The sequence below is a fragment of the Pseudomonas sp. 28 E 9 genome, assembly GCF_900004785.1.
Classification (GTDB): domain Bacteria; phylum Pseudomonadota; class Gammaproteobacteria; order Pseudomonadales; family Pseudomonadaceae; genus Aquipseudomonas; species Aquipseudomonas orientalis_A.
On record NZ_CVTK01000015.1, the window covers coordinates 1 to 55389 of the forward strand.

The 55389-nt window shown below is 61.0% G+C and carries 55 protein-coding genes and 1 rRNA gene; 44 read left to right on the forward strand and 12 right to left on the reverse strand.

What is annotated here, in order from left to right; genetic code table 11:
• Together rrf and BFQ00_RS02625 are read left to right on the forward strand one after the other, a co-directional pair.
• Positions 1-85, forward strand: a 5S ribosomal RNA gene (gene rrf, locus BFQ00_RS02620); the annotation flags it as partial.
• A 339-nt stretch (positions 86-424) separates the two neighbouring features.
• Positions 425-1798 carry an MFS transporter gene (locus BFQ00_RS02625; protein WP_065884809.1) on the forward strand — a complete coding sequence of 458 codons (1374 nt, stop codon included), beginning with the start codon at positions 425-427 and terminating at the stop codon, positions 1796-1798.
• 57 nt (positions 1799-1855) lie between these two features.
• Here the strand turns inward: BFQ00_RS02625 and BFQ00_RS02630 are convergent, their stop codons facing one another.
• The 4 genes from BFQ00_RS02630 to flgA form a co-directional block, all read right to left on the reverse strand.
• Positions 1856-2605, reverse strand: coding sequence for a flagellar brake protein (locus tag BFQ00_RS02630; RefSeq protein WP_065884808.1), 750 nt, complete (start codon positions 2603-2605; stop codon positions 1856-1858).
• Positions 2606-2700: 95 nt separating this feature from the next.
• A complete protein-coding gene (locus tag BFQ00_RS02635) occupies positions 2701-3171 on the reverse strand; it encodes a flagellar protein FlgN (RefSeq protein ID WP_065892956.1) in 471 nt (156 codons plus the stop codon).
• A 48-nt stretch (positions 3172-3219) separates the two neighbouring features.
• Entirely contained in the window at positions 3220-3540 is a 321-nt protein-coding gene (gene flgM, locus BFQ00_RS02640) for a flagellar biosynthesis anti-sigma factor FlgM (protein WP_065884811.1), read from the reverse strand.
• A 141-nt stretch (positions 3541-3681) separates the two neighbouring features.
• Complete coding sequence (gene flgA, locus BFQ00_RS02645) at positions 3682-4446, reverse strand: flagellar basal body P-ring formation chaperone FlgA (RefSeq protein WP_065884806.1); 765 nt, start codon at positions 4444-4446, stop codon at positions 3682-3684.
• Positions 4447-4521: 75 nt separating this feature from the next.
• On the opposite strand from flgA, the gene BFQ00_RS02650 reads away from it, so the two are divergent.
• The 7 genes from BFQ00_RS02650 to BFQ00_RS02680 all read left to right on the forward strand — a co-directional run bounded on the left by BFQ00_RS02650 (position 4522) and on the right by BFQ00_RS02680 (position 10813).
• The gene (locus tag BFQ00_RS02650; protein ID WP_065884805.1) at positions 4522-5454 is read left to right on the forward strand and encodes a chemotaxis protein CheV; all 933 of its coding nucleotides are present in this window, start codon (positions 4522-4524) and stop codon (positions 5452-5454) included.
• A 43-nt stretch (positions 5455-5497) separates the two neighbouring features.
• Positions 5498-6325 (forward strand): protein-glutamate O-methyltransferase CheR, encoded by an 828-nt coding sequence (gene cheR, locus BFQ00_RS02655; protein WP_065884804.1) that lies wholly within the window; start codon positions 5498-5500, stop codon positions 6323-6325.
• A 312-nt stretch (positions 6326-6637) separates the two neighbouring features.
• Positions 6638-7045, forward strand: a complete 408-nt coding sequence (flgB, locus tag BFQ00_RS02660) for a flagellar basal body rod protein FlgB (RefSeq protein ID WP_065884803.1) — start codon at positions 6638-6640, stop codon at positions 7043-7045.
• Positions 7046-7048: 3 nt separating this feature from the next.
• The gene (gene flgC, locus BFQ00_RS02665) at positions 7049-7492 is read left to right on the forward strand and encodes a flagellar basal body rod protein FlgC (protein ID WP_065884802.1); all 444 of its coding nucleotides are present in this window, start codon (positions 7049-7051) and stop codon (positions 7490-7492) included.
• 16 nt (positions 7493-7508) lie between these two features.
• The gene (gene flgD / locus BFQ00_RS02670; protein WP_065884801.1) at positions 7509-8228 is read left to right on the forward strand and encodes a flagellar hook assembly protein FlgD; all 720 of its coding nucleotides are present in this window, start codon (positions 7509-7511) and stop codon (positions 8226-8228) included.
• A 31-nt stretch (positions 8229-8259) separates the two neighbouring features.
• Complete coding sequence (gene flgE / locus BFQ00_RS02675) at positions 8260-9570, forward strand: flagellar hook protein FlgE (protein WP_065892953.1); 1311 nt, start codon at positions 8260-8262, stop codon at positions 9568-9570.
• Between the two features lie 175 nt (positions 9571-9745).
• A complete protein-coding gene (locus tag BFQ00_RS02680) occupies positions 9746-10813 on the forward strand; it encodes a hypothetical protein (protein WP_256535533.1) in 1068 nt (355 codons plus the stop codon).
• Positions 10814-10896: 83 nt separating this feature from the next.
• Here BFQ00_RS02680 and BFQ00_RS02685 read toward each other — a convergent pair whose 3' ends face one another.
• The gene (locus BFQ00_RS02685) at positions 10897-13788 is read right to left on the reverse strand and encodes a ribonucleoside-diphosphate reductase subunit alpha (protein ID WP_065892951.1); all 2892 of its coding nucleotides are present in this window, start codon (positions 13786-13788) and stop codon (positions 10897-10899) included.
• Positions 13789-14364: 576 nt separating this feature from the next.
• On the opposite strand from BFQ00_RS02685, the gene BFQ00_RS02690 reads away from it, so the two are divergent.
• Positions 14365-15090, forward strand: a complete 726-nt coding sequence (locus BFQ00_RS02690; protein WP_065884798.1) for a response regulator — start codon at positions 14365-14367, stop codon at positions 15088-15090.
• Positions 15087-16697 carry an ATP-binding protein gene (locus BFQ00_RS02695; RefSeq protein ID WP_065932526.1) on the forward strand — a complete coding sequence of 537 codons (1611 nt, stop codon included), beginning with the start codon at positions 15087-15089 and terminating at the stop codon, positions 16695-16697. The genes BFQ00_RS02690 and BFQ00_RS02695 overlap by 4 nt, the downstream gene beginning before the upstream one ends.
• 78 nt (positions 16698-16775) lie before the next feature.
• Here BFQ00_RS02695 and BFQ00_RS02700 read toward each other — a convergent pair whose 3' ends face one another.
• The gene (locus BFQ00_RS02700) at positions 16776-17495 is read right to left on the reverse strand and encodes a 4'-phosphopantetheinyl transferase family protein (RefSeq protein ID WP_065932551.1); all 720 of its coding nucleotides are present in this window, start codon (positions 17493-17495) and stop codon (positions 16776-16778) included.
• Positions 17496-17661: 166 nt separating this feature from the next.
• Here BFQ00_RS02700 and BFQ00_RS02705 point away from each other — a divergent pair, with 166 nt between their 5' ends.
• From BFQ00_RS02705 to BFQ00_RS02715, 3 genes are read left to right on the forward strand one after another with little or no spacing between them, the layout of a single operon-like run.
• Positions 17662-17967, forward strand: a complete 306-nt coding sequence (locus BFQ00_RS02705) for a hypothetical protein (protein WP_065932527.1) — start codon at positions 17662-17664, stop codon at positions 17965-17967.
• 18 nt (positions 17968-17985) lie between these two features.
• On the forward strand, positions 17986-18663 hold the full coding sequence (locus tag BFQ00_RS02710) for a response regulator (RefSeq protein ID WP_010208358.1): 678 nt from the start codon (positions 17986-17988) through the stop codon (positions 18661-18663).
• A complete protein-coding gene (locus BFQ00_RS02715) occupies positions 18660-20006 on the forward strand; it encodes an ATP-binding protein (protein WP_065884794.1) in 1347 nt (448 codons plus the stop codon). The genes BFQ00_RS02710 and BFQ00_RS02715 overlap by 4 nt, the downstream gene beginning before the upstream one ends.
• Before the next feature lie 23 nt (positions 20007-20029).
• On the opposite strand, the gene BFQ00_RS02720 is transcribed toward BFQ00_RS02715, so the two are convergent.
• Positions 20030-21028: an AraC family transcriptional regulator gene (locus BFQ00_RS02720; RefSeq protein ID WP_065932528.1), complete on the reverse strand. Its 999-nt coding sequence runs from the start codon at positions 21026-21028 to the stop codon at positions 20030-20032.
• Between the two features lie 338 nt (positions 21029-21366).
• Here BFQ00_RS02720 and BFQ00_RS02725 point away from each other — a divergent pair, with 338 nt between their 5' ends.
• The 3 genes from BFQ00_RS02725 (at position 21367) to BFQ00_RS02735 (ending at position 24418) form a co-directional block, all read left to right on the forward strand.
• Complete coding sequence (locus BFQ00_RS02725) at positions 21367-22698, forward strand: dicarboxylate/amino acid:cation symporter (RefSeq protein ID WP_065884792.1); 1332 nt, start codon at positions 21367-21369, stop codon at positions 22696-22698.
• A 140-nt stretch (positions 22699-22838) separates the two neighbouring features.
• Positions 22839-23825 (forward strand): XdhC family protein, encoded by a 987-nt coding sequence (locus BFQ00_RS02730; protein WP_065932529.1) that lies wholly within the window; start codon positions 22839-22841, stop codon positions 23823-23825.
• The gene (locus tag BFQ00_RS02735) at positions 23822-24418 is read left to right on the forward strand and encodes a nucleotidyltransferase family protein (RefSeq protein WP_065932530.1); all 597 of its coding nucleotides are present in this window, start codon (positions 23822-23824) and stop codon (positions 24416-24418) included. The genes BFQ00_RS02730 and BFQ00_RS02735 overlap by 4 nt, the downstream gene beginning before the upstream one ends.
• Before the next feature lie 451 nt (positions 24419-24869).
• Here the strand turns inward: BFQ00_RS02735 and rne are convergent, their stop codons facing one another.
• Positions 24870-28022: a ribonuclease E gene (gene rne / locus BFQ00_RS02740; protein WP_218188826.1), complete on the reverse strand. Its 3153-nt coding sequence runs from the start codon at positions 28020-28022 to the stop codon at positions 24870-24872.
• A gap of 758 nt (positions 28023-28780) precedes the next feature.
• Between rne and rluC the strand changes: the two genes are divergently transcribed.
• The 3 genes from rluC to BFQ00_RS02755 are packed head-to-tail and all read left to right on the forward strand — an operon-like array spanning position 28781 to position 31394.
• Positions 28781-29740, forward strand: a complete 960-nt coding sequence (gene rluC / locus BFQ00_RS02745; RefSeq protein WP_065884788.1) for a 23S rRNA pseudouridine(955/2504/2580) synthase RluC — start codon at positions 28781-28783, stop codon at positions 29738-29740.
• Entirely contained in the window at positions 29727-30389 is a 663-nt protein-coding gene (locus tag BFQ00_RS02750; RefSeq protein WP_065932532.1) for an HAD-IA family hydrolase, read from the forward strand. Before rluC ends, BFQ00_RS02750 begins: the two co-directional genes overlap by 14 nt.
• A gap of 21 nt (positions 30390-30410) precedes the next feature.
• Positions 30411-31394 (forward strand): S49 family peptidase, encoded by a 984-nt coding sequence (locus BFQ00_RS02755; protein ID WP_065884786.1) that lies wholly within the window; start codon positions 30411-30413, stop codon positions 31392-31394.
• A 363-nt stretch (positions 31395-31757) separates the two neighbouring features.
• Here BFQ00_RS02755 and BFQ00_RS02760 read toward each other — a convergent pair whose 3' ends face one another.
• The gene (locus tag BFQ00_RS02760; RefSeq protein ID WP_065932533.1) at positions 31758-32336 is read right to left on the reverse strand and encodes a Maf family protein; all 579 of its coding nucleotides are present in this window, start codon (positions 32334-32336) and stop codon (positions 31758-31760) included.
• Positions 32337-32441: 105 nt separating this feature from the next.
• Between BFQ00_RS02760 and BFQ00_RS02765 the strand changes: the two genes are divergently transcribed.
• From BFQ00_RS02765 to BFQ00_RS02860, 20 genes are all read left to right on the forward strand, one after another.
• Positions 32442-32972, forward strand: a complete 531-nt coding sequence (locus BFQ00_RS02765) for a YceD family protein (protein WP_065932534.1) — start codon at positions 32442-32444, stop codon at positions 32970-32972.
• Positions 32973-32985: 13 nt separating this feature from the next.
• Positions 32986-33168 (forward strand): 50S ribosomal protein L32, encoded by a 183-nt coding sequence (rpmF, locus tag BFQ00_RS02770; RefSeq protein ID WP_003179396.1) that lies wholly within the window; start codon positions 32986-32988, stop codon positions 33166-33168.
• Positions 33169-33172: 4 nt separating this feature from the next.
• Positions 33173-34183 carry a phosphate acyltransferase PlsX gene (plsX, locus tag BFQ00_RS02775; protein WP_083227286.1) on the forward strand — a complete coding sequence of 337 codons (1011 nt, stop codon included), beginning with the start codon at positions 33173-33175 and terminating at the stop codon, positions 34181-34183.
• Between the two features lie 126 nt (positions 34184-34309).
• Positions 34310-35248, forward strand: a complete 939-nt coding sequence (gene fabD / locus BFQ00_RS02780; RefSeq protein ID WP_065883749.1) for an ACP S-malonyltransferase — start codon at positions 34310-34312, stop codon at positions 35246-35248.
• Between the two features lie 24 nt (positions 35249-35272).
• Positions 35273-36016, forward strand: coding sequence for a 3-oxoacyl-ACP reductase FabG (gene fabG / locus BFQ00_RS02785; RefSeq protein WP_057721118.1), 744 nt, complete (start codon positions 35273-35275; stop codon positions 36014-36016).
• 191 nt (positions 36017-36207) lie between these two features.
• Complete coding sequence (gene acpP / locus BFQ00_RS02790) at positions 36208-36444, forward strand: acyl carrier protein (protein WP_003175607.1); 237 nt, start codon at positions 36208-36210, stop codon at positions 36442-36444.
• Between the two features lie 128 nt (positions 36445-36572).
• A complete protein-coding gene (gene fabF, locus BFQ00_RS02795) occupies positions 36573-37817 on the forward strand; it encodes a beta-ketoacyl-ACP synthase II (RefSeq protein ID WP_057721119.1) in 1245 nt (414 codons plus the stop codon).
• Positions 37817-38632 carry an aminodeoxychorismate lyase gene (pabC, locus tag BFQ00_RS02800; RefSeq protein WP_065932536.1) on the forward strand — a complete coding sequence of 272 codons (816 nt, stop codon included), beginning with the start codon at positions 37817-37819 and terminating at the stop codon, positions 38630-38632. Before fabF ends, pabC begins: the two co-directional genes overlap by 1 nt.
• Positions 38633-39754 (forward strand): endolytic transglycosylase MltG, encoded by a 1122-nt coding sequence (gene mltG / locus BFQ00_RS02805; protein ID WP_065932537.1) that lies wholly within the window; start codon positions 38633-38635, stop codon positions 39752-39754.
• A gap of 19 nt (positions 39755-39773) precedes the next feature.
• Positions 39774-40406 (forward strand): dTMP kinase, encoded by a 633-nt coding sequence (gene tmk / locus BFQ00_RS02810; protein ID WP_065932538.1) that lies wholly within the window; start codon positions 39774-39776, stop codon positions 40404-40406.
• On the forward strand, positions 40399-41388 hold the full coding sequence (locus BFQ00_RS02815) for a DNA polymerase III subunit delta' (RefSeq protein ID WP_065932539.1): 990 nt from the start codon (positions 40399-40401) through the stop codon (positions 41386-41388). The genes tmk and BFQ00_RS02815 overlap by 8 nt, the downstream gene beginning before the upstream one ends.
• 56 nt (positions 41389-41444) lie before the next feature.
• Positions 41445-42248 carry a TatD family hydrolase gene (locus tag BFQ00_RS02820; protein ID WP_065932540.1) on the forward strand — a complete coding sequence of 268 codons (804 nt, stop codon included), beginning with the start codon at positions 41445-41447 and terminating at the stop codon, positions 42246-42248.
• A 535-nt stretch (positions 42249-42783) separates the two neighbouring features.
• A complete protein-coding gene (locus BFQ00_RS02825; protein ID WP_065932541.1) occupies positions 42784-43437 on the forward strand; it encodes a TetR/AcrR family transcriptional regulator in 654 nt (217 codons plus the stop codon).
• A 116-nt stretch (positions 43438-43553) separates the two neighbouring features.
• Entirely contained in the window at positions 43554-44522 is a 969-nt protein-coding gene (locus tag BFQ00_RS02830) for a GTP 3',8-cyclase MoaA (RefSeq protein WP_065883735.1), read from the forward strand.
• 226 nt (positions 44523-44748) lie between these two features.
• On the forward strand, positions 44749-45354 hold the full coding sequence (locus tag BFQ00_RS02835; RefSeq protein WP_065932542.1) for a DUF4823 domain-containing protein: 606 nt from the start codon (positions 44749-44751) through the stop codon (positions 45352-45354).
• Positions 45355-45370: 16 nt separating this feature from the next.
• Complete coding sequence (locus tag BFQ00_RS02840; RefSeq protein ID WP_065932543.1) at positions 45371-45931, forward strand: DUF1285 domain-containing protein; 561 nt, start codon at positions 45371-45373, stop codon at positions 45929-45931.
• A gap of 70 nt (positions 45932-46001) precedes the next feature.
• On the forward strand, positions 46002-46715 hold the full coding sequence (locus BFQ00_RS02845; protein ID WP_065892931.1) for a GntR family transcriptional regulator: 714 nt from the start codon (positions 46002-46004) through the stop codon (positions 46713-46715).
• Entirely contained in the window at positions 46712-47725 is a 1014-nt protein-coding gene (locus BFQ00_RS02850; protein ID WP_065932544.1) for an ADP-ribosylglycohydrolase family protein, read from the forward strand. The genes BFQ00_RS02845 and BFQ00_RS02850 overlap by 4 nt, the downstream gene beginning before the upstream one ends.
• A 58-nt stretch (positions 47726-47783) precedes the next feature.
• Positions 47784-49250, forward strand: a complete 1467-nt coding sequence (locus BFQ00_RS02855) for a purine-cytosine permease family protein (RefSeq protein WP_065932545.1) — start codon at positions 47784-47786, stop codon at positions 49248-49250.
• Entirely contained in the window at positions 49243-50160 is a 918-nt protein-coding gene (locus tag BFQ00_RS02860; protein ID WP_065932546.1) for a PfkB family carbohydrate kinase, read from the forward strand. The genes BFQ00_RS02855 and BFQ00_RS02860 overlap by 8 nt, the downstream gene beginning before the upstream one ends.
• Positions 50161-50275: 115 nt before the next feature.
• On the opposite strand, the gene BFQ00_RS02865 is transcribed toward BFQ00_RS02860, so the two are convergent.
• From BFQ00_RS02865 to BFQ00_RS02875, 3 genes are read right to left on the reverse strand one after another with little or no spacing between them, the layout of a single operon-like run.
• Complete coding sequence (locus tag BFQ00_RS02865; protein ID WP_065883721.1) at positions 50276-50656, reverse strand: termination factor Rho; 381 nt, start codon at positions 50654-50656, stop codon at positions 50276-50278.
• Between the two features lie 49 nt (positions 50657-50705).
• Positions 50706-50972: a hypothetical protein gene (locus tag BFQ00_RS02870; RefSeq protein ID WP_065883719.1), complete on the reverse strand. Its 267-nt coding sequence runs from the start codon at positions 50970-50972 to the stop codon at positions 50706-50708.
• 51 nt (positions 50973-51023) lie between these two features.
• Positions 51024-51362, reverse strand: a complete 339-nt coding sequence (locus BFQ00_RS02875) for a hypothetical protein (RefSeq protein ID WP_065932547.1) — start codon at positions 51360-51362, stop codon at positions 51024-51026.
• A 191-nt stretch (positions 51363-51553) separates the two neighbouring features.
• Here BFQ00_RS02875 and BFQ00_RS02880 point away from each other — a divergent pair, with 191 nt between their 5' ends.
• The 4 genes from BFQ00_RS02880 to araG form a co-directional block, all read left to right on the forward strand.
• Positions 51554-52033 carry a GNAT family N-acetyltransferase gene (locus BFQ00_RS02880; RefSeq protein WP_065883715.1) on the forward strand — a complete coding sequence of 160 codons (480 nt, stop codon included), beginning with the start codon at positions 51554-51556 and terminating at the stop codon, positions 52031-52033.
• A gap of 149 nt (positions 52034-52182) precedes the next feature.
• Positions 52183-53004: an SDR family oxidoreductase gene (locus tag BFQ00_RS02885; protein WP_065932548.1), complete on the forward strand. Its 822-nt coding sequence runs from the start codon at positions 52183-52185 to the stop codon at positions 53002-53004.
• Between the two features lie 32 nt (positions 53005-53036).
• On the forward strand, positions 53037-54017 hold the full coding sequence (locus BFQ00_RS02890; protein ID WP_104504402.1) for a substrate-binding domain-containing protein: 981 nt from the start codon (positions 53037-53039) through the stop codon (positions 54015-54017).
• Positions 54014-55389 (forward strand): L-arabinose ABC transporter ATP-binding protein AraG (gene araG, locus BFQ00_RS02895; RefSeq protein WP_065932549.1); only part of this gene is annotated, 1376 nt, incomplete at its 3' end. The genes BFQ00_RS02890 and araG, both read left to right, overlap by 4 nt.

Genomic DNA, 55389 nt, shown 5'->3' on the forward strand with positions numbered 1-55389 from the left:
ATCCCATCCCGAACTCAGCAGTGAAACGATGCATCGCCGATGGTAGTGTGGGGTTTCCCCATGTGAGAGTAGGTCATCGTCAAGATTAAATTCCGAAACCCCAATTGCGAAAGCAGTTGGGGTTTTGTTTTGGGCGCTCGAAAAGCCTGCGCATCGAACAGGATTACCCTCTCTGGATCGCTCTATTCAGGGCTTTTATCGCAGATATCCAAACACCAGTCGAACCTTGCACATGATCCAGGTTCACAGGTGGTGCGCTGTATATTTATCTGCCCGCTATGTACCTTGCAACCACGCAGTCAGCGTCTGAGCTTAAGCAAAATAATCCCTGGAAAAGGCTAATGCCGCCTGTCCGGACCCGACCAACGCGGACTATCATGCGATAGCCCTGTCCCCTCACTGCAAGGAGCCGCTCGGAACGCCGATGCGCCAGATCTGGAAATCTTTTCGAGCCCTTTATTTCGCCTCCTTGATGATGCTGATCGGCTCCGGCCTGCTCAGTACCTATTTAGCCTTGCGACTGGCGGCTGACCATGTCGACAGCCTGTGGGTGGGTGCGTTGATGGCGGCCAACTACTTTGGCCTGGTGCTGGGCGGCAAGATCGGACACCGCTTGATCGCTCGTGTCGGGCATATACGCGCCTACGCGACCTGCGCCGGAATCGTCGGCGCGGCTGTGCTGGGTCACGGTTTGATCGATTGGCTGCCTGCCTGGATCGTCCTGCGGGTGATCGTGGGCCTGGGGATGATGTGCCAGTACATGGTCATTGAAAGCTGGCTCAATGAGCAGGCGGAGGCCAAGCAGCGTGGCGTAGTGTTCAGCGGCTATATGATCGCTTCCTACCTCGGTCTGGTACTGGGCCAGCTGATACTGGTCATGCATCCCCATCTGGGGCTTGAACTGCTGATGCTGGTGGCGCTGTGCTTTGCCCTGTGCCTGGTGCCGGTGGCCATGACCCGACGTATTCACCCCGCCCCGCTGCATCCGGCGCCGATGGAGCCGCGTTTCTTTATCAAGCGCGTGCCACAGTCCCTCAGCACGGTGCTGGGGGCGGGACTGATCGTCGGCTCGTTCTATGGCCTGGCGCCGCTCTATGCCTCCCAGCAGGGGTTGACGACCGAGCAAGTCGGTTTGTTCATGGGCTCCTGCATTTTTGCGGGACTTCTCGTGCAGTGGCCGCTGGGCTGGTTGTCCGACCGCTATGACCGCGCGCTGCTGATCCGCTGCTTTGCCTTGTGCCTGGCAGTGGCGGCATTGCCCTTGGCGATCATGACTCAGGTTCCGTTGGAAGTGCTGTTCGTGGCGGGCTTCTTTTGTTCACTTGTGCAGTTTTGTCTGTACCCGTTGGCCGTGGCTTTTTCCAATGACCACGTAGAAGGTGATCGCCGGGTCTCGCTGACGGCCATGTTGCTGGTGACCTACGGCGTGGGTGCCAGTATCGGCCCGCTTCTGGCAGGTGTGGTGATGAAGCTGTTCGGCAGCCAGATGCTTTACGCGTTTTTCAGCCTCTGCGCGCTGATCTTGGTATGGCGCATACGGCCGAAGGCGGTGACCAACTTGCATCAGGTAGACGATGCGCCGCTGCATCACGTGGCGATGCCTGACAGTATGTCCAGCTCGCCGTTGGTGGCAGCCCTTGACCCGCGGGTAGATGAACAGGTGGTGCAGGAGCAGATGCAGGCCACTGTTCCTGAACCAGACCCGGAACCTGCCGTCGACGAGCCGGCTGTCGAGGTAGCGCCTGAGTCGACAGACTCGGAAGACCATCCCCACGACTTGAGCAGGGCGCGCCCCTGAACGAAAAACGGGCAGACCCTATCAGGATCTGCCCGTTTTCACTTCAGCGTTCTAGGCTTAAAAGTCGTCGTCCTTGTCGAAGCGTCGAGCTTCACGCTGCAGCTGATACACAAAGCGTTCTACCTGGCGCTGCACCAAACCGCTCATGTTATGAAAGCGCACGCCGGCAAACGTGGTGTTGATCCTGTCTTCGAAATGCAGGTAACGCAACTCGACGGCGGTAGTCATGTTGCCGAATGGCAGCGCGGCGATGAAGCGGTCGTAGACCTGCCCCAGTTGCAGGCGTTCGGCGATGTCGCCTTCAAAGCGCAATTTGCATCCAGTGGCGGAAATGTCCAGCAACTTGCCGTTGACCGGAGCCTTGAGCTTTTCGCCGCCCAATTCGATATTGACCAATTGCGCCAATTTCAGTGCCGCGCGAAATGCATTGCGACGCTGATGATAGACCACCTCACCGGGCATGCTGCCACTGTAGATACGGTGACCATCCTTCTCGCTGATGCTCAGTGTGCCGTTACTCTCCCAGGCGACCCGGACGCCGTCATGAAAACCCTCGACGCGGAAGGGTTCGCCATTTTCGAGGTGACGTTCACCGTCACGCGGAATCATTTCGTCCAGCACCAGCGTCTTGCTGTCCCGGTCGATGTCCACAAGGTAGCTTTGGAAGCGTTGGCTGCGTTCATGGAAAGTGATGATCAATGGATCATGGCTTTCCTGGAGCATCCGCAGCGTGCTGGCGATTTCCAAAGGTGTGGTAAGAACCTTTGGTGGCTGCGGTGCATCTTCCGCATTAAGGGCGTTGAACACGGTTGTTCCATCTCCAGGAAAGTACGACTACACGCAAGAACCGGCATTTTGCCAGTATGTAGCGCACCTTGGATAGGCCGCGCTTTGAACCGCTGTCAGGCTTGGCTGCGGGTGCTTGGCTTGACCAGGCGTGAAGTGGACCCCTGGGCGTTATACAGGGCCGGGGGCTCGCCGCCGTGAAGAATACGTAACTGATTGGCCGTGGTGGCTTGCTGCAGCTGAATCGACTGGCCGTTGAGCAGGTTGGCTTCCTGGCACTGAGTGAGCAGGTGATTGAGCGCTTTGCTTTGCGTCAGCAACTGATCGCCGACCGAGGAATGGCTTGCCAACTGTGCCAGGCCGTCGTGATCGGCGGGCAGGCCCAGGCTGTTGAGGATTTCGCTGCGCTTCGTGCCGTGTTGTTCGAGCAGCACAATCAGCGATTGTTTGCGCGCGAGTATTTCTTCGAGCAAAGGCATATCCCGGCCATACAGGGCCAGGGACTCTTCTTTTAGCAGCTCGAGCAGTTGTTGCGTCGGCGCCAGATCATCAATGATCAGTTGAAGCAAATGTTCGTCGTGGTGCATGGCTGGCCTTGGGTTTTAAGCGTCCAGAAGCCCAGCGCAGGCCTTTGCCTAGCGCTCGGCTTCGAAGTTAAGCAGCTTGCTGGCTACACGGTTGCTGTCGACTGTGTAACTGCCATCGGCGATAGCCTGTTTCAACTCCGCCACGCGGGCTTTATTGACAACCGGTTGATCGCGCAGCGAGTCAGTGACCTTCTGCAACTGCTGAGCCTCATTACTCAGGTGTACCGACTCCCCACTCTGGCTCGCACTCGCCTGCTCTGCCTTGGCCGGCAGGGGCTGGGACTTGGCTTCTACGTTTTCCTTGCCGGCAGTACGCGTAGTGCCTGACGTCGTCGGGGTGTTATTTAAACGGCTGAAATCAATGACCATGATCAAAAAACCTCTGGGTATTTGGACGCTTGCCATGTTTTCGGCAATACCCGGACAAACTTTAGGCGCGAATGACAATAAATCTCCGCACGGAGCACTCTATGCACAGTGTAGGAAAACCTGGCGCCCCGTACCAGTCATCTATAACGCCACCTCGACTTGGCCCGGAGCTGTCACTCGCGCCTTGATCACGCGGTTGGAGTTGAGGTTCTTGACGCGAATCTGTTCGCTCATGCCACCGTTGGACAGCGCTTCCCCCGGCATTTTTACGTTCAACCCGCCGCTGCTGGCGGAAATCACGACCTGGTCACCTTTACGAATGACTTCAGCCTGCTCCAGGTGAACCAGGGTAATCACCTGATCGGTGACCACTGGTCGGGTGAGTCGCTGCCCGATCGCCTGGTCCAGGGACGTCAGGTAACCCTGGTTGATCAGGCTGATATCCCGTTCGCGCAGCGCAACATCGTCATCGCCAATGATGCCGGTGCGCTTCAACGGCCGTGCCACTACGACGACGTCGCGGAACAATTTGACTTGAGCCGGTACAAACACCGTCCAGGGTGAGGCGCCTTCACAGCGTACTTTTACGGTGACACGACCAATGGGCTGGGCCGGGCTTTCCAGGGTGGCTGTCAATTCCTTGTCACACATCGGCATGCGCAGGCGCGGGTCCAACTGTTTGACCTGGATCTCATAGCGCCCCGGTGTCTGGGTGGTCTCCAGATAATCTTCTACAGTGTATTCAAGAAAGCCTTGGGTGACGCCGATAAGGAGATCAGGCAGGGTGACGTTGTCGGCGCGAGCGGTGACGCCCACGCCCCAGACAAGCAGCGCCATCGCGGCGCAGAGCAATCTGCGATACTTTGGGCGGCAAGCGCGTCGGGAAACTGTCGTTTTAATATCCATAGCCAACCAAATAGCAAAGCTCGTGCCGTTTAGTGTTGGGTACGCATCGTACCTCTGGGATTTAGGAGTCTGGGCATGGCAGGTGTAATGGATTCAGTAAACCAGCGCACACAGCTGGTAGGGCAGAATCGCCTGGAGTTGTTGCTTTTTCGCCTGGACGGCAAGCAGCTGTACGGGATCAACGTGTTTAAAGTGCGCGAAGTGCTGCAGTGTCCCAAGCTGACGATCATGCCCAAGTCCAGTCCGGTGGTGTGTGGCGTCGCCAATATACGTGGCGCGACCATCCCCATTCTTGACTTGGCAATGGCCACCGGGTCCTCTGGTTTGCAGGACCGCGAGAGCCCGTTCGTGATCATTACCGAGTACAACACCAAGACCCAGGGGTTTCTGGTGCGCTCGGTGGAACGTATCGTCAACATGAACTGGGAAGAGATTCATCCGCCGCCCAAGGGCACCGGGCGCGATCATTACCTCACGGCAGTGACGCGGGTGGATAACCAGTTGGTCGAAATCATCGACGTGGAGAAAATCCTCGCCGAGGTTGCGCCCACCTCGGAAACGATTTCCGTCGGGGTGGTGGATGCCGAGACGGCACACAAGGCGGTATCCCTGCGCGTGTTGACCGTGGATGACTCCTCTGTCGCGCGCAAGCAGGTCACGCGTTGCCTGCAAACCGTTGGCGTAGAGGTCGTAGCCCTTAATGATGGGCGCCAAGCCCTGGATTACCTGCGCAAGTTGGTGGACGAGGGCAAGAAGCCGGAAGAAGAGTTCCTGATGATGATTTCCGACATTGAAATGCCGGAAATGGATGGATACACCCTCACGGCTGAAATACGCAACGATCCACGCATGCAAAAATTGCACATCATCCTGCATACTTCGTTGTCGGGGGTATTCAATCAGGCCATGGTCAAGAAGGTCGGTGCAGATGACTTCCTGGCCAAATTCCGGCCTGATGACCTCGCATCCCGGGTAGTCGACCGGATCAAGGCAGCAGATCACGGCTAGGGGCATTTCTCCTGGCGGTCACACGATTTAAGAGGCGGTACCATTGTCTACGGGTAATTTGGATTTCGAACAGTTCCGGGTCTTCCTGGAAAAAGCCTGTGGCATATTGCTCGGTGAAAACAAGCAGTACCTGGTATCCAGCCGTCTCAACAAGCTGATGGAACAGCAGGGCATCAAATCCCTGGGTGAGTTGGTCCAGCGTATCCAGGGGCAGCCGCGCAGCGGGCTCAAGGAGATGGTGGTCGATGCCATGACCACCAACGAAACCTTATGGTTTCGCGATACCTACCCCTTTGAGGTGCTCAAGAACAAAGTGCTGCCCGAAGCCATCAAGGCCAGCCCGGGCCAGCGCCTGCGCATCTGGTCGGCGGCATGCTCATCGGGACAGGAACCTTATTCGATCTCCATGACCATCGACGAGTTCGAGCGGACCAACATGGGCCAGTTGAAAGCCGGCGCGCAAATTGTGGCGACGGACCTGTCCGGCAGCATGCTCACCAATTGCAAGACCGGTGAGTACGACAGCCTGGCCCTGGGCCGAGGCCTGTCCCAGGAACGTTTGCAGCGCTATTTTGACCCGAAGGGGGCAGGGCGCTGGGCGATCAAGGCGCCGATCAAGAACCGCGTCGAGTTCCGCTCGTTCAACTTGCTCGACAGCTACGCCAGCCTGGGCAAGTTCGACATGGTGTTCTGCCGCAACGTGCTGATCTACTTCTCGGCCGAAGTGAAGAAGGACATCCTTTTGCGCATCCATGGCACGCTCAAGCGCGGCGGGTATCTATTCCTCGGCGCGTCGGAAGCCTTGAACGGCTTGCCGGATCACTACCAGATGGTGCAGTGCAGCCCGGGAATCATCTACCAGGCCAAATAACAACGTTTACCCGGTAAAAAATGTGGGAGGGGGCTTGCCCCCGATGGCGGTGGGTCAGTCAGCTATTCATGACATGACACACTGCTATCGGGGGCAAGCCCCCTCCCACATTTGTTTCGCGGCACTTTCAACGGTAGCGGCAATCCTTCCATTGCCGCTTTACTGGCGCCACGCGGAAAGCACTTGCCGCTTTTCTGGCATTGCCGCCGGCAATTTCTCTGCAAGCCCTTGATATACGGGGCTTGGTCACATTGGCATGCACCTTGCTATAACCCTGCTAACGAACAGCAGGTCAGCCTAAAGGTTTCCGCCATGAGCATCAGCTTCGATAAAGCGCTCGGTATCCACGAAAAAGCCCTGGGCTTCCGCGCCCAGCGTGCCGAAGTCCTGGCCAACAACATTGCCAACGCCGACACCCCGAACTACAAGGCTCGGGACCTGGACTTCTCCGCCGTGCTCGCCGCACAGCAGGACAAAACCAAAAACGGTTCCTTCGCCTTGAACATGACCAACAGCCGTCATATTGAAGCGCAAGGCCTGAGCAGTGGTGACGAGTCGCTGCTGTATCGCACGCCGATGCAGCCGTCGATCGACCAGAACACCGTTGATGCTCAACTGGAACAATCGAACTACGCCGAAAACTCGGTGAACTTCCAGGCCAGCTTCACCCTGCTCAACAGCAAATTCAAAGGGCTGATGTCAGCCCTGCGTGGAGAATAAGCCATGTCCCTGTCCAGTGTTTTCAATATTGCCGGCAGTGGCATGAGCGCGCAGACCACGCGTTTGAACACCGTCGCCAGTAACATCGCCAACGCCGAGACCGTGTCTTCGAGCATTGACCAGACTTACCGCGCCCGTCATCCGGTATTTGCCACCATGTTCCAGGGTGGGCAGGGCGGCGGCAGTGATTCGCTGTTCCAGAACCAGGATGCCGCCGGGCAAGGCGTGCAGGTGCTGGGTGTGGTCGAGGACCAGAGCAACCTCGAAGCGCGTTACGAGCCGAACCATCCGGCAGCGAACGAAAAGGGTTATGTCTACTACCCCAACGTCAACGTGGTCGAGGAGATGGCCGACATGATTTCCGCCAGCCGTTCGTTCCAGACCAACGCGGAAATGATGAACACCGCCAAAACCATGATGCAGAAGGTCCTGACCCTGGGTCAGTGATAAGGGGCGCCAAATAATGGCCATCGTTGATACCTCAAACAACACGGCAGTCCAGGACCTGTTCAACTCCAAGGTCAAGGACGCTTCAAACAACGTAGCGAATGTTTCCAAGGCCGCCACCGGCAACCAGGCGTTGGGCAAGGATGCATTCCTGCAACTGCTGGTCACCCAGCTGAAAAACCAGAACCCGTTGTCGCCACAGGACAACGGTGCCTTCGTGGCCCAGTTGGCCCAGTTCAGCAGCCTGGAAGGCATCAACACCCTGAACGACTCGGTAAACAACATATCGAGCAACTTCAGTTCGTCGCAGGCGCTGCAGGCTTCGTCGCTGGTGGGACGTTCGATCATCACCCAGACCGACAAGGCACTGGTCGATACCAGCAAGAGCATGAACGGTTCGGTGGCGGTAACGGCGGCAACGGGCAACGTCTCGATCAAGATCACCGACAAGGACGGCAACGTGGTGCGCACCCTCGATATGGGCGCCCAGAGCGCGGGTTCGTCGGACTTCATCTGGGATGGCAAAAACGATAAGGGTGAGGTCGCCCCAGCCGGCACTTACACCTTCGCGGCCTCCGCCAAGAGCGACAAGGGCGACGCGGTTGCCCTGGCTACTTCACTGCCGGCAACGGTGACCAGCGTGACGCTGAGCAAGACAGGTGGCGAAATGCTGTTGAACCTTGCAGGCGGCATGGGCAGCGTCAAGCTGTCGCAAATTCAGACTATCGGTACATAGAGCCGGCTAACCACGGCAGAGGGAGAGAAACATGTCTTTTAATATCGGCCTTAGCGGCCTCTATGCGGCCAACAAACAACTGGACGTAACCGGCAACAACATCGCCAACGTGGCGACCACTGGCTTCAAGTCGTCCCGTGCAGAATTCGCGGACATCTACGCGGCGTCCAAACTGGGCACCGGGAAGAACAGCATCGGCAATGGCGTGAACCTGGCGGCGGTGTCGCAGCAATTCACCCAGGGTGACGTGAATGGCAGCGGCGGCATCCTGGACATGGCGATCCAGGGCGGCGGTTTCTTCGTGCAGAAGGGCAGTGACGGTTCGCTGGAATACACCCGCAGCGGTGCGTTCCGTGCCGACAAAGACGGCTACATCACCAACAACAGCGGTACCTCGCGCCTGCAAGGCTACGCGGCGGATGATAACGGCAAAATCAACAAGGGCGGCCTGACCGACCTGCAACTGAACCTGACGAACCTGCCGCCCAAGGCCTCCACCAAAGTGGACTCCGCCAGTAACCTGAACTCCTCGGAGCCGGTGATCGATCAAACGGCCAAGCCATTCGATCCCACCAAGACCGACACCTTTACCACGCAATACAGCACCACCTTGTACGATTCCCAGGGCAACGCTCACCCGATGGTGCAGTACCTGGTGAAAACCGACGGCAACAAGTGGAATGCCTACACCCTGATCGACGGCCGCAACCCTGACGGTTCTTCTCCGACGGGCACCCCATCGACCCCACCTGTGGCGTCGACGCTGACCTTCGATGGCGCGGGCAAACTCACCAGTGTGGTGACCGGTGGTGTATCCGATAAGACCCTCACCGTTGCCGGTTGGGTCCCGGGTACGGTGACCAATGGTGTGTGGAAGGCCAACGGTGCGAATGCCAACCCGGGTGGGATTGCGGTCAACATGGCCAACATCACGCAGTACAACTCGGCCACCTACCGTAACCCTCCGGTGACCGATGGCTATGCCACCGGCCAGATCACCGGCCTGAAGATCGACGGCAGCGGCGTATTGTTCGCCACTTTCAGCAACCAGCAGAGCAAGGCTATCGGCCAGATCTCGCTGGCCAGCTTCAACAACGAACAAGGCCTGCAACCCGCCGGCAGCACCACTTGGAAAGAAACCTTCGCGTCGGGCCAACCGGGTTACGACACCCCGCAATCCGGCACCCTGGGCTCGATCGTGGCCAACTCCCTGGAGAACTCCAACGTCAACCTGACCAATGAGTTGGTGGACCTGATCAAGGCCCAGAGCAACTACCAGGCGAACGCCAAGACCATCTCCACCCAGAGCACCATCATGCAGACCATCATTCAGATGACGTGATGCGCCGGCGCTCCACAGGAAGCCCCTCGTAAGAGGGGCTTTTTTGTGCCCGCAGGAAAAGTGCCGGCGACATATAGGGTTACGCGCAGACATGCGCCGCACGGAACGCGGCATGCCCGCCTTGCCACTGATCGGATCATAGCCGAGAGGCTCAGCCATCATAGGGGGCGGGGATATGTGGGGTACGGGTGTTTTCGCAGCCGATAGCAAGCGCGCAGGACCGCTACCTGTCAGGGTTGCGGATCAGTCGAAACCGGTAGCGCCTGACGCCGACAAGGCAACGGTTAAAACCCTGCTTGACCAACTGTTTGAGGCGCAGCAGTCGGGCAAGACGCAGACAGTTCAGGACGCGCGCGACAAGTTGAATGTGCTGCGTGAGAAGTTGGGGGACGAGACATTCAAGGCGATTCTCGAGCAGCTCAAGAAAGACGCCGATGCGGCTTGGCTGGCGTTCTTGAAGGCTTTGTTTCCGGAGCTGTTTGCAGATGAGTCTGTTCCACCGCCTTCTCCAGCACCGCCAACCCCCTCACCACCTTTATATCGCGGGTTCCAAGGCAGAGAAGTCGATCCGAGTAATTACGGCACTGCGGAGTCGATGAGTGACAAGCCGTTTACCGAGGGCGCGTTTCACGCTGACTACAAGCCGGACAAAAGCAACCCAGGTAAGAAACCCGGTATGGGCAAGGAGCCCGGCAATATCTGGAGTGGTTTTTGTCAGGGACCGGAGGGCAACTGTGTAACGGTCTCGGCGATTAAAGCCGCAATGATGAAATTTGGTCAAAAACCCACCGATATTTTCAAGGATGTGAGAATGGCCGGTGATGGTTATGAAGTGCAGATGCGTGATGGGTTTCAGCTGTATTTGAGCAGAGGCGAATTGCAGATGGCGGCACGGCAAGCAGGGTTCAAGGGCAGTGATCCGGCCATGATGACGGACGCCAATTTCCTGTATGCCGCCAGCGCCAAGCGCGCTCAAATGGAAGATAATGACGACCGCGCGCGGGCGAGTTTTTTTACGGCCACGCAAACTTTGAACGACGGTGAGTGGAGCACTGAAGCGCTCGACCGGCTTGGACTCAAAGGTCTTTACAGGTCTTCTTCAAGTGCGGAATTGGCAGGCGGTGGAGTGTTGGGCGTTGTCGATGACGGAGAGCACTCAATGGCCGTCATCGGCGGCCGTCTTGAGTTGTGGGGCAAGCGTGCCGGAAGGCCTGATCAGCCTAATGCTTTCGCTCTTATCTAGCGTAATAACGAAAAAACCGACCGCCTTAGACAAGTCTAAGGCGGTCGGTTTTTTTGATCCCGGTAACCCCGGCGTTGCTCAGCTTATTGGCAAGCTTCGCAATCCGGCTCATCAATCGCACACGCCTTAGGCACCGGCGCCGGGCCGGCTGGCGCGGCGAGAACCGAGTCATCACCATGGTTGCCGCTGGAAACAGCGTTCAGCTTGCCGGTGTTGATGGTCGACTTCTCGGTGCTGGTCGCGGCCAGGGCACGGAGGTAGTAAGTGGTTTTCAGGCCACGGTACCAAGCCATGCGGTAGGTCACGTCGAGCTTCTTGCCCGAAGCACCGGCGATGTAGAGGTTCAGGGACTGCGCCTGGTCGATCCACTTCTGACGACGGCTGGCGGCGTCAACGATCCACTTGGTGTCCACTTCGAACGCGGTGGCGTAGAGCTCTTTGAGTTCCTGCGGGATGCGCTCGATCTGTTGCACGGAACCGTCGTAGTACTTCAGGTCGTTGATCATCACCGAGTCCCACAGGCCACGGGCTTTCAGGTCGCGGACCAGGTACGGGTTGATCACGGTGAACTCGCCCGACAGGTTCGATTTCACATACAGGTTCTGGTAGGTCGGTTCGATCGACTGCGACACGCCAGTGATGTTGGCGATGGTTGCGGTCGGTGCGATGGCCATGATGTTGGAGTTACGAATGCCTTTCTGCACACGGGCACGTACCGGCGCCCAGTCCAGGGATTCGTTCAGGTCAACATCGATGTACTTCTGGCCACGCTGCTCGATCAGGATCTGTTGCGAGTCCAGCGGCAGGATGCCCTTGGACCACAGCGAACCCTGGAACGTCTCGTAGGCGCCGCGCTCGTCGGCCAGGTCGCAGGAAGCCTGGATCGCGTAGTAGCTGACCGCTTCCATGGACTTGTCGGCGAACTCGACGGCAGCATCGGAACCGTAAGGAATGTGCTGCAGGTACAAGGCGTCCTGGAAGCCCATGATGCCCAGGCCGACCGGACGGTGCTTGAAGTTGGAGTTCTGCGCCTGTGGCACCGAGTAGTAGTTGATGTCGATCACGTTATCGAGCATGCGTACGGCGGTGTTGACAGTGCGTTCCAGCTTGGCGGTGTCCAGCTTGCCGTTGACGATGTGGTTCGGCAGGTTGATCGAGCCCAGGTTGCAGACGGCGATCTCGTCCTTGTTGGTGTTCAAGGTGATCTCGGTGCACAGGTTCGAGCTGTGGACCACGCCCACGTGCTGCTGCGGGCTGCGCAGGTTGCACGGGTCCTTGAAGGTCAGCCATGGGTGGCCGGTTTCGAACAGCATCGACAGCATCTTGCGCCACAGGTCTTTGGCCTGGATGGTCTTGAACAGCTTGATTTTGCCAGGGTACTGGGCCAGCGCTTCGTAGTACTCGTAACGCTCTTCGAAGGCCTTGCCGGTCAGGTCGTGCAGGTCCGGTACTTCGGACGGCGAGAACAGGGTCCACTGGCCGTCATCGAAGACACGCTTCATGAACAGGTCAGGGATCCAGTTGGCGGTGTTCATATCGTGGGTACGACGACGATCATCACCGGTGTTCTTGCGCAGCTCGATGAACTCTTCAATGTCCATGTGCCAGGTTTCCAGGTAGGCACATACAGCGCCTTTGCGCTTGCCACCCTGGTTCACGGCAACGGCGGTGTCGTTCACCACTTTCAGGAACGGCACGACGCCCTGGGATTTACCATTGGTGCCCTTGATGTACGAACCCAGTGCACGTACCGGGGTCCAGTCGTTGCCCAGGCCGCCGGCGAATTTGGACAACATGGCGTTGTCGTGGATCGCGTGGTAGATGCCCGACAGGTCATCCGGCACGGTGGTCAGGTAGCAGCTCGACAGCTGTGGACGCAGGGTGCCGGCGTTGAACAGGGTCGGGGTCGACGACATGTAGTCAAAGGACGACAACAGGTTGTAGAACTCGATCGCACGGTCTTCCTTGTGCTTCTCTTCGATCGCCAGGCCCATGGCCACACGCATGAAGAACACTTGCGGCAGTTCGAAGCGGATGCCGTCCTTGTGGATGAAGTAACGGTCGTACAGGGTTTGCAGGCCCAGGTAGGTGAACTGCTGGTCGCGCTCGTGGTTGATCGCCTTGCCGAGTTTTTCCAGGTCGAAGGTGGCCAGGATCGGGTTGAGCAATTCGAATTCGATGCCCTTGGCGATGTAGGCCGGCAGGGCCTTGGCGTACAGGTCGGCCATCTCGTGGTGGGTGGCGCTGTCGGCCACGCCCAGGAAGCCCAGGCCTTCGGCGCGCAGGGTGTCCATCAGCAGGCGCGCGGTGACGAACGAGTAGTTCGGCTCGCGTTCAACCAGGGTACGGGCGGTCATTACCAGGGCGGTGTTGACGTCGGTCAGGGCCACGCCGTCGTACAGGTTCTTCAGGGTTTCGCGCTGGATCAGGTCACCGTCGACTTCTTCCAGGCCTTCGCAGGCCTCGGTGATGATGGTGTTCAGGCGGCCCAGGTCCAGTGGCGCAAAGCTGCCATCGGCCAGGGTGATGCGGATCGACGGGTGCGCTTGCACGGCGTCGGCAGATGGCGCGTGTACGGCACGTTCCTTGGCGCGCGAATCGCGGTAGATCACGTAGTCACGGGCAACTTTCTGCTCGCCGGCACGCATCAGGGCCAGTTCGACCTGGTCCTGGATTTCTTCGATGTGGATGGTGCCGCCCGATGGCATGCGACGCTTGAAGGTCGCGGTGACCTGCTCGGTCAGGCGGGCAACGGTGTCGTGGATGCGCGACGAAGCAGCAGCGGTGCCGCCTTCAACTGCAAGAAACGCTTTGGTGATGGCGACGGTGATTTTGTCATCGGTGTAAGGAACGACAGTGCCGTTACGCTTGATCACGCGCAATTGGCCAGGTGCGGTGGCGGACAGATCCATATTCGAATCGGCGGCCTGCGGCACGGAGCCCTGGGGGTTCTCGCGAGTTGTGTCGGTTTGCATGGGGGGTTGTCTCCACGTTCTATATTTGATTGCGAGTGCCAGGCTTTCCTGCAACACCCGTACCGTTTTCCATGTCTTTGGATGAAAAACAGCTGCCATCCGCGTGAGCGGTTTGGTCTACTGAAAATCGGTTGGTTCCACGCTGCGCCAGCAATAAAACGCTTGAATTTCGAGCCGCTTATGTGGTTGGACGCTTTCCGCCAAAACCCTACATGTAGGGTCTCTTGAAGTGCCGAGGTACAAGATAATGCGTTTTACAGGTGTTAGCAACGCACTAACCTGTGGATAACACTGTGAGTAAAATGTGTAAGAAAGGTTGAAGGGGCGTGTAGGCCGCATTACTGCTGGATTGCGCCGTTTGTCATTAAATGTTTCGAACCTGAAACAAGCTGGCGGTTTTCGAAGGGCGCGAACCCTATCACAAAAAAACGCCATGACCGAATCGATTTCCCGACTTGTGCTTATGGGTTGGCCCATGGCTACAATCGCCCCTCGTTATGCCCTCAATACATGACAAACAGGCTGTGCCTGGACCGTCTCGGCCGGAAGAATTTCCTATAACAATGAGGACAACCCATGGGACAGGATCCCTGGCAGGTATTGATCGTCGAGGATGACGAACGCTTGGCCGAGCTGACCCGCGAATACCTGGAGAGCAACGGCCTGCGCGTGTCGGTGGAGAACGACGGTGCCCTGGCGGCGGCGCGCATCATCGCCGAGCAGCCTGACCTGGTGATCCTCGACCTGATGCTGCCCGGCGAAGACGGCCTGAGCATCTGCCGCAAGGTGCGCGGGGGCTATGACGGCGTCATCCTGATGCTCACTGCGCGCACCGACGACATGGACCAGGTGCAGGGCCTGGACATGGGCGCCGATGACTACGTGTGCAAACCCGTGCGTCCGCGCCTGTTGCTGGCGCGTATCCACGCCCTGCTGCGGCGCAGCGAACCGGCGCCGGCGGTTGCGGTGGAGCACCAGCGACGCCTGCAATTCGGCCCGTTGGTGGTGGACAACGCCTTGCGCGAGGCCTGGCTGCACCAGGGCGGCATCGAACTGACCAGCGCCGAGTTCGACCTGCTGTGGCTGTTGGTGGCCAACGCCGGGCGCATTCTGTCGCGCGAAGAAATTTTCATCGCCCTGCGCGGCGTCGGTTACGACGGCCAGGATCGTTCGATTGATGTGCGCATTTCACGTATTCGCCCCAAGATCGGCGATGACCCGATCCACCCGCGCCTGATCAAGACCATCCGCAGCAAAGGCTACCTGTTCGTGCCCGAAGCCGCTGCCGACATGCCGCTGTGAACTCGATCTTCCTGCGCATATACGGCGGCATGTGCGCCGCGCTGATCCTGGTCGCGCTGCTGGGTGTGCTGGCCCTGCACTTGCTCAACGATGTGCGCAGCGACCAATACCGCGAGCGCCTGGCCCATGGCACGTTCGCGTTGATGGGCGACAATCTGCGGCCCATGAGCGCCATCGAGCGCCAGCGCGCATTGGCGGTGTGGGAGCGATTGCTGGGCATTCCGTTGCAGTTGCGCACCTTCGCCGACGCGCAGCTGGATATGAGCCAGCGCAAGCGCCTGCAACGTGGCCAGGTCCTGGTGGAGCAGACGGGGCCCCATGCCGCGCGGGTACTGCGTCTGGTCAGCGAACAGGAGCAATGGGTGCTCACCGGCGAAGTGCAGCAGATCAGCGAGCAATTGGCCCGCGCCACTATCTATCTGCTGGCCGACGAACTGGTGCGGTTTCCGGTGGCCCAGCAGCCGCAACGCCTGGCTGACCTCAAGCAGGCCAAGGGCTTTGGTTTCGAGATGCACCTGATGACCCTCGACCAGGCCGATATGGACGACGACCAGCGCCGGCGAGTGGCCGAAGGCGATACGGTGATGGCCCTGGGCAAGGGCGGTGATTCGATCCGTGTGTTTGCCGGCATGGTCGGCACGCCGTGGGTGCTGGAGATCGGCCCGCTGTATCAGATGAACCCGTACCCGGCGCAATGGCTGATCCTGATCGCGCTGATCGGCCTGACCCTGATCGGTCTGATCGTCTACCTGTTGGTGCGCCAGCTCGAGCGCCGGCTCAAGGGGCTGGAGGCGGCGGCCACGCGCATCGCCAAGGGCAACCTGGAGGTTCGCGTACCGGCGCGAGGCGTCGACTCGGTGGGGCGGTTGGCGGCGGCGTTCAACGGCATGGCCGAGCACTTGCAGCAATTGCTGGCGATTCAGCGTGAACTGGTGCGCGCAGTGTCCCACGAGCTGCGCACGCCCGTGGCGCGCCTGCGCTTCGGCCTGGAGATGCTGGGCGACGCCACCACCGCCGAGGCACGGCGCAAATACCTGGAGGGCATGGACGGCGATATCCAGGACCTCGATGGCCTGGTCGATGAGATGCTCACTTATGCGCGCCTGGAACAGGGCGCGCCGGCGTTGGACTTCCAGCGCGTCGACCTCGATGCGTTGCTCGACCAGGTGATCGGCGAATTGTCGCCACTGCGCCCGCAAGTCAGCGTCACCCGCGGGATTCGCCCTTCATCGGCGCATCACCAGGACGCCTGGGTCGATGCCGAACCCCGCTACCTGCATCGCGCGCTGCAGAACCTGGTCAGCAATGCCATGCGCCACGCCAAGGGCCAGGTGCTGATCAGCTATCAGGTCGGGCAGATGCGGTGCCGTATCGACGTGGAAGACGATGGCCCCGGCATACCGGAAAGTGCCTGGGAACGTGTGTTCACCCCGTTCCTGCGCCTGGACGACAGCCGCACGCGCGCCTCGGGCGGGCACGGCCTGGGCCTGTCGATCGTGCGGCGGATTATCTATTGGCACGGCGGGCGGGCGTTGATCAGCAAAAGCAACAACCTGGGCGGGGCGTGTTTCAGTCTGAGTTGGCCCAGAGAACAGGGAAAACCCTGACACCGCCATCGGGGGCAAGTCCCCTCCCACATTTGGAATGCATTCCCCTGTGGGAGGGGGCTTGCCCCCGATAGCGGTCTATCGGGCGCCAACCGCCACCAGACTCAACAACTGCTCCCCCTCCACCCCAAATTGCCCCTCCAATTCCTTGCCATGGCACCACTCACTGGACAGGTCCGTGAGCAACCGCAACCGCACATGCCCGGCCTGCGACCACTCCACCACTTCGGCATGCTCAAAATAAAAGCGCTTGTGCACGAGCGGGTAGAGCGCCTTGAACAGACTCTCCTTGACCGAAAAGGTCAGCGTCACCAGCAGGGCGACCTGCTCGCGCGGCAGGCTGGCCATTCGTTGCATTTCATCGGGAGTAAGTATCTCACCCGCCAGGCGTTGCGCCCGTTCCAGCGTCAGCAGGTTCTCCAGGTCCATTCCCAGCCCGCGCCACTGCGCCTTGTGCGCGACGATCGCCGCGGCGTGCCCGGTGCTGTGGGTGATGGAGCCGCTGATGTGCCCTGGCCAGATCGGCGCGCGGTCTTCGCCGATGGCCGGCACGCAGTCGAGGTTATCGAGTCGCCGCAGCGCTTCGCGGGCGCACAGGCGGCCGGCGAGAAATTCTGCCTGGCGCTTGGCCACCGAGCGCTGGATACTCGCCGGCGGCGGCACGGCGCTGCGGTGGAAGTCGCCGGCGTTCAACAAGGCCGGGTCGAATCGGGTGCTCAAAAACACGGTGCCCGGCAAGGGAGCAGGCAGCGGCCAATGGGCATCGAGTGGGGTACAGCAGGCGGGTAGGGGCGTCATGCGCGACATTTTGCCGAGTTGGCGCGTCAGTGCATAGCCCGTAGTGATAGTCCGTCGTGTATGTCCCCATCGCGCTTCAGGCCGGGTTCAGAGCCCGTTCAGGGGGAGTTCAGGGGCGCTTGCGTAGTGTGGACGCCACAGCCTGAACGCTTAAGAGGTAAGCACCATGACTGCGATCAAGAAACTGTTGTTGGCGTTGACCATGCTCAGTGCCACCGCCGGTGTGCAAGCCAGCGATAGCACGTCTGCCGCTTTTGGCCGAGAGAAAAGCAAAAAAGCCGGCAACCTGATCCACCGTGTCAGCTTCGACGAGGTGAGCGTTCAGGCCGCGCCGTGGGGCCGGTCGCTGGTCACCGCGCCTCAACCGGGTTACCGCACCGGTTACGCGCCCCAGTCTGGCCACTACAATGGCATTAAACTGCGCCCGCAAGACCTGCAGGGCCGCTATGATATCCCTCGCTCGGACTGTTGAATTGCCTTGGAGAGCCTTATGAAATTGCTGGTGGTGGAAGATGAGGCGCTGTTGCGTCATCACCTGTTTACCCGCCTGACCGACAGCGGCCACGTGGTCGAGGCCGTGGCCAATGCCGAGGAAGCCCTGTACCAGACCGGCCAATTCAACCATGACCTGGCGATCATCGACCTGGGGCTGCCCGGCATGGGCGGCCTGGACCTGATCCGGCAACTGCGCACCCAGGCCAAGACCTTTCCGATCCTGATCCTGACCGCCCGCGGCAACTGGCAGGACAAAGTCGAAGGCCTGGCTGCCGGTGCCGACGACTACGTGGTCAAACCGTTCCAGTTCGAAGAACTGGAGGCGCGGATGAACGCCTTGCTGCGCCGCTCCAGCGGTTTCACCCAGTCCACCATCGTCGCCGGGCCCCTGCTGCTGGACCTCAATCGCAAGCAAGCCTCGCTGGACGAACAACCGCTGGCGTTGACCGCCTATGAGTACCGCATCCTCGAATACCTGATGCGCCATCATCAACAGGTGGTGGCCAAGGACCGTTTGATGGAGCAGCTTTACCCCGATGACGACGAGCGCGACCCAAACGTCATCGAAGTGCTGGTCGGCCGCCTGCGCCGCAAGCTGGAAGGGCCGGCCGGGTTCAAGCCGATCGACACCGTGCGCGGCCTGGGCTACCTGTTCAATGAGCGCTGCCGTTGATTCGCTCGCTCCGTGTGCGCCTGATGCTGGCCGCCGCCACCCTGGCGGTGCTGTTCATGCTGGGCTTGTTGCCCGCCATGCAAGGTGCTTTCAGCCTGGCGCTGCAGGATTCCATTGAGCAGCGCCTGGCGTCGGATGTCACCACCCTGATCTCGGCGGCCCGCGTGGAAAATAACCGGCTGCTGATGCCGGCGCAGTTGCCCGATGAGCGTTTCAACCTGACCGACAGCCGTCTGCTCGGCTATATCTACGACCGTGAAGGTCACCTGGTGTGGCGGTCGCGGGCGACCCAGGAAGAAAGGATCAATTACAAGCCGCGCTACGATGGACGCGGCAACGAATTTGCGCGCATTCGTGAGGCCAACGGCCAGGAGTTCTTCGTCTATGACGTCGAGGTGCGGCTGCTGGGCGGCAAAAGCGCGGCGTTCAGCATCGTCGCCCTGCAACCGGTGCGTGAGTATCAACTGACCCTCGAAGGCCTGCGCGAGAATCTCTACCTGGGCTTCGGCGCGGCGTTGCTGGTGCTGTTGACGCTGCTCTGGCTCGGCCTGACCTGGGGCCTGCAGGCCCTGCGGCGCCTGAGTCAGGAACTGGACCAGATCGAAGGCGGCACCCGCGAAAGCCTCAGCGAAGAGCACCCCCGGGAATTGCTGCGCCTCACCGGTTCCCTCAACCGTTTGCTGCACAGCGAGCGTGAGCAGCGGGCGCGCTACCGCGACTCGCTGGATGACCTGGCCCATAGCCTGAAAACCCCACTGGCGGTATTGCAGGGGGTGAGCGAAGACATGGCCCAGCGCCCCGAGGAGCGCAGCCAGGCCTGGGTGCTGCAGTCGCAGATCGAGCGCATGAGCCAGCAGATCGGCTATCAATTGCAGCGCGCCAGCCTGCGCAAGAGCGGCCTGGTGCGCCATCAGGTACGCCTGGAGCCGGTGCTGCAGAGCCTGTGCGACACCCTGGACAAGGTTTACCGGGACAAGCGCGTCACCGTGACCCTCGACCTGCCGGACGCCTGCGACGTGCCCATCGAAAAGGGCGCCCTGCTTGAGATGCTCGGCAACCTGCTGGAAAACGCCTACCGCCTATGCGTGAAGCAGGTACGTATCAGCCTGGTGGAACACCCGGACGGCAGTGAGCTGTGCATCGAAGACGATGGCCCCGGCGTGCCACCGGACCAGCGCGCCCGGATCCTGCAGCGCGGCGAACGGCTTGATCGCCAGCACCCGGGGCAGGGCATCGGGTTGGCGGTGGTCAAGGACATTATCGAGAGCTATCACGCGCGGTTGACCCTGGGCGATTCGGCGCTGGGTGGCGCAGCGTTCAGGATTCACTTTCCGGCCTTGTGAGGGGGCGGGCAAGCTGTCCGCCTTCAACCCTCCTGCGCGCGATACGCCCCCGGCGTCAAGCCGGTCCACTTCTTGAACGCCCGATGAAACGCCGACGGTTCCGAGAACCCCAGCTGTTCTGCAATGTCCTGCAAGGACAAGTCCGCCCGCCCCAAGTGGTAGATGGCGATATCACGGCGTAACTCATCCTTCAATGCCTGAAAGCTGCTGCCTTCTTCACGCAAATGCCGGCGCAGGGTTTGCGGGCTGATATGCAAATGCTGTGCGACCGCTTCCAGGTCCGGCCAGGGCGTGCGGTCGCGGCTGAGCAAGCGGCGCAGTTGGCTGCTCAGGCTGTCGCCTTCATCGGGTCGAGACAACAGGTCGGCGGGGGAGCGCTGTAAAAAGTGCTTGAGGGTGCGTTCATCCTGCAGCAGCGGCAGGTTCAGGTAACGGCTGAGAAACACCAGACTGCTGTTCGGCGCGGCGAATACCCGGGGGCAAGGAAACAGCAGGTCGTATTCACCGGCGTGGGCCGGCATCGGATAACTGAAGGTGACCTGATGCAGCCGAATACGCTGGCCGATCAACCAACTGCCCAGACGATGCCAGATCACCAGCAGGCATTCACTGAGAAAGTGGTCCGGGTCCCACAGTGGCGAGTCGTCCAGGCTCAAGCGAACGCTGTCGCCTTCGCGTGTCAGCTGCCAGCGCGGGCCGTCGGGGAACAGGCTATAAAATAACAGGCCGCGTTCCAGCGCCTTCTCCAGCGTGCGGCAATGAATCAGCGCATGACACATCATGGCGAAGGTGCCGCGCTTGCTCGGCGCCTGGGCGAAACCCAGGTATTCATCATCCAGCGCCAGCCAGAGCATTTGCAGCAAGCGGGTAAATTGCTCCGGAGCGATACGCGCACGTGGTTCGCTCAGCTGTTCGGGGGTGATACCCACCTGCTGCAACAGGCGCGAGTAGTCATAACCGGCCCGACGTGCGCCGCCCAGGGCCGCGCGGGCGAAGTGACTGGCGATGGTGCGTTCACGCATGACAGGGCCTCGTCCATGGAAGGGCCGATGGTAGCCATCACCCGCAGGGGTCACAAGGCGGATATCCGCCAAATTGTAGGACGAGACAGGGCGAGTCGGCGGAAATCCGCCACCTTGTTACACGCCCGCCGAGCCTCGGCAAGCCGCAAGCCCTGATGTGCAAAGGCTTTCATCGGTTTCAAGCAAAGTGGCATGGCGTTTGCGATAGGGATTACAGCGCAGGATTGTTCCTACAGACCTCGCCAACAACAAATCCCTCCAGTGCAGGAGGGTTCGCAATTCAAGTGTCGTGGGCAATGGCGGATATTTGCCACACGGTGCGATTGAGGAACTTTGCAATGACGACTCGTCAGCCAATCTACAAATCCCTGTATTTCCAGGTGATCGTTGCAATCGTTATCGGTATTTTGCTCGGCCACTTCTACCCGCAGACCGGCGTGGCCCTCAAGCCACTGGGTGACGGCTTTATCAAGCTGATCAAAATGGTCATCGCCCCGATCATCTTCTGCACCGTGGTCAGCGGTATCGCCGGCATGCAAAGCATGAAATCGGTCGGCAAGACCGGCGGCTACGCGCTGCTGTATTTCGAAGTCGTTTCCACCATTGCGTTGCTGATCGGCCTGATCGTGGTCAACGTCGTGCAGCCGGGCGCCGGCATGCACATCGACGTGGCAACCCTGGACGCTTCGAAAGTCGCGGCCTACGTGACCGCCGGTAAAGACCAGAGCATCGTCGGCTTTATCCTCAATGTCATCCCCAACACCATCGTCGGCGCCTTCGCCAACGGCGACATCCTGCAAGTGCTGATGTTCTCGGTGATCTTCGGTTTCGCCCTGCACCGCCTGGGTGCCTACGGCAAGCCGGTGCTGGACTTTATCGATCGTTTCGCCCACGTGATGTTCAACATCATCAACATGATCATGAAGCTGGCGCCCATCGGTGCCCTGGGCGCCATGGCGTTCACCATCGGTGCCTACGGCGTAGGTTCCCTGGTGCAGTTGGGCCAGTTGATGATCTGCTTCTACATCACCTGCGTCCTGTTCGTGGTGGTGGTGCTGGGCGCCATCTGCCGCGCCCACGGTTTCAGCGTACTGAAGCTGATTCGCTACATCCGCGAAGAGCTGCTGATCGTACTGGGTACTTCGTCTTCGGAATCCGCACTGCCGCGCATGCTGATCAAGATGGAGCGTCTGGGCGCGAAGAAATCCGTGGTCGGCCTGGTTATCCCCACCGGCTACTCGTTCAACCTTGACGGTACCTCGATCTACCTGACCATGGCGGCCGTGTTCATCGCCCAGGCGACCGACACCCACATGGACATCACTCACCAGATCACCCTGCTGTTGGTGCTGCTGCTGTCCTCCAAAGGCGCTGCGGGTGTGACGGGCTCGGGCTTTATCGTCCTCGCTGCCACCCTGTCGGCTGTCGGCCACCTGCCGGTTGCCGGCCTGGCGCTGATCCTGGGTATCGACCGCTTCATGTCCGAAGCCCGCGCGCTGACCAACCTGGTGGGTAACGCCGTTGCCACCATCGTTGTGGCCAAGTGGGTCAAGGAACTGGACACCGACAAGCTGCAAAGCGAGCTGGCATCCGGCGGTACCGGTATCTCCGAAACCCGCGAAATCGACGACTTGGGCGTGGCCGAAGGCCCTGCACCTGTGGTCAAGTAAGCTGAAGATGGCGTGAACTAACGCCGACAGCAACACACAAACGCCCCGACTGGTTCGGGGCGTTTGCGTTTCTGGCGCGTCACGGCAGTGGCTTTTGTTTTACAGTAAATGAATCGGTTGAAACGCTTGCGGGAGGTTTTGTGGACAGTGTGGATCTGAATGTCCTGCGCAGCGTGCTGGAATGGCGCCGCGCCGGGCAACGCGTGATGTTGTACAGCGTGGTGCAGACCTGGGGCAGTGCGCCGCGCCCACCGGGGGCAATGTTGGCCCTGCGCGGCGACGGGGTGGTGATTGGCTCGGTGTCCGGCGGTTGCATCGAGGATGACTTGATCGCGCGCCTGCAGGATGGCCGTTTGCCTGACGATGGTCCGCCCGTGCAGTTGGTCACCTACGGCGTCACCCGCGATGAGGCGGCGCGCTTTGGCCTGCCCTGCGGCGGCACCCTGCGCCTGACCGAAGAGCGGGTGGACGACTGGGAGTGGGTCGCGCAATTGCTGGCATGCTGCGAGGATCATCAAATTGTTGCGCGCAAGCTGGACCTGGCCACCGGCAAAGTGACCCTCAGCGCCGCGAGCAAGACCGATGCAGTGACCTTTGACGGCCAGTGTCTGCGCGCCATCTATGGGCCTCGCTGGCGCCTGCTGTTGATCGGCGCCGGGCAACTGTCGCGCTATGTCGCGGAAATGGCGCGCCTGCTCGATTTTGAAGTGCTGATCTGCGACCCGCGTGAAGAGTTCGTCTATGGCTGGGAGGAACAGCACGGCCGCTTCGTGCCGGGCATGCCCGATGAAGCGGTGCTCAATATCCAGACCGACGAACGCACGGCGATTGTCTGTCTGACCCACGACCCACGGCTGGATGACATGGCGTTGCTCACGGCGTTGAATTCCAGCGCGTTCTACATTGGCGCCCTCGGTTCGCGGGTCAACACCCAGAAACGACGGGAAAACCTGGCGGCGTTGGGCTTGTCGGCAGAAGCGATTGCACGGTTGCATGGGCCCATCGGCTTGCACATCGGCAGCCACACGCCGGCGGAAATTGCGCTGTCGCTGATGGCGCAAATCGTCGCGCTCAAGAACGGCGTGCAGCAGACGCATAAAAGATCGGATGCGGTGGTGCTCGATTGATCGCCGCAATTATCCTGGCAGCGGGGCGCAGCAGTCGTTTTCGTGCCGTGACGGGACAGGACAAGCTGCTGGCCTCTTGCGTGGGCCGTGACGGGGTGACGCGTTCGGTGCTTGACCACGTGCTGGTCAACCTGCCCCCCAATGTGGGCAGGCGCTTGGTGGTAACCACACATGACCAGGCTGAAATCATGCGTCTGGGGCGGACACAGGGTTGCCAGATACTGACATTGAACTCCACGGGCATGGCTGACAGCATCGCGCAAGCCGTTGCGGCCAGTAGCGACGCTGAGGGCTGGTTGATAGTGCTGGGAGATATGCCATTCATTCTGACCTCGACGATTGAAAGCGTGGTCGCCGGACTCACCGTCGATACTATCCGGGTGCCCGTCCATACAGAAACGTATGGGCATCCTGTGGCCTTCGGAAGGGGTTGCGCTCAAGCGCTGATGGAATTATCCGGGGATGGCGGGGCCAGGCCTTTATTCGCTGCTTTTCAGGTTACGCCGGTGAAGGTGATAGACCCCGGCGTATTGTGGGATGTTGATGTGCCGACTGGCCTGCAATGGGAGGAGGTACCTCTGCCTACGAGTTGAGATGGCGTCTTCCGATACTCAATTGCATACGGTCTAATGGTTGCAATGCAGGGTCCCGCACTTAAATGAGGGCCTCTGGAATACGGCTCCAGAGCTCTTTCAATTGCAAGCACGGAGTATAAAGCCATGAAAGTCAATCCAGGCTCTTCACAACCCTTCATCCCTCCAGCGACTCAGTCCACGTCTGCTTCCAGCGCGTCGAATAATTCAAAACCCGAAGTCAAGGCAGAGTCGAAAACTCAAGGACACTCCTCGGAAAAAAGCAGGCCTATGATGTCGCTCAGTTCTGGGCAACGTCTCCTTGAACAAGCGTCAAATCGTTACGATAAGATGACGGGAGGCATGGGATGGTGAATGCGCATCGAATGTGATCATTCGCTTTTCTTGTTTTCGATTTGAATAAAAAGCCCCGCCTGATCACTCAGGCGGGGCTTTTTAATGGCTGATGGAATCAGACGAGGGGTTTAGGCTCGTGCTCTTCTTCCTGGGCCTTTTGCTCTAACGCTGCAGCAGCGGCGGCAGCCTCGGCTTCCTTGCGGCGACGACGCACTTCACGTGGATCGTTCGGCGCACGGCCGTTTTCAGTCAGGGCGCTTGCCGGTGCAGCTTCAACCACCGGAGCAGCGACTTCGGCTACCACGGGGGGTTCAACCACCGGCGCAGGCTCGACGACCGCAGTTGGCTCGATCACAGGAGCGGGCTCAACCACTGGGGCAGGCTCGGCAACCACGACTTCGGCAACCGGAGCCGGCGCTTCTTCGACCATCGGCGCAGGCGCTGGCGCTTCTACCGGTGCGGCAGGTTCGGCAGTCCACTGGAAGGCGGTCTGTTCTTCGCGAACTTCACGCACGGCCGGGGCAGCTTCTTCGACAGCCGGTGCTTCAACGACGGCTTCAACCACGGGCTCAGGCTCGACGACCGGGGCGACTTCAACGGCAACCACTTCGGTCACGGGTTGAGCATCGCGAACCGGTGCCACTTCCACTTCCGGAACCACTGGGGTTTCGATTGGGGTAGTTGCTTCCACCACCGGTGCTTCAACCACTGGGGTCTCGGCAACGGGCGCTTCTACCGCAGCGGTCTCTTCGACAGCCGCGGTAGCGCGTTCAGCCTGCTCATGGGCCTGGGCTTCAGCAGGTGCGCTGATGGTCGAGCTGGCCACGGCGGCGGTGACGGCCAGGCCGGCAGCCAGGTCGGCACCGGTAGGTTCGGTGTTGGCCGCTTCGGCGTTCTCGCCGGCTTCTTCCGAGCCTTCGATCACGTTGCCGTTGGCATCACGCTGACGCTCACGACGGTTGCTGCGACGACGCTGGCCACGGGAGCGACGGCGTGGGCGATCGCCTTCGGCGTTGTCCTGGCCCTCTTCCTGCAGTTGCTCTTCGCCGGTCAGCACTTCTTCTTCACTGGCGGCAGCGGCCTGTTCGGCGCGTGGTTGACGCTCTTCACGCGGGGCGCGTGGTTGACGTTCCTCACGTGGCGCGCGCTCTTCACGCGGCTGGCGAGCCGGGCGTTCTTCGGTGGCAGTGGCAGTAGCAGCGGCTGCGGCAGGAGTCGCATCCAGAGGCTCGCGCAGTTCACGTACACGCTCTTCACGCTCGCCACGCGGCTTGCGATCTTCACGCGGGGCACGTGGCGTACGCGCACGTTCTTCGCGTGGGGCGCGTTCTTCACGGGCTACGACCGGGGTTTCTTCGCGGGCTTCGCGAGGTGCACGCTCTTCACGTGGCGCGCGCTCTTCACGCGGGGCACGTTCTTCGCGCGGCTTGCGCTCTTCGTCACGACGACCGTTGCGGTTGCGGCTCTGCTGACGACCGTTGCGACGCTCTTCGTTACGTGCCGGGCGTTCGGTGGCGGTTTTTTCAACCACAACCGGGGCAGCCGGTTCTTCCTTGGTGGCGAACAGGCTGACCAGTGACTTCACCAGCCCTTTGAACAGGCTTGGCTCAGGCAGGGCAGCCGGCGCGGCCACCGGAGCAGCCGCTTCGGCCGGTACCGGTGCATTGGCGCGGGCCGGGGCGGTTTTCACGGCGGCTTCCTGGCGGACCAGGGTGCGGGTCGCAGCGGCCGGCTGGACTTCTTCCACTTCGGCGGCAGCGGCGGCGATTTCGTAGCTGGACTGGCCGCTGTGGGCTTCCGGGCTGTCATCGCGCAGGCGCTGGACTTCGAAGTGCGGCGTCTCGAGGTGATCGTTCGGCAGGATGACGATACGGGCACGGGTGCGCAGTTCGATCTTGGTGATCGAGTTGCGTTTTTCGTTGAGCAGGAACGCGGCGACCGGAATCGGCACTTGTGCGCGAACTTCGGCAGTGCGGTCTTTCAGGGCTTCTTCTTCGATCAGGCGCAGGATCGCCAGGGACAGCGATTCAACGTCACGGATGATGCCGGTGCCGTTGCAACGCGGGCAGACGATGCCGCTGCTCTCGCCCAGGGATGGACGCAGGCGCTGACGGGACATTTCCAACAGGCCGAAGCGTGAGATACGGCCCACTTGTACGCGGGCGCGGTCCGCTTCCAGGCATTCGCGGACTTTCTCTTCCACGGCGCGCTGGTTCTTGGCCGGGGTCATGTCGATGAAGTCGATCACGATCAGGCCGCCGATGTCACGCAGGCGCAGCTGGCGGGCGATTTCTTCAGCCGCTTCCAGGTTGGTCTGCAGGGCGGTTTCTTCGATGTCGCTACCCTTCGTGGCGCGCGCCGAGTTGATGTCGATGGACACCAGGGCTTCGGTCGGGTCGATCACGATGGAGCCGCCGGAAGGCAGTTCGACCACACGCTGGAAGGCGGTCTCGATCTGGCTTTCGATCTGGAAACGGTTGAACAGCGGCACGCTGTCTTCGTAGAGCTTGATCTTGCTGGCGTACTGCGGCATGACCTGGCGGATGAAGGTCAGGGCTTCGTCCTGGGCTTCAACGCTGTCGATCAGCACTTCGCCGATGTCCTGGCGCAGGTAATCGCGGATGGCGCGGATGATCACGTTGCTTTCCTGGTAGATCAGGAACGGCGCGGAACGATCCAGCGAAGCTTCTTTGATGGCGGTCCACAGTTGCAGCAGGTAGTCGAGGTCCCACTGCATTTCTTCGCTGCTGCGGCCCAGGCCTGCAGTGCGCACGATCAGGCCCATGTCGGCCGGTGCGATCAGGCCGTTCAGCGCTTCACGCAGTTCATTGCGCTCTTCGCCTTCGATGCGACGGGAGATGCCGCCGGCACGCGGGTTGTTCGGCATCAGCACCAGGTAACGGCCGGCCAGGCTGATGAAGGTGGTCAGGGCGGCGCCCTTGTTGCCACGTTCTTCTTTTTCGACCTGGACAATGACTTCCTGGCCTTCGCTCAGGACGTCCTTGATGTTCACGCGGCCTTCGGGGGCTTTCTTGAAGTATTCGCGGGAGATTTCCTTGAGGGGCAGGAAGCCGTGGCGCTCGGAGCCGAAATCGACAAAGGCAGCCTCAAGGCTTGGTTCGATGCGAGTAATACGGCCTTTATAGATGTTGGCCTTCTTTTGCTCGCGTGCACCGGACTCGATGTCCAGGTCGTAGAGGCGTTGGCCATCTACCAGTGCAACACGCAACTCTTCGGGTTGAGTTGCGTTAATCAGCATTCTTTTCATGTTGTACCGTCGGTTTCCGGGCTGCCGGAAACGGCGTTCGGCACACACGACTTCTCACGGTCGGTGTCAGGTGCGTCAAGAGTGGTTGGCCACTCCAGTGTCCAGCAAAACCTGCCAATTGGGCGGGTATCGCGACGGACGCGTCCTGCTTGTTAGCGGTGGTGACAAAGGCACCACTTCAACAAAAGCTAAGGTCAGGAGGAGGAATCAACCGGCGACTGTGGACGAGATGAAGCGTCTAAATATAAGCCTAGTGCTACACGGTCCGACGGTTGTGCATCTCCACCCTACACGTATCCCTGATAATTCGGGTGCTGCCGCGCGCAGAATCCGCAGCGGGTTGGCATTTACCGTGTTCTCCAAAGGGGAGTCCACGCTCATGGCTAAACAAGACTAGGTGTGGGCGATTGCGCTCTCACTCAGCTCTTAACAGGCGTTGTTTCCGAAGCATTCGCCATGGTCTGGCTCGGGACTGACTGCACTTTGTGAACTGGCCGTAAATATCGGCGCAGGACGCGAGTATTCACTCTGCGTACCGCACTCGCTTCAGGCCTCATGTCACCTGCGCTTGTTACAATCTCAAGCCTTCCAGGGTGGCGAACGCCCCGTAGGACGGCCTCGCGTCCTGATGAATTGCGATGGTCAGGGCCGGCAGTTTGCCGCAAGTCCTCTGTCCAGGCCGCTTTTGGCGGCGTTCGCGACTATAGCAGCAATGATTAAGTGCTTCAATTCCATAAAAAATTGTTATCATCGCCGGCATGACGACTACCGCCCCCCAGACCCCCAGCGTCCAGCTGCTCGAGGTCTCGCCGGAATATGCCGGCCAACGCATCGATAATTTTCTCCTGGCCAGGCTCAAAGGCGTGCCCAAGACCTTGATCTACCGCATCTTGCGTAAAGGCGAAGTGCGGGTGAACAAGGGTCGGATCAAGCCCGAGTACAAGCTGCAGGCGGGCGATATCGTCCGTGTGCCGCCGGTTCGCGTGCCTGAGCGCGACGAGCCCGTGCCACTGGCCCAGGGCCTGCTGCAGCGCCTCGAAGCGTCGATCGTGTTCGAAGATAACAAACTCATCGTGATCAACAAACCCTGCGGCATTGCCGTTCACGGCGGCAGCGGCCTGACGTTCGGCGTGATCGAGGCCTTTCGGCAGTTGCGCCCGGATGCCAAGGAGCTGGAGCTGGTCCATCGCCTGGACCGCGACACCTCCGGCCTGTTGATGATCGCCAAGAAACGCAGCATGTTGCGCCACCTGCACACCGCCCTGCGTGGCGACGGTGTGGACAAGCGTTACATGGCGCTGGTGCGCGGCAACTGGGCCAGCTCGATCAAGAGCGTGCGGGCGCCGTTGCAGAAGAGCAACCTGCGCTCCGGTGAGCGCATGGTGGAAGTGGACGAGGAGGGCAAAGAGGCCCTGACCCTGTTCAAGGTGCTGCGCCGCTTCGGCGACTTCGCCACCCTGGTCGAGGCCAAGCCGGTGACCGGGCGTACCCACCAGATTCGCGTGCACACCCTGCATGCCGGTCACTGCATCGCCGGTGATACCAAATACGGCGACGAGGATTTCTCCAGGGAGATCCGCGACCTGGGCGGCAAGCGCCTGTTCCTGCATGCCTACATGCTGACCGTGCCGCTGCCCGACGGTGGCGAGCTGAAGTTGCAGGCGCCGGTCGATGACATGTGGGCCAAGACCGTGGAGCGCCTGAGTGTCGCACCGTGATTACAAGCTGCTGATTTTCGACTGGGACGGCACCCTGGCCAATTCCATTGGCCGCATCGTCGAGTCGATGCACATGGCGTCGACCCGCTCGGGCTTTGAGTTGTGCAGCGACCTGGCAGTCAAGGGCATTATCGGCCTGGGCTTGCCTGAGGCGATTCGTACGCTGTATCCGCACATATCCGACGCTGAGCTGGTCGCTTTCCGCGGGCACTACGCCGATCACTACATTGCGCTGGAGGCTGAGCCTTCGCCGCTGTTTGAGGGTGTGGTGCAATCGCTGCAAGCGTTTCGTGCCGAGGGTTATCACCTGGCCGTCGCCACGGGCAAGGCGCGTCGCGGGCTGGATCGGGTGCTCAAGGCGCACGGCTGGGAAGACTATTTCGATATCACCCGTGCGGCGGATGAAACTGCCAGTAAACCTCACCCTCTGATGCTGGAGCAGATCATGGCGCATTGCCGTGTATCGCCGCGCGAGGCGTTGATGGTGGGGGATGCCTCCTTCGACCTGATGATGGCGCGCAATGCTGGCATGGACAGCGTGGCGGTCAGCTACGGCGCCCAGTCTGCGGATGCCCTGCAGTCATACGAGCCCAGGGTCACGATCGATCATTTTTCTCAATTGCAGGCCTGGCTCAGCCGGGCTCGATAAGTCTTTGCTGGGGTTGATGGCATGAGTGACGAGTGGAAAGCGCCGGAAAAAGCGCAAAACGCTGATGACAAAAGCTGGAAGCTGCTGGAGAAAACCCTCCTGGCCAGCGTCCAGGAGCAACGCCGCGCGCGCCGCTGGGGGATTTTCTTCAAGCTGCTGACCTTCACTTACCTGTTGCTCATACTGGCGCTGTTCAGTCCGTTGATGGACATGGAAAAGAGCGCCACCCGTGGCAGCCAGTACACCGCCTTGATCGAGGTGCGCGGGGTGATCGCCGACAAGGAGCCCGCCAGCGCCGACAATATTGTCAGCAGCCTGCGCGCGGCGTTCGAAGACCCCAAGGTCAAGGGCGTGATCCTGCGTATCAATAGCCCCGGCGGCAGTCCTGTGCAGTCGGGCTATGTGTATGACGAGATTCGTCGCCTGCGCGCGCTGCATCCGGACACCAAACTGTATGCGGTGATCTCCGACCTGGGGGCTTCGGGCGCTTATTACATCGCCAGTGCCGCCGACCAGATTTACGCTGACAAGGCCAGCCTGGTAGGTTCCATTGGGGTGACGGCAGCCGGTTACGGGTTTGTCGGCACCATGGAGAAGCTGGGCGTGGAGCGTCGCACCTACACCTCGGGCGAGCACAAGGCGTTCCTCGATCCGTTCCAGCCGCAGAAGGCGGATGAGACCCAGTTCTGGCAGGGCGTGCTCGACACTACCCATCGCCAGTTCATCGCAAGCGTCAAGCAAGGGCGTGGCGATCGGCTCAAGGACAAGGAGCATCCCGAGCTGTTCTCCGGGCTGGTGTGGTCGGGCGAGCAGGCGCTGCCGCTGGGCTTGATCGACGGCCTGGGCAGCGCCAGTTCGGTGGCGCGGGATGTGGTTGGCGAGAAGGAGTTGGTGGATTTCACGGTTGAGGAATCGCCGTTTGACCGCTTCTCCAAGAAGCTCGGTGCCAGCGTGGCCGAGAAGCTGGCCCTGTACATGGGCTTCCAGGGCCCGAGCTTGCGCTGATATCTCAAGCCAGTTGTAGATCAAAATGTGGGAGGGGGCTTGCCCCCGATGACGGTGTGTCAGCTATAGGTAACCTTGCTGATCCACCGCTATCGGGGGCAAGCCCCCTCCCACATTTGGTCGATGTGTAATTGAGGGATTTGTACGCCTTCGGTCAGCAGCGGTGGATTTCACGGTTGAGGAATCGCCGTTTGATCGTATCCAGGCTTCCAGGGGCCGAGCTTGCGCTGATATCTCAAGCCAGCTGCAGATCAAAATGTGGGAGGGGGCTTGCCCCCGATGACGGTGTATCAGCTATAGATAAACTGGCTGATCCACCGCGATCGGGGGGCAAGCCCCCTCCCACATTGGGTCGATGTGTATTTAAGGAATTTGTACGCCTTCGGCCAGCAGCATATCCACCAGTCGAATCAGTGGCAGGCCAACAAGGCTGGTGGCATCCGGGCCGTCAGTGCTCTGGAACAGGCTCACACCCAGCCCTTCGGCCTTGAAGCTGCCCGCACAGTCATACGGTTGCTCGATCCGCAAATAACGCTCGACGCGCTCCGCGTCCAGTTCACGCATCTGCACGGTAAACGGTACGCAGTCGACCTGGCAGTGCCCCGTCTCGCTGTTGAGCAGTGCCAGGCCTGTAAGAAAGCTCACACGCTTGCCGCTGGCCGCCAACAATTGCTCGCGGGCATTTTCAAAGGTGTGGGGCTTGCCGATGATCCGGCCTTCCAGTGCCGCTACCTGATCAGAGCCAATGATCAAATGCCCGGGATGGCTGGCGGCGAGGGCGCGCGCTTTCTGTTCGGCCAGGCGCTTGACCAGCTCAAGGGCTGACTCACCCGGGCGATGGCTTTCATCGATATCCGGCGAGCTGCAGGTGAACGGCAAGTGCAGGCGGCTCAGCAATTCCCGGCGATAAACCGAGCTGGACGCGAGTAATAAAGGCAGCATATACGTCTCCTCAAGACAGCCGCAGATTCTAGCGGCGTGACCGGCTGACGCACAGGGCTGAATTTCCTTTGACATGGCCGGGTGCATCCCTATAATGCTGCGCCTATGTTGAATGACCCGATTCCACCTCACGTTGACCCGCGCAAATTGGCTGATCGTGGCACTTCCCTTCAAGGTGAATTGCCGCTGGCCGATTTGGAGAGACTCTGCGACTCGCTTTCCGACACTGTCGGTGCGGTCCAGGCCAAATTCGTTTTTGAACGAGATGAACGTAAATCTGTGGTAATTCACAGCGTTATCGACACCGAAGTCAAAATGGTTTGCCAGCGTTGTCTTGAGCTGGTCACCCTGCCGATCCACAGCGAATGCAGTTATGCCGTGGTGAAGGAGGGTGCGAATACCCAGTCGTTGCCGAAAGGTTATGACGTGCTGGAACTGGGCGAAGATCCTTTGGATCTGCATGCACTGATCGAGGAGGAGCTTTTGCTCGCCTTGCCCATTGTGCCTGCTCATCATCCGGAAGAATGCCAGCAGCCGGCGGGCCTCGATGACGAGCCCGAACCGAGCGAGGACGAGGTAACGCGGTCCAACCCGTTCAGTGTATTGGCGCAGTTAAAGCGTGACCCAAACGTTTAGGAGTTAATCAATTATGGCTGTTCAGCAGAACAAAAAATCCCGCTCCGCCCGTGACATGCGCCGTTCGCACGACGCTCTCGAGGCTAGCACCCTGTCCGTGGAAAAGACCACCGGTGAAGTTCACCTGCGTCACCACGTATCGCCAGAAGGCGTATACCGTGGCCGTAAAGTGATCGACAAGGGCGCTGACGAGTAATCACTTGTCTGCTCAAGTCATCGCGATTGACGCAATGGGCGGGGACTTCGGTCCCCGCAGCATTGTTCAGGCCTGCATTGCCAGCCTGTCTGCTACGCCCTCGCTGCACCTGACCCTTGTCGGTCAACCTACCCTTATTGAAGAACTGATTGCCAGCCATCCGGCGGTGGATCGCGCGCGCCTGACGGTTACGCCGGCCAGCGAAACCATCACCATGGACGAAAAACCGGCAGCAGCCCTGCGCGGCAAGCCCGACTCGTCCATGCGCGTGGCCCTGGAGTTGCTGCGCGACGGCAAGGTGCACGCCTGTGTCAGCGCCGGCAATACCGGCGCGCTGATGGCCCTGTCGCGGCATGTGCTCAAGACCCTGCCGGGCATTGATCGGCCGGCGATGGTGGCGGCGATTCCGACGCAGAAAGGTTATTGCCAGTTGCTGGACCTGGGGGCGAATGTCGATTGCAGTGCCGAGCATCTGTTGCAGTTCGCCGTGATGGGTTCGGTGGCCGCCGAAGCGCTGGGCGTGGTCCGGCCAAGGGTGGCCCTGCTGAATATCGGCACCGAGGAGATCAAGGGCAACCAGCAGGTCAAGCTGGCCGCTACCTTGCTGCAGGGCGCGCGGGGTTTGAACTACGTAGGTTTTGTCGAAGGTGACGGCTTGTACCGTGGCGAAGCCGACGTGGTGGTGTGTGACGGCTTTGTCGGCAACATTCTGCTCAAGTCCAGTGAGGGCTTGGCAACCATGATTGCCACGCGTATCGAAGCCTTGTTCAAGCAGAACCTGGCAGCGCGCATGGTCGGCGCCCTGGCGCTGCCGTTGATGCGTCGTCTGCAGGCCGACCTGGCGCCGGCGCGGCATAATGGCGCGAGTTTCCTGGGGTTGCAGGGCGTTGTGGTGAAAAGCCATGGCTCGGCAGGTGTCGAGGGTTTTCAGAGCGCGATTGCCCGTGCCGTGATCGAGATTCAGGACAACCTGCCGCAACGCCTGCGCGGGCGGCTGGAGGGCTTGTTGCCTTAGGCGAATCGGCCCGGGAGTGCTTAAATGTGACCGGCCAGTTCAATTGACCATCCAATCTGTCAGTTTCGCGCGCTCCCACCGTCGGCGTGCGCATTTTTGACGACCAGATCATTAGGGGCTTGTTACATGTCTACATCCCTCGCATTCGTCTTTCCAGGGCAAGGTTCGCAGTCCCTCGGCATGTTGGCCGAGCTGGGCGCGCAATACCCGCTGGTCCTGGATACTTTCAAGGAAGCTTCCGACGCCCTGGGTTATGACCTGTGGGCGCTGACCCAGCAGGGGCCGGAAGAGCAACTCAATCAAACCGACAAGACCCAGCCGGCCATTCTGACCGCTTCGATCGCCCTGTGGCGCGTGTGGCTGGCCGAAGGCGGCGCACGCCCGGCATTCGTCGCCGGTCACAGCCTGGGCGAATACAGCGCCCTGGTCGCGGCGGGCAGCCTGACCCTCGGTGAAGCGGTCAAGCTGGTCGAGCGTCGTGGCCAGTTGATGCAGGAGGCCGTTCCGGCCGGGCAGGGCGGCATGGCCGCGATCCTGGGCCTGGACGATGCCGTGGTGATCGAAGCCTGCGCCGAGGCGGCGCAGGGTGAAGTGGTCAGCGCGGTGAATTTCAACTCCCCTGGCCAAGTGGTCATCGCGGGTGCCAAGGCAGCGGTCGAGCGCGCCATCGAAGGCTGCAAGGCCCGGGGTGCCAAGCGTGCGCTGCCGTTGCCGGTCAGCGTGCCGTCACACTGCGAGCTGATGCGCCCGGCGGCCGAGCGTTTTGCCGAGTCCATCGCCGCGATCAACTGGCAGGCGCCGCAAATCCCGCTGGTGCAGAACGTCAGCGCCGCGGTCGCCCCGGACCTGGAGACCCTCAAGCGCGACCTGCTGGAGCAACTCTACAAGCCGGTTCGCTGGGTTGAATCGGTGCAGACCCTGGCCGCCAAGGGCGCCACCGAACTGGTCGAGTGCGGCCCGGGCAAAGTCCTGGCCGGCCTGAACAAACGCTGCGCCGACGGCGTATCGACTGCCAATCTCAATACCCCGGATGCCTTCGCTGCCGCTCGTGCGGCGCTGGCCTGATCCCCGAACTTAGGAGAAGCCTGCATGAGTCTGCAAGGTAAAGTTGCACTGGTTACCGGCGCAAGCCGTGGCATCGGCCAGGCCATCGCCCTGGAACTGGGCCGTCAGGGCGCCGTCGTGATCGGCACCGCCACCTCCGCCTCGGGTGCCGAGCGTATCGCCGCGACCCTGAAGGAAAACGGCGTGCAGGGCACCGGCCTTGAGCTGAACGTGACCAGTGACGAGTCCGTGGCAGCCGTGCTGGCCGCGATCACTGCTCAGTTCGGTGCGCCGGCGATTCTGGTGAACAATGCCGGTATCACCCGCGATAACCTGATGATGCGCATGAAAGACGACGAATGGTACGACGTGGTCGATACCAACCTGAACAGTCTGTTCCGCCTGTCCAAGGGTGTTTTGCGCGGCATGACCAAGGCGCGCTGGGGCCGAATTATCAATATTGGCTCCGTAGTGGGTGCCATGGGCAACGCCGGCCAAGTAAACTACGCTGCGGCCAAGGCCGGTCTGGAAGGTTTCAGCCGTGCACTGGCGCGTGAAGTCGGCTCGCGGTCGATTACGGTAAACTCGGTGGCCCCAGGGTTCATCGATACCGATATGACCCGTGAACTGCCCGAAGCACAGCGTGAAGCCTTGCTGACGCAGATTCCGCTGGGCCGTCTGGGCCAGGCCCAAGAGATCGCGAATGTGGTCACTTTCCTGGCATCCGACGGTGCGGCATACGTGACCGGGGCTACAATTCCGGTGAACGGCGGGATGTACATGAGTTAAATTGTGACGGATCGCTTCAAAAATATGTCATACGAGCTGTCTAAAATCCGTTATAAAGCTGCAACTTAATTTATAGGCAGGTGGTCGAGCGGGTACAGGGTGAAGCTTTCGGTTGAAAAACCGAAATGGCTTTCTATACACTTACCCACTGGCCAGCTGCCTGAATTTGTCCATTAGGAGTTAAACAAGGTATGAGCACCATCGAAGAGCGCGTCAAGAAAATCGTCGCCGAGCAACTGGGCGTTAAGGAAGAAGAAGTGGTCAACACTGCTTCCTTCGTAGAAGACCTGGGTGCCGATTCCCTTGACACCGTTGAGCTGGTGATGGCTCTGGAAGAGGAATTCGAGACCGAAATCCCGGACGAAGAAGCTGAAAAAATCACTACTGTTCAAGCTGCCATCGACTACGTTACTAGCCACCAGGCGTAATAGTTTGTAGTCGTCGCCTGCTGTCAGGGAAAAACCGCACTGCTGTAACGGCGTGCGGTTTTTTCTTTCAGCGGTGACGAAAAGTACGCTGCGAAGCAAAGTGTCGTCATTAGAAAAAGGAGAGTGCTGTGTCGCGTAGACGCGTCGTAGTCACCGGTATGGGTATGTTGTCGCCACTGGGCACGGATGTGCCAAGCAGTTGGCAGGGCATTCTGGCTGGCCACAGTGGTATCGGTCTGATCGAACACACGGACCTTTCTGCCTATTCCACCCGTTTTGGCGGCTCGGTAAAGGGTTTCAATGTCGAGCAATACCTTTCGCTCAAGGAATCGCGCAAGCTCGACCTGTTCATTCAATACGGCCTGGCAGCCGGTTTTCAGGCAGTGCGTAACGCCGGCCTGGAAGTCACCGACGCCAACCGTGAGCGCATCGGCGTGGCCATGGGTTCGGGGATTGGGGGTCTGACCAATATCGAAGAAACCAGCCGCACGCTGCACGATTCCGGTCCTCGTCGAATTTCACCGTTCTTCGTGCCGGGCTCGATCATCAATATGATTTCCGGTTTCCTGTCCATCCATTTGGGGGCACAGGGGCCTAACTACGCCATCGCAACGGCGTGCACCACGGGCACTCACTGCATCGGCATGGCGGCGCGTAACATCGCTTACGATGAAGCTGACGTGATGATTGCCGGTGGCGCCGAGATGGCTGCCTGCGGCCTGGGCATGGGCGGCTTCGGCGCGTCCCGTGCGCTGTCGACCCGCAACGATGAGCCGACCCGTGCCAGCCGTCCGTGGGACAAGGGCCGTGACGGTTTCGTGCTGTCCGACGGTGCCGGTGCCCTGGTACTGGAAGAGCTGGAGCATGCCAAGGCGCGCGGTGCCACCATCTATGCCGAGCTGATCGGGTTTGGCATGAGCGGTGACGCCTACCACATGACCTCGCCACCGTCCGACGGTGCCGGTGCTGCGCGCTGCATCACCAATGCCCTGCGCGATGCGAAGGTCAATGCCGACCAGGTGCAGTACATCAATGCCCATGGCACGTCGACGCCGACCGGCGACCTGGCGGAAGCCGAAGCCATCAAGTCGGTGTTCGGCGAACACGCCTACAAGCTGGCGGTCAGCTCCACCAAGTCCATGACCGGCCACCTGTTGGGCGCGGCGGGTGCGGTCGAGGCGATCTTCAGTGTCATGGCCATCAAGGACCAGGTCGCTCCGCCGACCATCAACCTCGATGAGCCGGACGAAGGCTGCGACCTCAACTTCGTGCCTCACGAAGCGCAACCGATGCCGATCGACGTGGTGATCTCCAACTCGTTCGGGTTTGGTGGCACCAACGGCTCGCTGGTGTTCCGCCGGTTCGCCGAGTGATGCACAGCTGGGTCGACGGTCAGCCAGCGGACAGCGTGCCCCTGAAAGATCGCGGCCTGGCGTATGGCGATGGTGTGTTTGAAACCATCGCGGTCAAGGCCGGGCAGCCGGTGCTGCTCGACCGTCACCTGCAGCGCCTCGATGAGGGCTGCAGGCGCCTCGCGTTGGAGGTGGATCACGCCCTGGTCCGCAGCGAAGTGCTGGCCTATGCCGCAGCCCTGGGCAATGGCGTGCTCAAGTTGATCCTGACCCGCGGCGACAGCCAGCGCGGTTACGGCATCAATCCCGATGCCGCGGTACGCCGTATCTTGCAGGGCGGCCCGCCCGCCACCTATCCCGAAGCCCATGGCACCGACGGCATCCGTCTGTTTGCGTGCGCCACCCGCCTGGCCGAACACCCGCTGCTGGCCGGGCTCAAACACCTGAACCGCCTTGAGCAGGTCATCGCCCGCGCCGAATGGCGGGATGCCGAGCATGCCGAAGGCTTGATGCTGGATAGGTCCGGGCGGGTGATCGAAGGCGTGTTCAGCAACCTGTTTGTGGTGCGCAACGGCGTGTTACGTACCGCTGATCTGACGCGTTGCGGCGTTGCCGGGGTGATGCGCGCCGAGATCCTCGACCAGGCGCAAGCCCTGGGCGTCCCGGTGGCCGTGGCCGACATCAGCCTGGAGCAGTTGCGACAGGCCGACGAAGTCTTCGTGTGCAACAGCGTTTATGGCATCTGGCCGGTACGCGAGTGCGCTGGGATGAGCTGGTCGGTTGGGCCGCTCACCCGTAAACTGCAGGGCATTGTTCGCGCGCTATTGGATATTTGAGTGATACGAAAACTGGTTGTGCTGCTGCTGGTCGGTCTGTTCTCGGCGGCTTTGCTGTCGGGCTTCTGTGCCTGGAAATACAACGCTGCCTTGAAGCAGCCGTTGCACCTGACCCAGGAGCAGTTGCTTGATGTTCCGGCAGGGGCCACGCCCACCGGCACCTTCAATCGTCTGGAAGCCGATGGCGTGCTCGACGGTGCCTTCTGGCTGCGTCTTTACTGGCGCTTTAACCTTGAGAACCAGCCGCTGCACAGCGGCGAATACCGCATGACCCCGGGCCTCACCGCCGAAGGCCTGATCGGCCTTTGGCAGCGTGGGGAAGTGGTGCAATACAGCCTGACCCTGGTGGAGGGATGGAACTTCCGCCAGGTGCGCTCGGCCCTGGCCAAGCACGAAAAGATCGTGCAGACCCTCACCGGCCTCAGTGACAGCGAAGTGATGGACAAGCTCGGCCATCCCGGCGTATTCCCTGAAGGGCGGTTCTTTCCCGACACCTACCGTTTCGTGCGGGGCATGACGGACGTCGAATTCCTGAAGAAAGCCTACAACCGTCTGGACGATGTGCTCGCCCAGGAGTGGAGCAGGCGCGCCGCTGATGCGCCTTACACCGAGCCTTATCAAGCGCTGATCATGGCCTCGCTGGTGGAGAAGGAGACCGGTGTGCCCGAAGAGCGTGGGCAGATTGCCGGTGTGTTCGTGCGTCGCCTGAAGCTGGGCATGATGTTGCAGACCGACCCCACGGTGATCTATGGCCTGGGTGAGCGCTACAACGGCAAATTGACCCGCGCCCATCTCAAGGAGGCCAACCCTTACAACACCTACATGATCGCCGGCCTGCCGCCGACACCTATCGCCATGGTGGGCCGCGAGGCGATTCATGCCGCCCTGAACCCGGTGCCGGGCAGCAGCCTGTATTTCGTCGCCCGTGGCGATGGCAGCCATGTGTTCTCGGATGACCTGGATGCGCATAATGCCGCCGTACGCGAGTTTCAACTCAAGCGCCGCGCCGATTACCGGTCCAGCCCGGCACCGCAGGTCAAGCCGCTGGAAGACACGGTGCCACCGGTTGACGTACCGGTAGACCCCGCGCCGGACACCAGCGCCCCGCAAAGCCCGCAATGACTCTGACTAAGGACTGCCTGTGACTGGCTTGTTTATGACCCTCGAAGGCCCGGAAGGCGCCGGCAAAAGCACCAACCGCGATTACCTGGCCGAGCGCCTGCGCGCCGCGGGCGTCGAAGTGGTATTGACCCGTGAGCCTGGCGGTACGCCGCTGGCCGAGCGCATCCGTGAAGTCTTGCTGGCGCCGGGTGACGAGCCGATGAATGCGGACACCGAGCTGCTGCTGGTGTTCGCCGCCCGTGCCCAGCATCTGGCCGAGGTGATCCGGCCGGCCCTGGCCCGCGGCGCCGTGGTGATCTGCGACCGTTTTACCGACTCCACCTACGCCTATCAGGGCGGTGGTCGTGGCTTGTGCCTGGAGCGTATCGCTGCCCTGGAAACCTTCGTACAGGGAGACCTGCGCCCCGACCTGACCCTGTTGTTCGACCTGCCGGTGGAAGTGGGCATGGCCCGCGCCAGCGCGCGCGGTCGCCTGGATCGTTTCGAGCTGGAAGGCCAGGCATTTTTCGACGCCGTGCGCACCGCGTTCCTCGAGCGTGCCAGGGCGGAGCCTGCGCGTTACTACCTGCTTGACGCCGCCCAGCCGCTGGCTCAGGTGCAGCAAGCCCTTGATGCGCTGTTACCGACCCTGCTGGAGCGCGCTCGTGGCTGAAGCCTACCCGTGGCAGGACGGTCTCTGGCAGCAATTGGCGGGTCGTGCCCAACACGCCCACGCCTATTTGCTGCACGGCCCCACCGGTATCGGCAAGCGTGCCCTGGCCGAGCGCTTGATGGCGAGTCTGTTGTGCCAGCGTCCCGTTGACCTGCAAGCCTGCGGCGAATGCAAATCCTGCCTGCTGCTGAAGGCCGGCAGCCACCCCGATAACTATGTGCTGGAACCTGAGGAAGCGGACAAGGCGATCAAGGTCGACCAGGTGCGCGACCTCGTCAGCTTCGTGGTGCAAACCGCGCAGATGGGCGGGCGCAAGGTGGTGCTGATCGAGCCGGTAGAGGCGATGAACATCAACGCCGCCAACGCGTTGCTCAAGAGTCTGGAAGAACCGTCCGGCGACACCGTGCTGTTGCTGGTCAGCCATCAGTCCAGCCGCTTGCTGCCGACCATCCGCAGCCGTTGCGTGCAGCAGGCATGCCCTTTGCCGAGCGAGGCCATGAGCCTGCAATGGCTGGCGCAGGCGCTGCCCGATTGCGCCGAGCAGGAACGGATCGAATTGCTGACCCTGGCCGCGGGCTCCCCGCTTGCGGCGGTGAAGCTGCACGCCCAGGGCGTGCGCGAGCAACGGGCACTGGTCGTAGACGGTGTGAAGAAGCTGATCAAGCAGGAACTGTCCGCCTCGCAATTGGCCGAAAGCGCGTGGAAGGACATTCCCTTGCTGCTGCTGTTCGACTGGTTCTGCGATTGGTCCAGCCTGATCCTGCGCTACCAGTTGACCCAGGACGAAAACGGCCTGGGTTTGCCGGACATGCGCAAGGTGGTGCAATACCTTGCGCAGAAGAGTGCCCAGGACAAGGTGCTGAGCATTCAGGACTGGATTCTCGCCCAGCGTCAGAAAGTGCTCGGCAAGGCCAACCTCAACCGCGTGCTGTTGCTTGAAGCACTGCTGGTCCAATGGGTCGGCTTGCTCGGCCGACGTTAATTTCCTTGGCCGACGGGTGTATCGTCGGCCAGACACTACTCAAGTTGTAATTGCCCATGCTCGTAGACTCCCATTGCCATCTCGACCGCCTTGATCTCGCCCAGCACAACGGCTCCCTGGACGCCGCCCTCGACGCTGCGCGCCAGCGCGGGGTAGGGCACTTCCTGTGCATCGGCGTCAGTGCCGAAAATGCCGCCGACGTCAAAGCCCTGGCTGATCGCTACGCCGATGTGGATTGCTCGGTGGGTATCCACCCGCTGGACCTCAAGCCCGGCGAAGCACCGGCCCTGGATTGGCTGCTCGGCGAACTCGACCATCCGCGCGTCGTCGCCATTGGCGAGACCGGCCTGGATTACCACTACGAACCCGAAGCCGCCGACCTGCAGCAGGCCTCATTCCGCCTGCACCTGCAGGCGGCGCAACACACCGGCAAACCGGTGATCGTCCACACCCGTGGGGCTCGCGCCGATACCCTGACGCTCTTGCGCGAAGCCGCGCTGCCCCAGGCCGGTGTGCTGCATTGTTTTACCGAGGATTGGGAGATGGCCAAGGCCGCCCTGGACCTGGGGTTCTATATTTCCCTGTCGGGCATCGTTACCTTCCGCAATGCCGACGCGTTGCGTGATGTGGCGCGCCAAGTGCCTGCCGACCGGCTGCTGGTGGAGACCGATTCGCCGTACCTGGCGCCGATCCCCCATCGCGGCAAGCCGAACCTGCCGGAGTATGTGCGTGACGTGGCGGATTATCTGGCGATGCTGCGCGGTGAGTCCTACGAGCGCTTCGCCGAGCAGACGACCGAGAACTTCAAACGTCTGTTTCCATTGGCCCATGTGGCCGGCGCTGCTACTTCTGCGACGTAGCGCGCTTGCTCGCGAAAAACGTCAACGATAACGCGTGCATCCTGGATAAACGCGGTGTCTATGAGTTCATCGCGAGCAAGCTCGCTCCTGCAGGAGAAAATCGCAGGCAAAAAAAACCCGGGTTCTGGGGGGTGAATCCGGGTTAAGACCATTAGGAGTAAAACAAGGGTACGCAGTCCGTCGGTACCCAGGTCGACGCTTCACTTGGGGGAGATGTCGCGACGACACTTGAAGTATTGATCACTCTGGGATTCAGTCCAGTCTCGATGGGTCGATTTTTAAACGGATTTGGAATACGCGCGCTTCGCTTGAGTTCTCATCGAGTGGATGCGCAGGTGGGAATGGCGCGTCTTGTTTCTGACTGATATCGGGCAAATCGTTGGCGTACTGAAAGTAAAGTGCACAACGGGGTCACATAGGCGTTGCCCAACGACCGTTCAGTCGGGATAATCCCTCGCATCGGGTAAATCGTATCGCCACGTATCCGTGGCCTGCGCAACCCTTCCTATTTCCGACCTTTGCAGACCTTTTCCTCATGCATAAAGAACCCCGTAAGGTCCGTGAGTTTCGCCGCCGTGAGCAGGAAATTCTCGACACCGCACTCAAATTGTTCCTCGAACAAGGCGAAGACAGCGTCACCGTCGAGATGATCGCGGATGCCGTGGGTATCGGCAAAGGCACGATCTACAAGCACTTCAAGTCCAAGGCCGAGATTTACCTGCGCTTGATGCTCGACTACGAGCGTGATTTGAACGAGCTGCTGCATTCGGCCGATGTCGACAAGGACAAAGAGGCGCTGTCCCGCGCCTATTTCGAGTTCCGCATGCGCGATCCCCAGCGCTACCGCCTGTTTGACCGCCTGGAAGAAAAGGTCGTCAAGGGCCATCAAGTGCCGGAAATGGTCGAGGAACTGCACAAGATCCGCGCCTCCAACTTTGAACGCCTGACCTTGCTGATCAAGGGCCGTATCAGCGAAGGCAAGCTCGAAGACGTGCCTCCGTACTTCCACTACTGCGCCGCTTGGGCGCTGGTGCATGGCGCCGTGGCGCTGTACCACTCGCCGTTCTGGAGCAATGTGCTGGAAGACCAGGAAGGCTTCTTCCAGTTCCTGATGGATATTGGCGTGCGCATGGGCAACAAGCGCAAGCACAGTACCGAGCCGCCGGCGGTGGAGTCGCCCCCCACCTGATGATTTACTGCCACGCGCAGTACCCCGGGAATATACTCAGGCAAGGCCCCTTGCTAAAAGCTGATTTATCAGTCAGCTTTTAGCGCGCCCCGATTCATCCTCTGCCGGAGTGGTTCATGATCGTCGATCGTCAAGGCAGGCGATTTCGCAATTTGCGGATCAGCCTGACCTCAGCCTGCAATTATGCCTGTACCTATTGCGTGCCCAACGGCAAGCGGCTGGTGGCTGCCCAGGACGAACTCTCGGCCCAGGCCATGGCGCGGGGCGTGGCGTACCTGATCGAAGCGGCCGGCATCGATCGCCTGCGGATTACCGGGGGTGAGCCGCTGGTGAGTCCCAAGCTGGAAGCCTTCATGGGCGCCGTGGGGCAGATGGGGCTCAGCGATATCAGCCTGACCACCAACGGCCAGTTGCTGGCGCGCAAGCTGCCGCTGCTGGTGGACGCGGGTATCCGGCGCATCAACGTGTCCCTCGATACCCTGGATGCCGACGCCTTTCGCAGCATCGCTCGTGGTGGCGACCTGGCCACCGTGCTCGACGGCATGGACCAGGCCCGCGCGGCCGGGATCAAGATCAAGGTCAATATGGTGCCCTTGCGCGGCCAGAACCTGGACCAGGTGCTGCCGTTGCTCGATTACTGCCTGGAGCGGGGCTACGAGCTGCGCTTTATCGAATTGATGCGCATGGGCCACTTGGCCAAAGACTCCAACGCCTTCCTGCAGCAATTCGTCAGCCTGCAGCAATTGCTCAGCCTGATCGGCGAACAGCATGAATACCTGCAAGCCAATGCGCCCGTCGACGCCACGGCCGTGCGCTATGAAGTGCCGGGCAAGGGCTTCTTTGGCGTGATCGCCAATGAGAGCGTGCCGTTCTGCCGCACCTGTTCGCGGTTGCGGCTGTCGTCCACGGGGTGGTTGCATGGTTGCCTGTCTTCGAGCAATCGTCACTACGTCGGCGACCTGCTGGACAAGCCGCGCCACCAGGCACTGCCGGCGCTGCAAGGGCTGCTGATGAAGGCCCTGGGCGACAAGCAGGAAGTGGCCTTCTCGGGCGGCGCGACGGTGATGAAGATCATTGGCGGCTAACTTCCTCCAATGTGGATGCGGTCTGTAGGAGCGAGCTTGCTCGCGAAAAACGTCAACGATAACGCGTGCCTTCTGAATGAGCGCGGTGCCTGTGGGTTTTTCGCGAGCCAGCTCGCTCCTACAGGGCATCAGGGCTTGCCCCCTCGCACATTTAAATCAAGCTGGCGCAGATTCTGCATCTCACGCCCATTCGCCGGTTTTCCGTCACCGGCTTCTGGAGGATAGGATGCGTAGTCTGGTTTTGTTGCTGGCGTCGTTGGCACTCAGTGGTTGCATGACCGTCAGCGATATGGCCGAAGGCACCCGCTATCAGATGAGCGACGCCGGCTTGCTCGACCACAGTGATACGCGTCGCACCGCTTCAATTCGTGTGCAGCCGGACTCCTTCATCTTTATCGCCCAGGGCGCTTTCGTGCCGCCCGGCAGCGCGTATCCGCGCCCCAACGTGGTGGCCGAGGAAGCGTTCAACGGCTTCGTCGAATATTTCCCCATGGTGCGTCGCGCCCGTCAGCCCGAAGGCCTCGAACAGGCCATGGCCGAAGCACGCGCGGTGGGCGCTCATTACTTGCTCTATTGCCGTTTTGCGGCAGCCGACGACCGTATCGGCAACGCCGATGAGTGGACCGACCAGCAAGCCCTGGACCGCCTTGGCCTGGACAGCGGCGTGATCCAGATCATGTTGATCGAGACCAGCACCCAGTATTTGATTGATACTGCACGCATTCGCAGTCGTGGCGGTTTACTGACGTTCCACGACAACACGCCACAAGATCTGATTGCCCGGCCCCTGGCCCAGTACGCCCGAAGCTTGCTCGGCATGAGCAATCAGTAAGCCTGAGGAGACCCCCATGACCGATACCGCCAAGGCCAACGATCTGTTGGCGCAACTGCCCAAGGGTAAAGGGCCGGCGCCCGTGCATCTGTGGAACCCGGACTTCTGCGGCAATATCGACATGCGCATCGCCCGTGACGGCACCTGGTTCTATCAGGGCACGCCTATCGGGCGCAAACCCATGGTCAAGTTGTTCTCCAACATCATTCGCCGCGATGGCGATGATTATTTCCTGGTCACGCCGGTGGAAAAGGTCGGCATCACTGTCGATGACGCGCCGTTTGTCGCCGTCACGCTTGAGGTGCAAGGGCAGGGGGAAAGCCAGGTGCTGCGGTTTACCACCAACGTCGACGAACAGATCGAGGCCGGCCCCGAGCACCCGTTGCGGGTGGTGATCGATCCGCTTACCGAGGAACCGGCGCCTTATCTGCGGGTGCGCAGCAATCTTGAAGCCCTGGTGCACCGCAACGCGTTTTACCAATTGGTGGAGTTGGCCGTGAGCCGTCCGATCAACGGTCAGAACTGGCTTGGGGTATGGAGCAGCGGGGAGTTTTTCCCGATTGGCCTGGAGCCCTGACGTCGGTTTTTTCATTGCCCTGACATAATTCGCTTGCTGGAGACGGCGCCTTTCGGTTATCAATTTGTACATGATTAGACATGTTCGATTCGATAAGAAAAAACGCGTCGTCGACGAGCTCATCCGCCGTATCGAGGGTGGGGTGATGGCCGACGGTTTCCTGTTGCCGGGTGAACACCAATTGGCCGAGGAGTTTGCGGTCAGTCGTGGCACTCTGCGCGAGGCGCTGGCTGAGCTCAAGCGGCGCAATTACATCGCCACCCAAAGCGGTGTCGGCTCCATTGTCACCTTTGATGGTATGGGGCTCGACCAGCGCCACGGGTGGGCCCAGGCCCTGGCGGACACCGGCGCGCAGGTGAGCACCGAGGTGCTGCGCTTCGAAGCGGTGACACGCCCGGACTTGTCCAGCCGTTTGGGCAGCGAGCAGTTCATTGCCCTCGATCGCCTGCGCCGCACCGCCGACGGAACAGCGGTGTCGCTTGAACGCTCGCTGATGCCCGCCACCGGTGACCTGGAAAGCCTGCCCCGCATCGGCCTGATCGACCATTCCCTGACCATCACCCTGGCGGCCTACGGCTATGTGGGCGCCACGGGCGACCAATGGATCGGCGCCGAGGCCCTGGGCGATGAAGACGCTCAGTTACTCGGCCGTCCGGCCGGCACAGTATTTCTCAAGGCCTCGCGCACCACCTATGACCGTCGCGAGCGTTTCATGGAGCATGTCGAAAGCTTGCTCGACCCTGTGCATTTTCGTTTGCACCTGCAATTTGGGGCGTCCAAATGACTGCTGAAATCCGCGCGCTCGGCGCTTTTTATGGCCTGGCCCTGGGCGATGCGCTGGGCATGCCCACCCAATCCCTGAGTCGTGAGCAGGTCCGCCAGCGCTTCGGCGCCATCACCGCCCTGGAAGATGCTGGCCCCGATCAACCGATCGCGCCGAACATGCCCGCCGGTTCGATCACCGATGACACCGAACAGGCGATCCTGGTCGGTGAGTTGTTGGTCGAAGGCCGCGGTACGATCGAACCCGGCGTTCTCGCCCAACGCCTGATCGACTGGGAGGCGACCATGCGCGCCAAGGGTTCCCAGGACCTGCTCGGGCCGTCCACCAAGCGGGCGATCGACATGATCCTCGCCGGGCACACCCCCGAAGAATCCGGGCGCTACGGCACCACCAATGGCGCAGCCATGCGCATCACGCCAGTGGGCATCGCCGCCGATGTCAGCGACCCGGCGCGGTTTATCCAGGCGGTGATCCAGGCCTGCCAGGTCACCCATAACACCAGCCTGGGCATTGCCAGCGCGGCGGCGGTCGCGGCGGTGGTCTCGGCCGGTATCAATGGCGTCGATCTGGGCGAAGCGCTGAACATCGGCACCCAGGTGGCGCAACAGGCCGAACACCATGGCCACTGGGTTGCCGGCGGACGCATGTCGACCCGCATCAGTTGGGCACGCACCCTGAGCGTCGGCAGCGGAGACACTGCGCTGTTCACCGACTTGCTCTATGAATTGATTGGTACCTCCGTCGCCTCCCAGGAGTCGGTGGTGGTGTCGTTCGCCCTCGCGCAGCAAGTGGCGTCGGGCGACATGAACGCGTTCCAAGCGCTGTGCCTGGCCGCGAGCCTGGGCGGCGACACCGACACCATCGCCGCGATCCTCGGCGCCATGCTTGGCGCGTGTCTGGGGATGCAGTGCTGGCCCGGGCCGTTGATCGAGCAGGTCAAGCAGGTCAACGGCCTGGATGTGCAAGCGCTGGTTCAAGACCTGCTCGCCCTGCGCCAGGCATCACGTTGATCCGCCATTGAAGCGTTGCCACAACCATAACAATACAGGCATCAGGAGCCCCCACCCCATGAGCAGCACCTCTTCCGGCCAAAGCGCCGGGCAATTGGAAACGCGCGGCATCGAGCCGGTCCCGGAAGGCGAGTGCAACGGGCATCCGCTGCAACTGTTCTGGGTCTGGTTCGCGGCCAATATCAGCATCCTCGGCTTGCCGCTGGGTGCCACCCTGGTTGCGTTTCGCGGCCTGGCGATCTGGCAGGCGATCATCGTCGCAATCCTGGGCGCTGCCGGTTCCTTCGCGGTGGTGGGCATCATTTCCATCGCCGGTCGCCGTGGCCGCGCGCCCAGCCTGACCTTGTCCCGCGCCATCTTCGGCGTACGCGGCAATATCGGGCCGACCCTGGTGTCGCTGATGTCGCGCCTGGGCTGGGAAACGGTCAATACCACCACAGCCGCCTTTGTGTTGCTGTCGCTGTGCTCGATCCTGTTCGGTTCCCCGGTGGAAGCGAAAAGCGCGCCGTTGCTCACCCTGATCTTCATCGCCGTTTTCGTGCTGCTGACCCTGGCCGTTTCCGGCCTGGGCCATGCCACCTTGCTGGTGATCCAGAAATGGGCGACCTACGTGTTCGGCGCGCTGAATATTCTGGTGGGCGGCTTCCTCTGCGCCACCATCGACTGGAGCGCAGTCTTCAACGCCACGCCGGCGCCGCTGAGCGCCATGATCATCGGCGTCGGCACCATGGCGGCCGGTACCGGTATCGGCTGGGCCAACGCCGGTGCCGATATGTCGCGTTACCAGCACCGCAGCGTCAAGGCCGTGCGCCTGGTGGCCTCTGCCGCGTTCGGTGCGGGCATCCCGCTGGTGTTGCTGATCACCCTCGGTGGCCTGCTGTCGGTGGGTAACAACGACCTGGCCTCGGCCACGGACCCGATCATTGCGATCCGCGACATGCTGCCGACCTGGATGGCGGTGCCGTACCTGATCACCGCGTTCGGCGGGCTGCTGTTGTCGAACAACCTGTCGGTGTATTCAGCCGGCCTCACCACCCTGACCCTGGGCCTGAAGGTCAAGCGCGTGCACGCGGTGATCGTCGACATCGTGGCGATTTTTGCCGGCTCCATTTACTTCATGCTGATCGCCGACAGTTTCTACGGTCCGTTCATCACCTTCATCTCCTTGCTGGCGGTACCGATTACCGCCTGGGTGGGGATTTTCGTGGTCGACCTGATCCACCGTCACTACTACAGCCCCAAGGATTTGCTGGATGTCAGCCCGAGCAGCGCCTACTGGTATCGCGGCGGTGTGGAGTGGCGCGCATTTGGCGCCTGGGCGCTGGCCATCGTGCTGGGGTTCAGCTTCACCACCATCGGCACCACCGCCGACAACATCTGGTTTGCCGGGCCATTGTCCGATTCCTGGCTCGGCCATAACGGCCTCGGCTGGATCGTCACCTTCCTGGTGGCCGGCGGCGTCTATGCCGTACTCGGCGGCGCTGCCGATCGACGTCCCGCGTCAGTCGAGCGTCCCAATGTCTAGATTGCTGCACACCGGACAGGTCATCGTCGACCTGGTCATGGCCCTCGATACCTTGCCGCCGAGCGGAGGCGACGTGTTGGCCAGGTCCGCCAGTTTCGAAGCCGGCGGTGGCTTCAACGTCATGGCCGCCGCGCGGCGCAATGGTTTGCCGGTGGTTTACCTGGGACGTCACGGCAGCGGCCGCTTTGGTGACCTGGCCCGCGCTGCGATGCAGGCAGAAGGCATTGAAATGGCACTGCCGGCCAGCAGCGGCCAGGACACCGGCCTGTGCGTCTCCCTGACCGAAGCCACCACGGAGCGCACGTTCATTTCCCACCTCGGCGCCGAGGGGGAACTGAGTGCCGATGACCTGGCCCGGGTAGTGCCGCGCAGCGATGACTATGTGTATGTCAGCGGTTACAGCCTGCTGCTTGAGGGCAAGGCGCAGGCGCTGATCGACTGGTTGCTGGCGCTGCCGCGCGAGGTGCTGGTGATGTTCGATCCAGGCCCGCTGGTCAAGGCGCCGGACTCGGCCTTGATGCGAGCGCTGTTGCCGCGTATCGATATCTGGACCAGCAATGGGCCTGAAGCACTGGCGTTTACCGGTGCACCGGACATCGCCGCTGCGCTGCCCGCGTTGAGTCGGCACTTGCCCGCCAACGCGCTGTTGGTGGTGCGCGATGGGCCTGGTGGGTGCTGGGTAGGGCAGGCGGGCGACGTCAGGCATGCGCCGGGTTTCAAGGTGCAGGCGGTGGACAGCAATGGCGCGGGGGATGCGCATGCGGGGGTGTTTATCGCCGCACTGGCGAACGGCTTGAACGCCTTCGAGGCAGCGCGTCGAGCGAATGCAGCGGCGGCGTTGGCGGTGACACGCTGGGGGCCGGCTACCTCTCCCGGCACCTCTGAAGTTGACGCATTGCTAGCTGAATAAACACGGACAAAAATGTGGGAGGGGGCTTGCCCCCGATAGCGGTGGGTCAGCTATAGATGAGCTGACTGTTACACCACTATCGGGGGCAAGCCCCCTCCCACATTTGAAGCTATGTTCAACCGGCCTTGCGCAGCGCTTGGATCAGCTCATCCTTGCGCATGGTCGAACGCCCGGGAATATTCCTGGCCCGCGCTTCCTTCATCAGGCTTTCCTTGGTTTGTGTGCCAAGCGACGCACGACTGCTGCGAGGATGCCCCTCACGGCTGGCGGCCGCGCGCTTGGCTGAATCCTGCTGGTCCTGTTTCTTCTTGGCCGGCGCCTTGCGCTGACCGGACCCGCCGGTTTTTTCACCGCCGCCGGACTGCTTGTTGACGGTAGCCCAGGCACGGGCTTCGGCTTCCTCCTTGGACACGCCCTTATGCTCATAACTGTCTTCGATATGAGCGGCCTTGCGTTTCTGTTCGGTGGTGTATTTGGCTTTGCTTCCACGAGGCATCGCTAAAACTCCTTCTGGCCCCAGCGGCGGGGCCAGACCACAAATGAAATCACTGCAAGCCTTGACCCTCGAGCTTGCGCGCCTCATCCACGCCCGACGCGGTCAACTTGATCGGCAGGTTCAACGAATATTCGCCGGCGTCGTCGGTGGTCACATGTCCATCCTTGATCAGCCCGCGGTCCTGCAGGAAGGCCAAGACACTGGCGACTTCTTTTCCGCCGCGGTAGTTATCCAGCACCTCCTTGCCCAAACCTTGCGGATGAGCGTGCAGCAGGCGGGTGAGGACTTCTCGTTCAAGGTTTCTATCAACGTTCATGTGTACCTCTTCACTGGGAAATGATCGGGTGTCGAGCGTGTCAGGCAGGGATCAAGGTGCAGGCTGTTTTGGTGCGCCTGGCAGGTTCGAATCGTCGCCTTTATTGATCTTCGGTTCGTTCACCGATGGGCCCATTTTGCCGTTGCCGACGGCAGCAGGTGCCTGGCGCTGGGTGTCGTGACCCTGGGTGTGCGGGTCGGCGGCGTTGGTGTTGTCGATGATCGCGCCGCCATTGGTGTCGAGGCCGGTGCCCATGGATTTTTGCGATTCGGTGGTGGCGTCAGGCGTTGGATCGGTCGGGCCGGTCGCCGAGGTGGCGGCAAACGCGCTCAACGACGCAGCAGACAGCAGGCCGGTGAGGGCCAGGGCAGCAAATTTGGAATTTTTCATGAGGGTGTCTCCATATGATTAATGTCCTTACCCTTGATTGGTCAGCCGCACTTTGCTGTTTGTGCCTTGATGGCGACGAACGGTCTTACGCGGCCTGTAAGAATTTGTGTACCCGTCGTAGGGAAATTGCGCTGCAATCAGTCATCAAAGCGTCTTAGTATGTGGGCTTTGAACTTGCCCAAGGCGCGCCCATGACCATCGAGATTCGCCCCGCCGTACCCAGCGATGCTGCGCAGATCCTGACTTTCATTACTGAACTGGCCGAGTATGAGAAAGCCCGGCACGAAGTGGTCGCCAGCGTGGTGGATATCGAACGCAGTTTGTTCAGCGAGGGCTCTACCGCCCACGGCCTGATCTGTTCGCGCGACGGCCTGCCGATTGGCTTTGCGGTGTTCTTTTTCAGCTACTCCACCTGGCTTGGCAGTAACTGCCTGTATCTGGAAGACCTTTATATCAACCCGGAACAGCGCGGCGGCGGGGCGGGCAAGAAGTTGCTGCGCCACCTGGCCAGGATCGCCTGCGACAACGGTTGCGGGCGCTTCGAGTGGAGCGTGCTGGACTGGAACGAGCCGGCGATTGCGTTCTACAAGTCCATCGGCGCGCAGCCCCAGGAAGAGTGGGTGCGCTACCGCATGGAAGGCAATGCGCTGAGGGATTTCGCCCAGGGCTGACAGGCGCGCGGAACCGGCCCTATACGGCCGGTTTTTTTATAGGTTTGTTCACATTGTGGGATGTAAATTTATATATTGAGATGTTTCAAGCTGTGGGTTTATAGTCGCCTGCATCAGCACTCACTGCCAAAAATAAAACAGGTGAAGCGATGCAGGCACAACCGTTGTCCCTACCCGCCGTGCCCGAGCCTACTTACGGCGAGCGACTCAAGCACAAGGTGGTGATCATCACCGGCGCTGCGCAAGGCATTGGCGAGGCCATCGTGGCGTGCTTCCAGGCACAGCAGGCGCGGTTGGTGATCGCGGATATCCAGGCCGACAAGGTCGAGAAAGTCGCGGCCCATTGGCGCGAACGCGGCGCCGAGATTGTCGCGCAGGCTGTGGATATCACTTGCACAGAGCAATGGCAGGCACTGGTCAATGTGGCCATCGAGCGCTTCGGCCGCGTGGACGTGCTGGTCAACTGCGCCGGGGTCAATGTGTTTCGCGACCCGCTGCAAATGACCGACGAGGACTGGCGCCGCTGCTTCGCCATTGACCTTGACGGCGCCTGGTACGGTTGCCGCGCGGTGCTGCCGCACATGATCGAGCAGGGCATCGGCAACATCATCAACATCGCGTCCACCCATTCCAGCCACATCATTCCCGGCTGTTTTCCCTACCCTGTGGCCAAGCACGGCCTGCTCGGCCTCACCCGCGCCCTTGGCATCGAATACGCGCCCAAGGGCATCCGCGTGAATGCCATCGCCCCGGGCTATATCGAAACCCAGCTCAACGTCGACTACTGGAACGCGTTCCCCGACCCCCACGCGGAGCGCCAGCGCGCGTTCGACCTGCACCCGCCCAAGCGCATCGGCCAGCCCATCGAGGTGGCGATGAGCGCGCTGTTTCTGGCGACCGACGAGGCGCCCTTTATCAATGCCACCTGCCTGATGATCGATGGCGGGCGGTCTGTGATGTACCACGACTAAACCGTTTTCCAATAACAACAATGAGGTGGTCCATGTTCAAGAAGACACTCGGCGCTGTGGCGCTTGCGTTGGCGTTCAGTGGGTTCGCATCCGCTGAAGAAGTGAAGATCGGCTTCCTGGTCAAACAGGCCGAAGAACCCTGGTTCCAGACCGAATGGGCCTTCGCCGAGAAAGCCGGCAAGGAGCACGGTTTCACCGTGATCAAGATCGCCGTGCCGGATGGCGAGAAAACCCTGTCGGCCATCGACAGCCTGGCCGCCAACGGCGCCAAGGGCTTTGTGATCTGCCCGCCGGATGTGTCCCTCGGCCCGGCGATTGTCGCCAAGGCCAAGGTCAACGGCCTCAAAGTGATGGCCGTGGATGACCGCTTTGTCGATGCCAAGGGCAACTTCATGGAGGACGTGCCGTACCTGGGCATGGCCGCGTTTGAAGTGGGCCAGAAGCAGGGCGCCGCCATGGCCGCCGAAGCGAAAAAACGCGGCTGGGACTGGAAGGACACCTACGCGGTGATCAACACCTTCAACGAACTCGACACCGGCAAGAAACGCACCGACGGTTCGATCAAATCCCTGGAAGAAGCCGGCATTCCCAAGGACCACATCCTCACCGCCGCGCTTAAAACCCTCGACGTGCCCGGCAGCATGGACGCCACCAACTCGGCCCTGGTCAAGCTGCCCAGCGGCGCGAAAAACCTGATCATCGGCGGCATGAACGACAACACCGTGCTCGGTGGCGTACGTGCCACTGAAAGCGCCGGCTTCAAGGCCGCCAACGTGATCGGCATCGGCATCAATGGCACCGACGCCATCGGCGAATTGAAGAAAGCCGACAGCGGCTTCTTCGGCTCGATGCTGCCAAGCCCGCATATCGAGGGCTACAACACCGCGCTGGCGATGTACGAGTGGGTCACCACCGGTAAAGAGCCCGCCAAATACACCGCCATGGACGAAGTGACCCTGATCACCCGCGCCAACTTCCAGGAAGAACTGACCAAGATCGGGCTGTGGAAATGACCGCTGCGGCCCTGCGTTTTGACGGTATCGGCAAAACCTTCCCTGGGGTCAAGGCGCTCGATGGCATCAGCTTCACCGCGCACCCGGGGCAAGTGCACGCCCTGATGGGCGAGAACGGTGCGGGTAAATCGACGCTGCTGAAGATCCTCGGCGGCGCCTATATTCCCAGCAGCGGCACGGTGCAGATCGGCGAGCAGGTCATGGCCTTCAAGAACGCCGCCGACAGCATTGCCAGCGGCGTGGCGGTGATCCACCAGGAGCTGCACCTGGTGCCGGAAATGACCGTGGCCGAGAACCTGTTCCTCGGGCATCTGCCGTCGCGTTTTGGCGTGGTCAACCGCAGCGTGCTGCGCCAGCAGGCGCTGGCGTGCCTCAAGGGCCTGGCCGATGAAATCGATCCCCAGGAAAAGCTCGGCCGCCTGTCCCTGGGCCAGCGCCAATTGGTGGAAATCGCCAAGGCGCTGTCCCGTGGCGCCCACGTGATTGCCTTCGATGAGCCGACCAGCAGCCTCTCTGCGCGTGAGATTGATCGCTTGATGGCGATCATTGCGCGCCTGCGCGATGAGGGCAAAGTGGTGCTCTATGTCTCGCACCGCATGGAAGAAGTGTTCCGTATCTGCACTGCGGTGACGGTGTTCAAGGACGGGCGCTTCGTGCGCACCTTCGAGGACATGAGCGCACTGAGCCACGACCAACTGGTGACCTGCATGGTCGGCCGCGATATCCAGGACATTTACGACTATCGCCCGCGCGAGCACGGCGAAGTGGCCCTCAAGGTCGACGGTCTGCTCGGTCCCGGCCTGCGCGAACCGATCAGTTTCAACGTGCGCAAAGGCGAAATCCTCGGCCTGTTCGGCTTGGTGGGGGCAGGGCGCACGGAACTGTTCCGCCTGCTCAGCGGCCTGGAGCGTGCCAGTGCCGGCAGCCTGGAGTTGTGCGGTGAGCCGCTGCAGTTGCGCTCACCGCGCGATGCCATCGCAGCCGGCGTGCTGCTGTGCCCGGAAGACCGCAAGAAGGAGGGCATCATTCCGCTGTCCAGCGTTGCTGAAAACATCAACATCAGTGCCCGGGGCGCGCATTCGGCGTTCGGCTGGCTGCTGCGTGATGGCTGGGAGAAGGGCAACGCCGACGGGCAAATCAAGGCCATGAAGGTCAAGACGCCGAGCGCCGAGCAGAAAATCATGTACCTGTCCGGCGGCAACCAGCAGAAGGCCATTCTCGGCCGCTGGCTGTCGATGCCGATGAAAGTGCTGCTGCTGGATGAACCCACACGCGGTATCGATATCGGCGCCAAATCGGAGATCTATCAGATCATCCACAACCTCGCGGCCCAGGGTATTGCGGTGATCGTGGTGTCCAGCGACCTGATGGA

What these genes read in the sequence shown, in the direction of transcription:
- BFQ00_RS02625 (WP_065884809.1), top strand. Translation starts at nt 425, where the DNA reads ATGCGCCAGATCTGGAAATCTTTTCGAGCCCTTTATTTCGCCTCCTTG.
- flgM (WP_065884811.1), bottom strand. Translation starts at nt 3,540, where the DNA reads ATGGTCATTGATTTCAGCCGTTTAAATAACACCCCGACGACGTCAGGC.
- BFQ00_RS02820 (WP_065932540.1), top strand. Translation starts at nt 41,445, where the DNA reads ATGCTCGTAGACTCCCATTGCCATCTCGACCGCCTTGATCTCGCCCAG.
- flgE (WP_065892953.1), top strand. Translation starts at nt 8,260, where the DNA reads ATGTCTTTTAATATCGGCCTTAGCGGCCTCTATGCGGCCAACAAACAA.
- acpP (WP_003175607.1), top strand. Translation starts at nt 36,208, where the DNA reads ATGAGCACCATCGAAGAGCGCGTCAAGAAAATCGTCGCCGAGCAACTG.
- rne (WP_218188826.1), bottom strand. Translation starts at nt 28,022, where the DNA reads ATGAAAAGAATGCTGATTAACGCAACTCAACCCGAAGAGTTGCGTGTT.
- rluC (WP_065884788.1), top strand. Translation starts at nt 28,781, where the DNA reads ATGACGACTACCGCCCCCCAGACCCCCAGCGTCCAGCTGCTCGAGGTC.
- BFQ00_RS02725 (WP_065884792.1), top strand. Translation starts at nt 21,367, where the DNA reads ATGACGACTCGTCAGCCAATCTACAAATCCCTGTATTTCCAGGTGATC.
- BFQ00_RS02700 (WP_065932551.1), bottom strand. Translation starts at nt 17,495, where the DNA reads ATGACGCCCCTACCCGCCTGCTGTACCCCACTCGATGCCCATTGGCCG.
- flgA (WP_065884806.1), bottom strand. Translation starts at nt 4,446, where the DNA reads ATGGATATTAAAACGACAGTTTCCCGACGCGCTTGCCGCCCAAAGTAT.
- BFQ00_RS02710 (WP_010208358.1), top strand. Translation starts at nt 17,986, where the DNA reads ATGAAATTGCTGGTGGTGGAAGATGAGGCGCTGTTGCGTCATCACCTG.
- BFQ00_RS02650 (WP_065884805.1), top strand. Translation starts at nt 4,522, where the DNA reads ATGGCAGGTGTAATGGATTCAGTAAACCAGCGCACACAGCTGGTAGGG.
- BFQ00_RS02865 (WP_065883721.1), bottom strand. Translation starts at nt 50,656, where the DNA reads ATGCCTCGTGGAAGCAAAGCCAAATACACCACCGAACAGAAACGCAAG.
- fabG (WP_057721118.1), top strand. Translation starts at nt 35,273, where the DNA reads ATGAGTCTGCAAGGTAAAGTTGCACTGGTTACCGGCGCAAGCCGTGGC.
- rpmF (WP_003179396.1), top strand. Translation starts at nt 32,986, where the DNA reads ATGGCTGTTCAGCAGAACAAAAAATCCCGCTCCGCCCGTGACATGCGC.
- BFQ00_RS02835 (WP_065932542.1), top strand. Translation starts at nt 44,749, where the DNA reads ATGCGTAGTCTGGTTTTGTTGCTGGCGTCGTTGGCACTCAGTGGTTGC.
- fabD (WP_065883749.1), top strand. Translation starts at nt 34,310, where the DNA reads ATGTCTACATCCCTCGCATTCGTCTTTCCAGGGCAAGGTTCGCAGTCC.
- BFQ00_RS02720 (WP_065932528.1), bottom strand. Translation starts at nt 21,028, where the DNA reads ATGCGTGAACGCACCATCGCCAGTCACTTCGCCCGCGCGGCCCTGGGC.
- flgB (WP_065884803.1), top strand. Translation starts at nt 6,638, where the DNA reads ATGAGCATCAGCTTCGATAAAGCGCTCGGTATCCACGAAAAAGCCCTG.
- BFQ00_RS02755 (WP_065884786.1), top strand. Translation starts at nt 30,411, where the DNA reads ATGAGTGACGAGTGGAAAGCGCCGGAAAAAGCGCAAAACGCTGATGAC.
- BFQ00_RS02855 (WP_065932545.1), top strand. Translation starts at nt 47,784, where the DNA reads ATGAGCAGCACCTCTTCCGGCCAAAGCGCCGGGCAATTGGAAACGCGC.
- BFQ00_RS02685 (WP_065892951.1), bottom strand. Translation starts at nt 13,788, where the DNA reads ATGCAAACCGACACAACTCGCGAGAACCCCCAGGGCTCCGTGCCGCAG.
- BFQ00_RS02765 (WP_065932534.1), top strand. Translation starts at nt 32,442, where the DNA reads ATGTTGAATGACCCGATTCCACCTCACGTTGACCCGCGCAAATTGGCT.
- pabC (WP_065932536.1), top strand. Translation starts at nt 37,817, where the DNA reads ATGCACAGCTGGGTCGACGGTCAGCCAGCGGACAGCGTGCCCCTGAAA.
- BFQ00_RS02825 (WP_065932541.1), top strand. Translation starts at nt 42,784, where the DNA reads ATGCATAAAGAACCCCGTAAGGTCCGTGAGTTTCGCCGCCGTGAGCAG.
- BFQ00_RS02850 (WP_065932544.1), top strand. Translation starts at nt 46,712, where the DNA reads ATGACTGCTGAAATCCGCGCGCTCGGCGCTTTTTATGGCCTGGCCCTG.
- flgC (WP_065884802.1), top strand. Translation starts at nt 7,049, where the DNA reads ATGTCCCTGTCCAGTGTTTTCAATATTGCCGGCAGTGGCATGAGCGCG.
- BFQ00_RS02845 (WP_065892931.1), top strand. Translation starts at nt 46,002, where the DNA reads ATGATTAGACATGTTCGATTCGATAAGAAAAAACGCGTCGTCGACGAG.
- BFQ00_RS02760 (WP_065932533.1), bottom strand. Translation starts at nt 32,336, where the DNA reads ATGCTGCCTTTATTACTCGCGTCCAGCTCGGTTTATCGCCGGGAATTG.
- BFQ00_RS02880 (WP_065883715.1), top strand. Translation starts at nt 51,554, where the DNA reads ATGACCATCGAGATTCGCCCCGCCGTACCCAGCGATGCTGCGCAGATC.
- BFQ00_RS02875 (WP_065932547.1), bottom strand. Translation starts at nt 51,362, where the DNA reads ATGAAAAATTCCAAATTTGCTGCCCTGGCCCTCACCGGCCTGCTGTCT.
- BFQ00_RS02890 (WP_104504402.1), top strand. Translation starts at nt 53,037, where the DNA reads ATGTTCAAGAAGACACTCGGCGCTGTGGCGCTTGCGTTGGCGTTCAGT.
- BFQ00_RS02885 (WP_065932548.1), top strand. Translation starts at nt 52,183, where the DNA reads ATGCAGGCACAACCGTTGTCCCTACCCGCCGTGCCCGAGCCTACTTAC.
- BFQ00_RS02690 (WP_065884798.1), top strand. Translation starts at nt 14,365, where the DNA reads ATGGGACAGGATCCCTGGCAGGTATTGATCGTCGAGGATGACGAACGC.
- BFQ00_RS02840 (WP_065932543.1), top strand. Translation starts at nt 45,371, where the DNA reads ATGACCGATACCGCCAAGGCCAACGATCTGTTGGCGCAACTGCCCAAG.
- BFQ00_RS02860 (WP_065932546.1), top strand. Translation starts at nt 49,243, where the DNA reads ATGTCTAGATTGCTGCACACCGGACAGGTCATCGTCGACCTGGTCATG.
- BFQ00_RS02680 (WP_256535533.1), top strand. Translation starts at nt 9,746, where the DNA reads ATGTGGGGTACGGGTGTTTTCGCAGCCGATAGCAAGCGCGCAGGACCG.
- BFQ00_RS02635 (WP_065892956.1), bottom strand. Translation starts at nt 3,171, where the DNA reads ATGCACCACGACGAACATTTGCTTCAACTGATCATTGATGATCTGGCG.
- BFQ00_RS02830 (WP_065883735.1), top strand. Translation starts at nt 43,554, where the DNA reads ATGATCGTCGATCGTCAAGGCAGGCGATTTCGCAATTTGCGGATCAGC.
- flgD (WP_065884801.1), top strand. Translation starts at nt 7,509, where the DNA reads ATGGCCATCGTTGATACCTCAAACAACACGGCAGTCCAGGACCTGTTC.
- BFQ00_RS02870 (WP_065883719.1), bottom strand. Translation starts at nt 50,972, where the DNA reads ATGAACGTTGATAGAAACCTTGAACGAGAAGTCCTCACCCGCCTGCTG.
- BFQ00_RS02705 (WP_065932527.1), top strand. Translation starts at nt 17,662, where the DNA reads ATGACTGCGATCAAGAAACTGTTGTTGGCGTTGACCATGCTCAGTGCC.